General features: G+C 53.4%; 51 protein-coding genes and 1 pseudogene (2 of these 52 cut by a window edge). 25 read left to right on the top strand and 27 right to left on the bottom strand.

Features of this window, described 5'->3' with window-relative positions; translation table 11 throughout:
* Both QPL98_RS12165 and dinB read right to left on the bottom strand, forming a co-directional pair.
* On the bottom strand, positions 1–572 hold the start of the coding sequence (locus QPL98_RS12165) for a pectin acetylesterase-family hydrolase (protein WP_049756884.1). 838 nt of this gene lie to the left of the window's left edge; only the first 572 of its 1,410 coding nucleotides appear in the window; its start codon is at positions 570–572; its stop codon lies beyond the left edge, outside the window.
* A gap of 161 nt (positions 573–733) precedes the next feature.
* Positions 734–1,795: a DNA polymerase IV gene (gene dinB / locus QPL98_RS12160; protein WP_011785795.1), complete on the bottom strand. Its 1,062-nt coding sequence runs from the start codon at positions 1,793–1,795 to the stop codon at positions 734–736.
* A 112-nt stretch (positions 1,796–1,907) separates the two neighbouring features.
* Here dinB and QPL98_RS12155 point away from each other — a divergent pair, with 112 nt between their 5' ends.
* The 5 genes from QPL98_RS12155 (at position 1,908) to minE (ending at position 4,454) form a co-directional block, all read left to right on the top strand.
* Positions 1,908–2,186 (top strand): DUF1244 domain-containing protein, encoded by a 279-nt coding sequence (locus QPL98_RS12155; RefSeq protein ID WP_011785796.1) that lies wholly within the window; start codon positions 1,908–1,910, stop codon positions 2,184–2,186.
* The gene (locus QPL98_RS12150) at positions 2,186–2,575 is read left to right on the top strand and encodes a HopJ type III effector protein (RefSeq protein ID WP_011785797.1); all 390 of its coding nucleotides are present in this window, start codon (positions 2,186–2,188) and stop codon (positions 2,573–2,575) included. The genes QPL98_RS12155 and QPL98_RS12150 overlap by 1 nt, the downstream gene beginning before the upstream one ends.
* A complete protein-coding gene (minC, locus tag QPL98_RS12145; RefSeq protein ID WP_014420726.1) occupies positions 2,572–3,321 on the top strand; it encodes a septum site-determining protein MinC in 750 nt (249 codons plus the stop codon). The genes QPL98_RS12150 and minC overlap by 4 nt, the downstream gene beginning before the upstream one ends.
* A gap of 65 nt (positions 3,322–3,386) precedes the next feature.
* On the top strand, positions 3,387–4,199 hold the full coding sequence (gene minD / locus QPL98_RS12140; RefSeq protein WP_011785799.1) for a septum site-determining protein MinD: 813 nt from the start codon (positions 3,387–3,389) through the stop codon (positions 4,197–4,199).
* Positions 4,200–4,202: 3 nt separating this feature from the next.
* Positions 4,203–4,454, top strand: a complete 252-nt coding sequence (gene minE / locus QPL98_RS12135; protein ID WP_011785800.1) for a cell division topological specificity factor MinE — start codon at positions 4,203–4,205, stop codon at positions 4,452–4,454.
* 14 nt (positions 4,455–4,468) lie between these two features.
* On the opposite strand, the gene QPL98_RS12130 is transcribed toward minE, so the two are convergent.
* Complete coding sequence (locus tag QPL98_RS12130) at positions 4,469–5,476, bottom strand: DUF2804 domain-containing protein (RefSeq protein WP_303293344.1); 1,008 nt, start codon at positions 5,474–5,476, stop codon at positions 4,469–4,471.
* Positions 5,477–5,614: 138 nt separating this feature from the next.
* Between QPL98_RS12130 and QPL98_RS12125 the strand changes: the two genes are divergently transcribed.
* The 3 genes from QPL98_RS12125 (at position 5,615) to QPL98_RS12115 (ending at position 8,325) form a co-directional block, all read left to right on the top strand.
* Positions 5,615–6,340, top strand: a complete 726-nt coding sequence (locus QPL98_RS12125) for an START domain-containing protein (protein ID WP_014420723.1) — start codon at positions 5,615–5,617, stop codon at positions 6,338–6,340.
* Between the two features lie 83 nt (positions 6,341–6,423).
* Positions 6,424–6,915 carry an HPP family protein gene (locus tag QPL98_RS12120; protein ID WP_014420722.1) on the top strand — a complete coding sequence of 164 codons (492 nt, stop codon included), beginning with the start codon at positions 6,424–6,426 and terminating at the stop codon, positions 6,913–6,915.
* Between the two features lie 54 nt (positions 6,916–6,969).
* A complete protein-coding gene (locus tag QPL98_RS12115) occupies positions 6,970–8,325 on the top strand; it encodes a PhoH family protein (protein WP_014420721.1) in 1,356 nt (451 codons plus the stop codon).
* A gap of 3 nt (positions 8,326–8,328) precedes the next feature.
* Here the strand turns inward: QPL98_RS12115 and QPL98_RS12110 are convergent, their stop codons facing one another.
* The gene (locus tag QPL98_RS12110) at positions 8,329–9,336 is read right to left on the bottom strand and encodes an AraC family transcriptional regulator (protein WP_011785805.1); all 1,008 of its coding nucleotides are present in this window, start codon (positions 9,334–9,336) and stop codon (positions 8,329–8,331) included.
* A 90-nt stretch (positions 9,337–9,426) separates the two neighbouring features.
* Here QPL98_RS12110 and QPL98_RS12105 point away from each other — a divergent pair, with 90 nt between their 5' ends.
* The 3 genes from QPL98_RS12105 to QPL98_RS12095 are packed head-to-tail and all read left to right on the top strand — an operon-like array spanning position 9,427 to position 13,887.
* Positions 9,427–11,040, top strand: coding sequence for an FAD-binding dehydrogenase (locus QPL98_RS12105; protein WP_153741560.1), 1,614 nt, complete (start codon positions 9,427–9,429; stop codon positions 11,038–11,040).
* Positions 11,041–11,044: 4 nt separating this feature from the next.
* Positions 11,045–12,232 carry an L-lactate dehydrogenase gene (locus QPL98_RS12100; protein WP_153741561.1) on the top strand — a complete coding sequence of 396 codons (1,188 nt, stop codon included), beginning with the start codon at positions 11,045–11,047 and terminating at the stop codon, positions 12,230–12,232.
* Complete coding sequence (locus QPL98_RS12095) at positions 12,229–13,887, top strand: acetolactate synthase large subunit (protein WP_303293343.1); 1,659 nt, start codon at positions 12,229–12,231, stop codon at positions 13,885–13,887. Before QPL98_RS12100 ends, QPL98_RS12095 begins: the two co-directional genes overlap by 4 nt.
* A gap of 71 nt (positions 13,888–13,958) precedes the next feature.
* Here QPL98_RS12095 and QPL98_RS12090 read toward each other — a convergent pair whose 3' ends face one another.
* The 12 genes from QPL98_RS12090 to QPL98_RS12035 form a co-directional block, all read right to left on the bottom strand.
* A complete protein-coding gene (locus tag QPL98_RS12090) occupies positions 13,959–15,653 on the bottom strand; it encodes a methyl-accepting chemotaxis protein (RefSeq protein ID WP_199452143.1) in 1,695 nt (564 codons plus the stop codon).
* A 148-nt stretch (positions 15,654–15,801) separates the two neighbouring features.
* The gene (locus tag QPL98_RS12085) at positions 15,802–17,154 is read right to left on the bottom strand and encodes a sigma-54 dependent transcriptional regulator (protein WP_011785810.1); all 1,353 of its coding nucleotides are present in this window, start codon (positions 17,152–17,154) and stop codon (positions 15,802–15,804) included.
* Positions 17,151–18,965 carry an ATP-binding protein gene (locus QPL98_RS12080; protein WP_014420715.1) on the bottom strand — a complete coding sequence of 605 codons (1,815 nt, stop codon included), beginning with the start codon at positions 18,963–18,965 and terminating at the stop codon, positions 17,151–17,153. The genes QPL98_RS12085 and QPL98_RS12080 overlap by 4 nt, the downstream gene beginning before the upstream one ends.
* 107 nt (positions 18,966–19,072) lie before the next feature.
* Positions 19,073–21,268: a TRAP transporter fused permease subunit gene (locus tag QPL98_RS12075; protein WP_014420714.1), complete on the bottom strand. Its 2,196-nt coding sequence runs from the start codon at positions 21,266–21,268 to the stop codon at positions 19,073–19,075.
* Positions 21,269–21,352: 84 nt separating this feature from the next.
* On the bottom strand, positions 21,353–22,330 hold the full coding sequence (locus QPL98_RS12070) for a TAXI family TRAP transporter solute-binding subunit (RefSeq protein WP_153740962.1): 978 nt from the start codon (positions 22,328–22,330) through the stop codon (positions 21,353–21,355).
* A 221-nt stretch (positions 22,331–22,551) separates the two neighbouring features.
* A complete protein-coding gene (locus QPL98_RS12065; protein WP_303293342.1) occupies positions 22,552–22,776 on the bottom strand; it encodes a YjbQ family protein in 225 nt (74 codons plus the stop codon).
* Positions 22,777–22,819: 43 nt separating this feature from the next.
* Positions 22,820–23,827, bottom strand: coding sequence for a hypothetical protein (locus QPL98_RS12060; RefSeq protein WP_303293341.1), 1,008 nt, complete (start codon positions 23,825–23,827; stop codon positions 22,820–22,822).
* Positions 23,828–24,250: a secondary thiamine-phosphate synthase enzyme YjbQ gene (locus QPL98_RS12055; RefSeq protein ID WP_303293340.1), complete on the bottom strand. Its 423-nt coding sequence runs from the start codon at positions 24,248–24,250 to the stop codon at positions 23,828–23,830.
* A 4-nt stretch (positions 24,251–24,254) separates the two neighbouring features.
* Positions 24,255–24,614 (bottom strand): hypothetical protein, encoded by a 360-nt coding sequence (locus QPL98_RS12050; RefSeq protein ID WP_303293339.1) that lies wholly within the window; start codon positions 24,612–24,614, stop codon positions 24,255–24,257.
* Between the two features lies 1 nt (position 24,615).
* Positions 24,616–26,607: a hypothetical protein gene (locus QPL98_RS12045; RefSeq protein WP_303293338.1), complete on the bottom strand. Its 1,992-nt coding sequence runs from the start codon at positions 26,605–26,607 to the stop codon at positions 24,616–24,618.
* The gene (locus tag QPL98_RS12040) at positions 26,604–28,508 is read right to left on the bottom strand and encodes a hypothetical protein (RefSeq protein WP_303293337.1); all 1,905 of its coding nucleotides are present in this window, start codon (positions 28,506–28,508) and stop codon (positions 26,604–26,606) included. The genes QPL98_RS12045 and QPL98_RS12040 overlap by 4 nt, the downstream gene beginning before the upstream one ends.
* Positions 28,495–30,027, bottom strand: a complete 1,533-nt coding sequence (locus QPL98_RS12035; protein ID WP_303293336.1) for a site-specific integrase — start codon at positions 30,025–30,027, stop codon at positions 28,495–28,497. Before QPL98_RS12035 ends, QPL98_RS12040 begins: the two co-directional genes overlap by 14 nt.
* A 40-nt stretch (positions 30,028–30,067) precedes the next feature.
* Here QPL98_RS12035 and QPL98_RS12030 point away from each other — a divergent pair, with 40 nt between their 5' ends.
* From QPL98_RS12030 to QPL98_RS11980, 11 genes are all read left to right on the top strand, one after another.
* On the top strand, positions 30,068–30,655 hold the full coding sequence (locus QPL98_RS12030; RefSeq protein WP_303293335.1) for a hypothetical protein: 588 nt from the start codon (positions 30,068–30,070) through the stop codon (positions 30,653–30,655).
* Between the two features lie 72 nt (positions 30,656–30,727).
* On the top strand, positions 30,728–32,251 hold the full coding sequence (locus tag QPL98_RS12025) for a type I restriction-modification system subunit M (protein WP_303293334.1): 1,524 nt from the start codon (positions 30,728–30,730) through the stop codon (positions 32,249–32,251).
* The gene (locus tag QPL98_RS12020) at positions 32,241–33,434 is read left to right on the top strand and encodes a restriction endonuclease subunit S (protein ID WP_303293333.1); all 1,194 of its coding nucleotides are present in this window, start codon (positions 32,241–32,243) and stop codon (positions 33,432–33,434) included. Before QPL98_RS12025 ends, QPL98_RS12020 begins: the two co-directional genes overlap by 11 nt.
* A gap of 11 nt (positions 33,435–33,445) precedes the next feature.
* Positions 33,446–34,531: an SIR2 family protein gene (locus QPL98_RS12015; RefSeq protein WP_303293332.1), complete on the top strand. Its 1,086-nt coding sequence runs from the start codon at positions 33,446–33,448 to the stop codon at positions 34,529–34,531.
* A gap of 1 nt (position 34,532) precedes the next feature.
* Complete coding sequence (locus QPL98_RS12010; protein WP_303293331.1) at positions 34,533–36,272, top strand: ATP-binding protein; 1,740 nt, start codon at positions 34,533–34,535, stop codon at positions 36,270–36,272.
* 45 nt (positions 36,273–36,317) lie between these two features.
* Complete coding sequence (locus tag QPL98_RS12005) at positions 36,318–39,623, top strand: type I restriction endonuclease subunit R (protein ID WP_303293330.1); 3,306 nt, start codon at positions 36,318–36,320, stop codon at positions 39,621–39,623.
* A gap of 14 nt (positions 39,624–39,637) precedes the next feature.
* Complete coding sequence (locus QPL98_RS12000) at positions 39,638–40,390, top strand: M48 family metallopeptidase (RefSeq protein ID WP_303293329.1); 753 nt, start codon at positions 39,638–39,640, stop codon at positions 40,388–40,390.
* Positions 40,359–42,002: an SAVED domain-containing protein gene (locus tag QPL98_RS11995; RefSeq protein ID WP_303293328.1), complete on the top strand. Its 1,644-nt coding sequence runs from the start codon at positions 40,359–40,361 to the stop codon at positions 42,000–42,002. The genes QPL98_RS12000 and QPL98_RS11995 overlap by 32 nt, the downstream gene beginning before the upstream one ends.
* Before the next feature lie 11 nt (positions 42,003–42,013).
* On the top strand, positions 42,014–43,279 hold the full coding sequence (locus QPL98_RS11990) for a nucleotidyltransferase (RefSeq protein WP_303293327.1): 1,266 nt from the start codon (positions 42,014–42,016) through the stop codon (positions 43,277–43,279).
* Entirely contained in the window at positions 43,280–44,941 is a 1,662-nt protein-coding gene (locus QPL98_RS11985; RefSeq protein WP_303293326.1) for a ThiF family adenylyltransferase, read from the top strand.
* Positions 44,934–45,425: a Mov34/MPN/PAD-1 family protein gene (locus QPL98_RS11980; RefSeq protein ID WP_303293325.1), complete on the top strand. Its 492-nt coding sequence runs from the start codon at positions 44,934–44,936 to the stop codon at positions 45,423–45,425. Before QPL98_RS11985 ends, QPL98_RS11980 begins: the two co-directional genes overlap by 8 nt.
* 42 nt (positions 45,426–45,467) lie before the next feature.
* Here QPL98_RS11980 and QPL98_RS11975 read toward each other — a convergent pair whose 3' ends face one another.
* Positions 45,468–45,674 (bottom strand): helix-turn-helix domain-containing protein, encoded by a 207-nt coding sequence (locus QPL98_RS11975; RefSeq protein WP_303293324.1) that lies wholly within the window; start codon positions 45,672–45,674, stop codon positions 45,468–45,470.
* A gap of 123 nt (positions 45,675–45,797) precedes the next feature.
* Between QPL98_RS11975 and QPL98_RS11970 the strand changes: the two genes are divergently transcribed.
* Complete coding sequence (locus tag QPL98_RS11970; RefSeq protein ID WP_303293323.1) at positions 45,798–46,256, top strand: hypothetical protein; 459 nt, start codon at positions 45,798–45,800, stop codon at positions 46,254–46,256.
* A 57-nt stretch (positions 46,257–46,313) separates the two neighbouring features.
* On the opposite strand, the pseudogene QPL98_RS11965 reads toward QPL98_RS11970, so the two are convergent.
* The 6 genes and pseudogenes from QPL98_RS11965 to QPL98_RS11940 form a co-directional block, all read right to left on the bottom strand.
* Positions 46,314–46,574 (bottom strand): annotated as a pseudogene (locus QPL98_RS11965) (YjbQ family protein); the annotation flags it as partial.
* Positions 46,575–46,592: 18 nt separating this feature from the next.
* Positions 46,593–47,660, bottom strand: a complete 1,068-nt coding sequence (locus tag QPL98_RS11960) for a succinylglutamate desuccinylase/aspartoacylase family protein (protein ID WP_011785815.1) — start codon at positions 47,658–47,660, stop codon at positions 46,593–46,595.
* Positions 47,661–47,666: 6 nt separating this feature from the next.
* The gene (gene rimK, locus QPL98_RS11955; protein WP_011785816.1) at positions 47,667–48,572 is read right to left on the bottom strand and encodes a 30S ribosomal protein S6--L-glutamate ligase; all 906 of its coding nucleotides are present in this window, start codon (positions 48,570–48,572) and stop codon (positions 47,667–47,669) included.
* Positions 48,573–48,574: 2 nt separating this feature from the next.
* On the bottom strand, positions 48,575–49,066 hold the full coding sequence (locus QPL98_RS11950; protein ID WP_141067731.1) for an ATP-dependent zinc protease: 492 nt from the start codon (positions 49,064–49,066) through the stop codon (positions 48,575–48,577).
* A complete protein-coding gene (locus tag QPL98_RS11945; RefSeq protein ID WP_226597600.1) occupies positions 49,047–49,934 on the bottom strand; it encodes a mechanosensitive ion channel family protein in 888 nt (295 codons plus the stop codon). The genes QPL98_RS11950 and QPL98_RS11945 overlap by 20 nt, the downstream gene beginning before the upstream one ends.
* Before the next feature lie 20 nt (positions 49,935–49,954).
* Positions 49,955–50,767, bottom strand: a complete 813-nt coding sequence (locus tag QPL98_RS11940) for a hypothetical protein (protein WP_014420707.1) — start codon at positions 50,765–50,767, stop codon at positions 49,955–49,957.
* A 151-nt stretch (positions 50,768–50,918) separates the two neighbouring features.
* Between QPL98_RS11940 and phrB the strand changes: the two genes are divergently transcribed.
* A complete protein-coding gene (gene phrB / locus QPL98_RS11935) occupies positions 50,919–52,310 on the top strand; it encodes a deoxyribodipyrimidine photo-lyase (protein ID WP_199452136.1) in 1,392 nt (463 codons plus the stop codon).
* A 143-nt stretch (positions 52,311–52,453) separates the two neighbouring features.
* On the opposite strand, the gene QPL98_RS11930 is transcribed toward phrB, so the two are convergent.
* The 4 genes from QPL98_RS11930 to hemA are packed head-to-tail and all read right to left on the bottom strand — an operon-like array spanning position 52,454 to position 56,433.
* Positions 52,454–53,200, bottom strand: a complete 747-nt coding sequence (locus tag QPL98_RS11930; RefSeq protein WP_199452135.1) for a molybdopterin-synthase adenylyltransferase MoeB — start codon at positions 53,198–53,200, stop codon at positions 52,454–52,456.
* A gap of 11 nt (positions 53,201–53,211) precedes the next feature.
* Positions 53,212–54,069 carry a peptide chain release factor N(5)-glutamine methyltransferase gene (gene prmC, locus QPL98_RS11925; RefSeq protein ID WP_226597603.1) on the bottom strand — a complete coding sequence of 286 codons (858 nt, stop codon included), beginning with the start codon at positions 54,067–54,069 and terminating at the stop codon, positions 53,212–53,214.
* On the bottom strand, positions 54,056–55,147 hold the full coding sequence (gene prfA / locus QPL98_RS11920) for a peptide chain release factor 1 (RefSeq protein WP_011785823.1): 1,092 nt from the start codon (positions 55,145–55,147) through the stop codon (positions 54,056–54,058). Before prfA ends, prmC begins: the two co-directional genes overlap by 14 nt.
* Entirely contained in the window at positions 55,144–56,433 is a 1,290-nt protein-coding gene (gene hemA / locus QPL98_RS11915; protein WP_014420702.1) for a glutamyl-tRNA reductase, read from the bottom strand. The genes prfA and hemA overlap by 4 nt, the downstream gene beginning before the upstream one ends.
* A 234-nt stretch (positions 56,434–56,667) precedes the next feature.
* Between hemA and QPL98_RS11910 the strand changes: the two genes are divergently transcribed.
* Positions 56,668–57,671, top strand: the 5' portion of a protein-coding gene (locus tag QPL98_RS11910) for a tetratricopeptide repeat protein (RefSeq protein WP_153740957.1). Its footprint extends 754 nt past the window's final position; 1,004 of the gene's 1,758 nt are visible here — the first part of the coding sequence; its start codon is at positions 56,668–56,670; its stop codon lies off the right edge, out of view.

The following is a 57,671-nucleotide window of genomic DNA, read 5'->3' as shown; positions in this document are numbered from 1 at the left end:
TAGATATCCCCCGTACAGTAGGGTACGTAGACCATGTTCCAGTTCTGGGTTTTTACCCGGGTCCAGGGATGCAGACGAACCACAAACGGGCTCACCAGGCTGGCGCCGGGATTCAACAGAGACATGTAATCATCCGGGATACCATCGGGATTACGAGCTCCCCGGATCCCGGTCTGGCCACTGCAACTCTCGTAATCCCAGCAGGCACCGCCACCTTCAAAATAAACCACGGTATTGGAAGTGTTCGGCACCCGGTTCACGAAGAACTTGTACTCCGAACCGTTACCGCATACAGCGCCGGTTTCCGGCGCCAGTGCGATGGTCTGCCACTGGTAGTAGGCCCCCGCCGAGAAATTCTCGTAGCCATCGGGATTGGCCAACAAAGGGTAGGCACCCTGGCGCTGATCCGATGTCACCGGATTATCGGCACCGGGCGGCGACGCCAGGTTACCCAGGGTTCGCCAGAATCCATAATCCCCCAGCTCCGCCGATACCGGAGCCGACAGCAACAATAACAACAAGCCCGCCAGCGCACCGGAGCGCCAGGGGCCACAACAGCCAGCTTTGTTCATTCTTGTTCTCCTGCGATTGTTGTTTCGGGGCGGGCGTGGCCCGCAACGCTTACAGCAGGATAGCGTCACCTAAAAGCTAGAGGTGACACACTGTCACGTCAAAGCGGCAGCCATACCGTTTTAAACTAAAAAAATGGCGGATATGCCCGCGGGGACCGAAGTCAGTCAAACAGGCGCAACTGGGTGACCGGAGCATCGTCATTGCGGAACCGGACTCCCACTCCCAGCAGGCGAACCGGGCGGTCTTTGGGCATCAGCTCTTCGAGCAGTGGCTGGAAATCCACCAGGGCCGGCTCGGTAACGGACTCCCGAACCCGCTCCAGTGTGTGGGTGGAAAAATCGCTGTAGCGGATTTTCACGAACAGCTTGTGTATCGGCTTGTGCTGTCCCTTGCGCGAGAGGCGAAGATTGAGGTCGGCCACCAGGGCCGGCATCACGGTATCGCAGGCGCTCCGGTCAGGGAGGTCCTGGGAAAAGGTGCGCTCGACGCTCACCGACTTGGCCACCCGCGACACCACAACGGGGCGATTGTCCCGGCCATGGGCCATTTCAAACAAACGATAGCCCTGTTTGCCAAACTTCTCGATCAACACGTCGGCACCCAGCGCCTGCATATCGCCACAGGTTTTCACACCCAGGGCGTGCAGCCGGGCCGCGGTCACCTGCCCTACACCGAAGAGCTTTTCCACCGGCAGCTCGCTTACAAAGTCGGCCACCTCCGGCGGCGTAATCACAAACAGACCATCGGGCTTGCGCCAGTCACTGGCAATTTTGGCAAGGAACTTGTTGGGGGCCACGCCGGCGGAAATGGTAATGCCGACTTCCCTGCTCACCCGCTCCCGCAGGTGCCGCGCCATCAAGGTGGCACTGCCCTTGAACGCGTCAACATCGGTCACATCCAGAAACGCCTCATCCAGGGACAAGGGCTCAACCAGATCGGTCATCTCCCGCAGTATCGCCATCACCTGCTGGGAAACTGCCCGGTAACGGCCCATGTCCGGCGGTACCGTGACCAGGCCGGGGCACAACCGCCGGGCTTCGCTGCCGGGCATGGCCGAACGCACGCCAAAAGCCCGGGCCCGGTAGTTGCAGGTGGTCACCACACCACGGCCGCCCTCGCCACCCACTGCCAGCGGAACATCCCGCAAGCTTGGGTCGTCACGCATCTCGACGGCGGCATAGAAGCAGTCGCAGTCCACATGAATGATCTTGCGCTGGGCCATAGGGGCGGGCTCACGTTAACAATCTGTACGTTTATACAGCCTTGTATCTTACGGTAACATGCCGAGAATGTCAGGAAATCCCGATAGTCCCGGCAAGCAACAGCGAGGCCCCATGAGTAACCCGATTCCCGAGTCTGAACGCACCGAAATCGAAGCCGCCGCCTTCCGGCGCCTGGTGCAGCACCTGCGTGAAAACAACGACGTCCAGAACATCGACCTGATGAATCTGGCGGGTTTCTGTCGCAACTGCCTGTCCAAATGGTATCGGGCCGAAGCGGGAGAGCGGGGGTTCGACATTTCAGATCCGGACGCCCGGGAAGAAATCTACGGCATGCCGTACGAAGAATGGAAAGCCAACTACCAGACCGGCCCCAAGCAGGATCACAAATAATGAATGTTAATGAAGCGGTTCGTATCCACCTGGCCTCAGTGCAGGCCGGTCATGCCGATTTCGACGACACCCTGAAACTGATCAATCAGTATTTCGAATTTCGGCCCACCGGTTTCAGCAACGGCCCGCTTCGCAACGAGACTGGCGAAAACGCTGGCTCCTGCCGGGTCTTCGGCCTGGGTCAGTACTGTAATCTGAGCGAGACCGACACCCTGCGCCTGTTCGCCCAACACTACGAGCAGGTGCTCGGCGACCCGGCCGGGGACAGCCATGGTAACATTCGCCAGTTTATCAGCACGGGCTGGTCCGGCATCCGTTTCGATGCCCCTCCGCTGCGCGCCCTCGGAGATGCCCATGCCTCAGACACCGGAGAACAGGTCCATCCATGAGCGATTCCGCAGCCACCGACACAAAACAGAGCTTTCAACTGAAGAGTGCCAGTGTTTCCCTGACCGCCCTTGAGCTTTACTACTTCGACAACGACGAATTTGAAGCCAATCTTCGGGACAAGATCAGCCAGGCGCCGGGCTTCTTCAAAGACATCCCGCTGATTATCAGCCTGGAGAAATATGAAGGCCTGGACAGCGAACTCGATTTTTTCAAGATGATCGGGACCTGCCGCCGCCACAACATCCATGTGATTGGCGTACGTGCCGCCAACGACGATCAGCGCCGGCTTGCCCGGGGAGCCTCCCTGGCACTGCTGCCCGGCGGCAGCCTGAAAGAAAAGCCGGCCCAGGAAGCTCCGGCACAAGCCGAACCGGAAGCGGCCGCTGCACCGGAGCCTGCAAACGAACCGGCACCGGCAAAAATCATCAATCAACCGGTTCGATCAGGGCAGCAGGTATACGCGCCGGAAGGCGATCTGATCATCCTTGCGCCGGTGCAGGCTGGAGCCGAAGTTCTGGCTGCCGGCAATATTCATGTATACGGCCCGTTACGCGGGCGGGCGCTGGCCGGCATTCACGGTGCCGAGTCTGCCCGGGTGTTCTGCCAGTCACTTGAGGCGGAGCTTGTGTCCATCGCCGGACACTATAAAATCTCCGAAGATCTTCAGGACATTGGCTGGAAAAGCGCTGTGCAGATCCAGCTCAGGGACGATGTACTGGTGGTGACGCCACTGGACAAGGCCTGATGTTGTGACAACCGATAACAACAGTTGAAACCATGACGAATCCACCGAGAAACAGGAACTGAACCTTGGCTAGAATCATTGTCGTTACCTCAGGAAAAGGCGGCGTGGGCAAAACCACCACCAGCGCCTCCATCAGCACTGGTCTGGCAAAGCGTGGCCACAAGACCGTCGTGATTGATTTCGACGTGGGTCTGCGCAACCTGGACCTGATCATGAACTGCGAGCGCCGGGTGGTGTACGACTTCGTTAACGTCATTCAGGGCGAAGCGACTCTCAACCAGGCCCTGATCAAGGACAAGCGGGTAGAAACGCTCTATATCCTGCCTGCCTCCCAGACCCGCGAGAAGGAAGCTCTCACCAAAGATGGTGTGGAGAAGGTCATCAACGAACTGTCCGAAACCTTTGACTACATCGTGTGCGACTCTCCGGCCGGCATCGAACATGGCGCGCTGATGGCGCTCTACTATGCCGACGAGGCGATTGTCGTCACCAACCCGGAAGTCTCATCGGTACGGGATTCAGACCGTATTCTCGGCATCCTGCAGAGCAAATCCCGGCGGGCAGAAATGGGTCAGGACCCGGTCAAGGAACACCTGCTGCTGACCCGCTACAACCCGGACCGGGTAGAAAAAGGCGAGATGCTGTCGGTACAGGATGTTGAGGAAATTCTGGCCATTCCCCTGCTGGGCGTGATTCCCGAGAGCCAGATCGTACTGAATGCCTCCAACCAGGGCCTGCCGGTCATTCTGGAGGAGCAGAGCGATGCCGGCCAGGCCTATGAAGATGCCGTTGCGAGGCTGCTGGGTGAGGAACGGGAACACCGTTTCATGACGTCCCAGAAAAAAGGCTTCTTCTCACGGATGTTTAAAGGGGGCTAAGGGATGAGTTTTTTCGATTACTTCAGAAGCAAGAAAAACAGTACCGCCAGTGTCGCCAAGGAGCGACTGCAGATTATTGTGGCCCATGAGCGGGGCCAGCGTGAACAGCCGGATTACCTGCCCCAGCTGCAGCAGGAGCTGTTGCAGGTGATTCGCAAGTACGTTCAGATCAGCGACGACATGGTACAGGTGGAGGTGGATCGCAATGACCACTGCTCCGTGCTTGAATTGAACGTCACCCTGCCCGAAAAGTGATGGCTACGCCCGGTTTACCACCGGGCAAAGTGGTCTTCCATCAATCCCCGTAAGCCGTTTACGGGGATTTTTTTGCCGTTTTCATCCGCAACCGTACCCTGGAAAGTGCCCACAAACTGACGGAAATTGGAGGCAATCACCCAGGCGTTGAGCTTTTCCCGGCGCGCGCCCGCGGGCACAAAACGGAGGTCAACGCGGCCATCGTCGGTGGTGACCCGCCAGTCTGCCCCGGGCTGATAGCGATCGAACTCGAATCGGGCCGGCCCCAGCAGAACGCGACGCCCGTCAAGCCACAGGGCGTTCTCGGTCATCCCGGTTTCGTTCACCCCTGCGGCCAGGTTCAGCCCTACTGAAACACCATTGTCGGCAACCCCAGCCAGACAGGCCCAGTTCCAGGCGGTTTCCCGGCGCATGAAGCCGCAGCTCCAGTCGATGGACCCACGGGTAGACTCATCGCAACGCCAGACCACATCGCCCAGGCGCACTTCACCGTCCACCGTCAGTCCGGCCGATTTCCGGGTGAACACCCAGCCGTTGTATCCGGCCGGCGACACCAGCCGCAAGGGTTGTTCAGTGTCCCGCAACTCAAGATCCACCCGGATATTACCGGGCCCGCTCACTCTCACATTCCGACCGCCCGTGGCCGGTTCGATGGCCATGCTCAAGTCGCCTTTGCGGAACCGGGCGTAACCGCGTTCGGGATAAGGCTCTATGTTCGTGTTCCTGGCCAGAGGTTGCAAAAACGAATGCTCGAACATCTGTCCGCTCTCGAAATCGAACAGATAGAAAAAGCCATTACTCACCAGATTCAGATCCACAATAGCCAGGCCAAACACCCAGCCCGGCGCCATCGCACTGACAAACTGGAACTGGTTGAAACGCCAGTGTCTGGCCAGGCGGGTCCGAGGCTTGTCCATCACCGTGCGCAGGTCGTAGTCGAGATAGTTGATGGTGTCGACAGGGTGCTCCATCAGCCCTGGCGTTATTCGTCCTCGGGCATCTACCAGTTTCTGTGTTGTCATAATGTTCGTCAGATCAGGCCAATCGTGGTGTGCGTTGTGTAACTAAGCTACCTGGTTCACAAACCCCCGCATTCACAGGCGGGGGGGCATTGCGCCCCGTGGTAGACTCGGCTCACTCTTACAACGGAAGTTTAGCCTATGACCACAACCAGAGCCCACGGCGTTAGCCGCCTGATTTCCGGCATTATGGGCCTGTTGATGACCTTGTCTGTGTCCGCCAGTGAAACCGGCCCGTTGCCATCAGAAGATGCCGAGGCCTGGTCACTGCGCAAGGAAGTGGACAATGTGCGGATATACACCATGGCGCGGGAAGGCTCGGGGTTCGAGGCTTTCAAGGCAGTAGCGGAACTGGACGTTCCTATCGAGAACCTGATGGCCGTCATGGTCAATCCGGAATCCTGTGAGGAATGGGTTCACAACTGCACAGAATCCCATGCCTTTGGGCAGGGGGACTTCCACGATCGCTATGCCTATTCGGTCAACGATATGCCGTGGCCGGTAGCCGACCGGGATTATGTACTGCGCATCCGTACCCGCGGCGACGCGTCCACCGGCGAGATTGTCATGGACCTCAACGCCACTCCCAACATGCGGGCCGAGTTCAACAGTCGCGTGCGGGTGGACCGCTCCGACACACTCTACCGGTTTACTCCCGAGGGCGACCGAACCCGAATGGTCTGGGTGCAGCACACCGAACCCAACGGCGCATTGCCCGGGTGGCTGGTCAATAGCCTGATTGTCGATATACCGGTCAAATCCATCCTCGCACTGGAAGCTGTCGCCAAACAGGATCGCTATCAGGGTTACCAGCTGCAATGGGGCGAAGACGGTACATTACAGGGCGTAAGCCCGGAAGCCCGTTAACCCGACCCACAATGCAGGGGTGACGGCAGGCCACGGAACGGCTAAGCTTCATCAAAAGCACAGCAAACGGAAGATGCCCGCACATGAGTGTTCTCGCCCATGAGATCATGACCCCGACCATCAAGGCTGTCCCCCACAACTGGACTATGGATCGCCTCGCCAGGTTCCTCACCGACAACGAAATCACCGGCAGCCCGGTTACCGACGACAACGGCGACATCATCGGCATAGCCACCCTCAAGGACATTACCGAATTCCGTTGGAATGCCTCCCGTTCCGGCGATCAGCCCAGGCTGACCGAAGAGGAGCAGGAAGAGGCCCGGCGTCTGCGTATGGTCATCTTCGAAGAGATGGGCAAGGTTCCGGTTGAAGTCCGGGACATCATGACGCCCATTGTTTTGTCGGTTGACGAAGACACGCCAGTGCGAGACATTGCCAATATCATGATGCGAGAGCACCTGCACCGGATCTTTGTCACCCGGGATTCAAAAATCACCGGTATCATAACCACTTATGACATGCTGAAACTGATCTCCGACAGAGACCTGACGCAACGCTGCGCCGAGACCGACTGAGCCACCAGAGAGGTAGCGCCCCCTATGCCAAGAGCACCGCAAGCTCGCCGGAAAATGTATGTCCTCGACACCAACGTCCTGATTCACGACCCGAATGCCCTCCTGAACTTTGAAGAACATGATGTCATCATTCCGATGACCGTCCTCGAAGAACTCGACAGCCTGAAATCCGGCAAACAGACGGTTGCCGCCGACTGCCGCCAGGCCATTCGCAACATCGACAAACTGCTGGGTGATGCCAGCCCCAAGGACATCGAGAAAGGCGTGCCGATTCTGCGCGGCAAGAAAGCGGACCCACTGGGCACCCTCTCAATCATCATGAGCACCGAAGGTGCCGGCAATCACTCACTGCCGGAGCACCTGAACGACAACAAGATCATCAACACCCTCGCCGCCCTGCAGGCACGCCACAAATCCCGGGATATCATCCTGGTCAGTAAAGACATCAACATGCGGTTAAAGGCCCGCGGCTTTGGTGTCGAAGCCCAGGACTACCACAACGACCAGCTACTTGACGACATTGACCTGCTGCCCAAGGGCTACAAGGAGTTCCCGAACTCGTTCTGGGACGGTATCGCCAAGGTGGAAACCATCCAGCGGGAGGGAGTGACGGAACACCTGCTCAAACGCGAAGGGGAACTGGCGAAGCTGAACATCAACGAGTTCGTGATTGACGAGCAGGGCTTCATCGGCAAGGTCGTCGATATCTCCGAGGACCAACTGGTGCTCAAGGATCTGCACCAGCATGACCTGATGAATGAAGAAGTCTGGGGCCTGGTACCCAGGGATATCTATCAGGCCATGGCCCTGAACCTGTTACTGGACCCCGACATCCACCTGGTGAACCTGACCGGCTCGGCGGGTTCCGGTAAAACCATTCTGGCCCTGGCCGCCTGTATTGAAATGACCGTGGCCAGCAAACTCTACAAACGCATCATCGCGACCCGCTCCACCCAGGGCCTGGATGAGGATATCGGTTTCCTGCCCGGTACCGAAGCCGAGAAAATGGAACCCTGGCTGGGTGCGATCGTGGATAACCTGGAAGCTTTGCACGAAGACGATGAGAACATGACCGCCAGTGTCGACTACATCCTCAGCAAAGTGCCCCTGCACTTCAAATCCATGAACTACATCCGGGGCCGCAGCTTCCAGCACAGCCTCATCATCATCGATGAATCACAGAACCTGACCCCGCACCAGATCAAGACCATCATCACCCGGGCCGGTAACGGCTCCAAGGTGATATGCCTCGGCAACCTGGCACAGATAGACACCCCCTATCTGAGCCCACTGAGCTCCGGCCTGACCTACATGACTGAGCGCTTCAAGGGCTTCCGCCATGGCGGTCACATCCATCTGCAAGGCGTACCCCGTTCGGTACTGGCCGAGTTTGCCGAAGCCAATCTTTAGGCTTCAGTGCGCCCCCTGTTTGCGCCAGCGAGCCGGGGGCATGCCCGTCCAGCGATGGAATGCCCGGTAAAAGGTACTGGCCTCTGCAAATCCGAGCGATAAAGCGATCTCTGCCAGGGACAACCCCGATTCCCGCACCGCCGCCAGGGCGAGCTCCCGGCGCACCTCGTCCAACAAGCTGTTGAACGTATAGCCCTGTGCCTCCAGCCGACGGGCCAACGTACGTTCGCTGAGCCCCAACATCCTGGCCGCTTCTGCCCGTCGTGGAAGGTTTGGCCCCATCCGGGCGACCAGCCATTGTCGAAGATCCTCTGCCGACACAGCGCCCTTTTCCAGCGCCGCCAGCCGTCCTGCATTGTACTGTTCATGTACACGGGCAAGGGCCGGATCTGCCTGTGGTAAAGGCCTGTCCAGCACCTCATTACCCACCAGCAAACCACTGAACGCCTGCTCGAACTCCACCGGGCAACCAAACACCTCCCGGTACCCTGACAGCGGCCCCAGACGGGCCTGACTGAATTGCACTCGCACAGGCCCAACCGCAGAACCGGCAATCCAGTCGGTCAGGCTGACCACGGCCGACAGCACCGCTTCAATCTGATGCGGACTGAACGCCAGACGCCCCTGCCGGGGGTGGTAGACAATCCAGGTGCCCCTGCTACCCGGTATCATCTGGAAGCGACCGCCATCAGAGATCAGCCGCTGGTATTTCTGGACCAGGGTGATGGCTTCGCGCAGCGTGGCGGCGCTCTGCATGGCGAAACTGACCGCATCAATACTGGCCGGCCGCACCCCGGCGCCAACTTTCAGACCAAACCCGGGATCCCGCGTGCACTGCTCCGCGGCGTGCCAGAGACGGGTAATGAAGTCGATGGGCCATCGTTCGAGAGACAGGGCCCCGGCCGGCAGACCAGCGGTTTCCAGCAACAGGTTCTCAGGAACGCCCAGATTCTTCGCGGCATCGATCACGGTATTGACCCAGCCCATCGATACGGTGGCTTCTAACGTCAATTATTACGGCCTCTGAAGTCAATTCAGAACCGATCATAGCGTTATATGGTCTGTAACAACAAAATCAAAAATACAATCCGGAAACGCACCATGGTGAAACCTGTTAGCTCAGACCTTTTGATTGCCGGCGGCGGACTGGCGGGCATTGTCACCGCCCTGGAAGCGCTGCGGGCTGGCAAGTCCGTAACCATTGTTGATCGTGACAGCCCCGAACGCTTCGGAGGTCTGGCGCTGTGGGCCTTTGGCGGCATGATGCTGATTGACACGCCGCTGCAGCGGCGCATGAGAATCGCCGATTCGCCGGAACTGGCGCTGAACGACTGGCTGCGTTTCGGCGAACTGGACCCAAACGATGAGTGGCCTGTGCAGTGGGCCCGCTATTACGTTGAGCATTCCCGTACCGAGGTGCACGACTGGCTCGCTGACGAGGGCATCAAATTCATGCCGGCGGTGAACTGGGTGGAGCGAGGCCGGTTTGGCGATGGCAACAGCGTGCCCCGCTACCACATCACTTGGGGCACCTCCCGGGAACTGGTGCGCTGCATGGTCAATGCCCTGCACGAAGCCGACACCGGTGGCAGACTGGCCATTCATCACCGGCACCGAATTACCGCACTCGACCATCAGGCCGGTGAGGTCTGCGGCGCCGTTGCCATTAACGAGGAAACCCGCGAAGAAGTGCGGTTTGAGGCTCCGAACGTGGTGCTGGCCATGGGCGGCATCAATGGCAGCCACGCCGAATGCCGGGCCAACTGGCCCAAACATCGCCCGCAACCGGCCACCATGCTTAACGGTGCCCATCCCTTTGCCGATGGCAAGCTGCACCACTGGGCCAAAGACCACCTGGGCGCGCGCATTACCCACGCCGGCGAAATGTGGAACTACGCGGCGGGCTTTCCCCACCCCTACCCGCATTTCCCGGGCCACGGCCTGTCTACCATTCCATGTAAATCCGCACTCTGGCTGAACCACCGGGGCGAGCGCATCGGGCCGGAGCCCCTGGTGACCGGCTTCGATACCCACTGGCTTTGCCAACGGGTGGCCGAACAGGAAAAACCCTGGACCTGGCACCTGCTGAACCGGCGTATTGCCCTGAAAGAATTTGCCATCTCCGGCGCTGAACACAACGCCCGAATCCGGGACAAACAATTCCCCCTGTTCCTGAAAGAACTGCTGCTGGGCAACAAACCGCTGGTAAATCAGATGCAGCACGAAAGCCGCCACTTCCTGGTGGATGACACCCTGGAAGGGCTGGCGAAGAAAATGAACGCCCTGACCTGCTCCCTGGACATTGACGCTGCCACTCTGAAAGCCACCGCCGATGCCTTCGATGCCAATTTCAGCAAAGGCAGCCAGCTGAACAACGACCCGCAAATCCGCATGATCCGCCACGCCCGCCAATGGGGCCCGGACCGGCTGCGCACTTGCAAACCGGCGCCGCTGCAGAAACCAGGGGCCGGCCCCTTCATCGCCATCCACATGCAACTGACCACCCGCAAAAGCCTGGGTGGCCTGCGCACCGACCTGCAAAGCCGGGTACTGGATGCCCGTGGGCAACCCATCCGCGGCCTCTATTGTGTCGGCGAAGCGGCCGGTTTTGGCGGCGGTGGCAGCAATGGCAAACGGTCACTGGAAGGCACCTTCCTGCCCGGTTGCATTCTGACGGCGCGGGCTGCCGCCCGCTCCATCACCAAGGGAAACTGAGACCATGCCCCTGAGTTATCCGGCCACCGCCGCCGATTACCAGCAACTCGCTCGCCGTAAACTGCCCCGGTTTCTGGCAGATTACCTGGACGGCGGCGCCACCGAAGAACACACCCTGCGGGCCAATGTCCGCGGCTGGCAGGATATCGCCCTGAGCCAGCGCGTGCTGATTGATGTCGATAACGTAGACACCCGCACCGAGTTGGCCGGGCAATCCTGCAGCATGCCTGTCGCCCTGGCGCCTCTGGGGCTGGCCGGAATGATGGCACAACGGGGAGAAGCCCAGGCAGTAAAAGCCGCCAATGCGGCCGAGGTGCCTTTCACCCTCTCCACCGTTGGCATATGCCCGTTGGCAGAAGTGAAAGCAGCCGCCACGGCGCCGTTCTGGTTCCAGTTGTACATGATTCGCGACCGGGGCTACGTAGAAAACCTGCTGAAAAAAGCCTGGGATTCCGGCTGCCAGACGCTGATCTTTACCATCGACCTGCCCCTGCCCGGCCCCCGGCATCGGGACACCCGTAACGGCCTGAACAGCGCCGGCGCCCGTTCCGTTGCGCTCAAAGCGCAGCAACTGCTATCCAGGCCCGGGTGGCTATGGCAGGTAGCGATAAAAGGTAAACCCCTGACCTTTGGCAACCTGAGCGACGCAGTGCCAGAGGCCAGTAACCTGGACTCCTTCAAGCAGTGGGTCGATACCCAATTCGATGCCTCCGTCACCTGGCAGGCCATCGAATGGCTGCGGGAACGCTGGCCCGGCAAGCTGATCCTGAAAGGCATTCTGGAAGTGGACGATGCCAAAGCAGCCGTCAACGTCGGTGCCGATGGCATCGTGGTCTCCAATCACGGCGGTCGTCAGTTGGATGGTGTGGCCGCCACCGCCCGCAAACTCCCGGATATCGTGGCCGCCGTCGGCAACGACACCGAGATCCTGGTGGATGGCGGCATCCGCAACGGCGTAGACGTTTTCCGCGCCCTTGCCCTGGGAGCCAACGGCGTGATGATTGGTCGCCCCTGGGCGTGGGCCCTGGCGGCAGAAGGTCAGGCTGGATTAACCCGACTCCTGAACACCTGGCAGCAGGAACTGAAACTGGCCATGATCCTGACCGGTGTCACCAGAATTGCCGATATCAACGAGACCCATCTCGACCGGACCAATACAAACGAATTGACCCAAGCTGGAGAACAACAATGACCAACGGCGCTCAGGCACTAATGAAAACCCTGGTGAATTCGGGTGTTGAAGTCTGTTTTACCAACCCGGGCACCAGCGAAATGCATTTCGTCGCCGCCCTGGACAGCGAACCCGGAATGCGGGCGGTACTGGCCCTGTTTGAAGGCGTCGCCACCGGTGCCGCCGACGGCTACGCCCGGATGGCGGACAAACCCGCTGCTACCCTGCTGCACCTGGGCTGTGGCCTGGGCAATGGCCTGGCGAACCTGCACAATGCACGCAAGGGTAAGGTACCGGTGGTCAACATTGTTGGCGACCATGCCACCTACCATGTGAAATACGACGCCCAGTTGCAGTCTGACATCGAAACGGTCGCTCGCAACATCTCCCCCAATTTTGTGCGCACGTCACAAAGCACAGAAGCTCTTTGCCAGGATGCCGCCGAAGCCATCACCGCCGCCCGGGGCCTGCCAGGGCAGGTAGCCACTCTGATTCTGCCAGCGGATGTGTCCTGGGGCGAAGGCGGCAAGCCTTGTGCCGCACCCACTCAACCGCAAGCGCCTGCAGCTGAAGATAGCGCTGTTAAAGCGGCCGCAGAAGCCATTAAGAGCGGTAGGAAAACCGCCCTGCTGCTGGGTGGCCGCGCCTTGCGTGAGCCCGCTCTGCTGGAGGCGGCACGCATTGCCGCTCACAACGGTGTCACCCTGTTTGCCGAAACCTTCCCAACCCGCATTGAACGGGGCGCCGGCCTGCCGCCGGTGGAGCGGATCGCTTACCTGGCGGAACTGGCTACCCTGCAGCTCTCCGAGTTTGACCACCTGATTCTGGTGGATGCCAAGGCCCCGGTATCCTTCTTCGCCTATCCGGGCAAACAAAGCTACCTGGTGCCAGACAACTGCACGGCTCACACTCTGAGCACACCGGAGCAGGATGCCACCACCAGCCTGAAAAAGCTGGCCGATACTCTCGGTGCCAGCAATGCCCAACCCAAGCTGCAGGCGCCCGGCCGCCCCGGCCTGCCCAAAGGTAAACTCACCGCCGAAAAAGTTTGCCGGGCGGTGGGCGAACTGATGCCCGAGAACAGCATTATCGTGGATGAAGCCATCACCTCCGGCCTGATGCTGAACGCCATGACCGCAGGCTCACCACGGCACGACCTGATCACCCTCACCGGCGGGGCCATCGGGCAAGGCATGCCCAACGCCGTCGGCGCAGCCATCGCCTGTCCGGATCGCCAGGTTTACGCACTGATCGGTGACGGCACCGCCATGTATACCAACCAGGCCCTGTGGACCATGGCGAGGGAAAACCTGAACGTGATCACCATCATCTTCAACAACGCCTCCTACTCGATCCTGAACGTAGAACTGGAACGGGTTGGCGCAGAAGAAGCCGGTGCCAAGGCGAAATCACAGCTCGACATCAGTGGCCCGGTCACCAACTACGCGTTGCTGGCCCAGAGCATGGGCGTGCACGGCACCCGGGTAACCACGGCGGAAGAGCTGATCAAAGCCATGGAATACGCCAAACACAACCCCGGCCCGCACCTGATTGAAGCGGTGGTACCGGAATCCCTGAATGGCGTAAAAAGAAAGGTGCTGCCCTGGCTGCTGAAGTCGCTGCCGAGCCTGCCAAGGCCGCTGACCAAAGCCCTGAAAAAGAAGATCGCGCCCTGATCCAGGCAAAAAAAAGGCGCAGGTCACTTGCGTGACTGCGCCTTTTCCTTCGACTGGATAGGTAACTCTGCTCAGACCCGGTAGCGGCTGACCTGGTCGGTCAACTCACCGGCCAGTGCCTTGAGGCGCTGGGTCGCTTCGCCGGCGCGACGGGTTCCCTGGGCAGTCTGTTCCGAGATTGCCACGATTTCGTGGACATTCTGGTTGATGGTTTCCGACACGCTGGTCTGCTCTTCCGCAGCACTGGCAATCTGGGTGTTCATATCGGTAATCGTGTTCACGGCCTGGGAAATACGCTGCAGCGCTTCGTTCACCTGGCGGGTTTCCTCCACGGTTTCCTCGCTGCGCTGGCTGATGGCGCCGATCAGCATTACCGCCTGCTGGGCACCTTTCTGCAGCCGCTCGATGGTCGCCTGGATCTCCTGAGTGCTCTTCTGGGTCCTGCTTGCCAGCGTACGTACCTCGTCGGCAACCACGGCAAAGCCACGGCCGGCTTCTCCGGCGCGAGCCGCCTCGATGGCAGCATTCAGGGCTAACAGGTTGGTCTGGTCGGCAATCTCCCGAATAACCTCCAGCACGCTGTCGATCTGGCGGGAGTCGGTGCCCAGTTTTTCTATGACCTGAACACCCTCTTCCACCTGTTTGGAGAGCCCGCCAATCACCTCGATGGCCTGGTAGACCAGCCCCTGGGCATCGGTTACCTGAGCGGTAGCGTGGCCAGCCGAATCCGACGCTTCACTGGCATTACCGGCCACTTCCTGGGCTGCGGCGGTCATCTCGTTCATGGCGGTGGCTACCTGATCACTTTCCGATTTCTGGCGCTCAACGCCCTGCTCGGCTTCCACCATGACCTCGTTCAACTCGCCGGTGGTAACATTCAATGTCTCGGCCGACTGGCGGACCTGGCGGACCAGCCCATGGACCTGATCCGCAAAGCTGTTGAACGCCGTGGCCAGCTGCGACAGCTCGTCCCGACCCGAGACCTCCAGCCGACGGGTAAGATCCCCGTCGCCACTGGCAATGCCATTCATCGCCGTCACCGCCGACTTCAACGGACTGATAATGCCGCGAACCACGACAAGGGCAAGGAAGACAATAATGGCCAGAGCGATCAGGGAGGTGGTCACCGAACCAATGATTGCCTCACCCAGGGAATTTCCCACCCGCTGCTCCATGGAAGCAACCTGAGATTCCAGGCCGTCAATCCAGAATCCGGTGCCAATCATCACGCCCCATTTCGGCAGCATTTCGGCATAGCCTAACTTGGGGGCTACGTTACCGGTTTCCGGGTGTTTCCAGCCATAGGGTACATAGCCGCCACCATTGCGCGCAGCCTCGATCAGTTCGCGAATCAGGTAGGTGCCGTTCGGGTCCTGAAAGCCCCAGAGGTTACGGCCTTCCAGGGCGGAATTGACACCATGCATCACCGAAACACCTTCCGTGGTATAGGCGAACAGATAGCCCTCACTGCCGGAGTCGTCAAAACGCAGTTGCCGCAAGATGTCCCAGGCCTGCTGCTGGACCTCAGGATCATTGGCCGAGCCCGGCTGCTCATACAGATGCTGGATGGACGTTTTCGCCAGTTCCAGATAGTTGCGCAGTTCCTGGCGCTTGCTGGCCTCCATGTCTTCCGAGAAGCTTGCAACCGCCTGCTCTCCGATCGAGCGGGCCTGATTCAGGTTGTAAGTGGTCAGCAATGCAGTCAGAACAATAACCGGCACCAGTGCCAGCAACAGCACCCTCGCCTGGATGGTCAGATTCTTCATGTGGTGTGTTTTCCGTGGTTGGAATGACTGTCGGAGAAGTCCGCTAAAAAAAGATTAGCAATCCTACAGAAAAACACACGACAGATTTATCGAGGAAACCTCGTGGTTTGTAAAACCAGTGCAACCGGGGCGTTATCTTTTGTAATGGTCAGTCTTTGAACTCGGCTTTGTCCAACCCGTGTTTCTTCATTTTGTCATACAGCGTCTTGCGGGCAATCCCGAGCTGCACCATGGTGTCCTTGATGCTACCGTGGCAGGCGTTCAGCGCACTGACAATCGCCGAGCGTTCAAAGCCATCCATCATTTCCGACAGCGTCTGCCGGCTGGCAATGTTCGGTCCGCTGGCAGAATCGCCTTCGGCCAGGGCTGCCGGGCCCAGCAAGACATATCGCTCGGCCAGGTTACGCAGTTCCCGAACGTTGCCGGGCCAGGAATGCTGCATCAGCCGGGCAGCCTGACGTGCGTCCAAAGGCACACTCTCGCGGTCATAGCGAGCGGCAGCAATCAGCACAAAGTGATGGAACAGTTTGGGGATGTCTTCCTTTCGCTCCCGCAACGGCGGAATATCCACTTTCACCACATTCAGTCGGTAATAAAGGTCGGACCGGAATTCTCCCTTGTCACTCAGTTCCTTCAGATCGGATTTGGTGGCGGCGATAATACGTACGTCCACGTCAACGACCTGGTTGCTGCCAAGCCGCTCAACCCGTTGCTCCTCAAGAACCCGGAGCAGTTTTATCTGCAACGGCATGGGCATACTTTCCAGCTCATCCAGGAACAGGGTTCCCCGATGAGCGTGTTCTATCTTGCCAACACGTCGTTTGTCAGCACCTGTGAAGGCACCGGCCTCGTGCCCGAACAGCTCGCTTTCGATCAGATTCTCGGGTACAGCGCCGCAATTGATCGCAACAAAATTGTGGCTGCTGCGTGGACTGTTTTCATGGATATATCTGGCCAGCGCGTCCTTACCGGACCCCGTCTCACCATGAAGGAGCACGTTTGCGGAGATATCCAATACCGGATCAATGGTCGCCATCACCCGTTGCATAGCCGGCGAATCGCCCAGCATCCGGGGGCCGGGGCGGGCAAGGTGTCGGAGCTGGGCTTTCAGCCGCCGGTTCTCAAGCGCCAGATGTCGTTTCTCAAGGGCATGCCGCAGGAGTTCAATCAACTCCTCGTGATCAAACGGTTTCTCGATGAAATCGTAGGCACCCTGCTGCATGGCCGATACCGCCGTGCTGATATCGCCCTGACCAGTCAGCAGAATGACCGGAATATCTTCATCAATCTGCCGGATGCGCTGCAACACATCCAGGCCGTCCATGCCCGGCATGTTGTAATCACACAGGACGATGCCCTCAAAATCCGGATGAACCTCCTGCAAGGCTGACGCACCATCCGCAAAACAGGCCACCGGGATATCCTCCAGCTCCAGTGTCTGTTCCATCAGTGGCCGGATATCCGGGTCGTCATCGACAAAAATGACTGAAGCGGTTGTCATTCCTCTGCCCTACGCTGTTTCAATTTGAGAACGAACTCGGCACCCGGACCATCGTCACGATTGTGGCCGACCAGGTTTCCGCCCAGAGCTTCAACGATCTGACGGGAAATGGAAAGCCCCAGGCCCAACCCCTGTTTGACGGAGCGGGTGGTAAAAAACGGTTCGAACACCTTCTCTGTGTTACCGGGAAGGCCATGCCCATTGTCTCGAACCCGGCAACGCCAGTTCCCCTCTTCTTCATCAATCATGATCTCGATCAACGGCTCGTCACGGCCTTCAACCGCCTGAACCGCGTTCGCCACCAGATTGACCATCACCTGCTCGATCCGGATCAGATCGCCGTGGCACATGACCGGCTGCTCCGGGCGATGCCAATCGATGCCAATGCCGCTACTGCTGTGCTGGGCACGAATAATCTTGAGGGCTCCATCCACCGCCAATCTGAGATCAACCACCGACGGGGGGCCCTCGGATTTTCTCGCGAACACCTTAAACTGTCGGATGAGCTCCGCCATCTTGTCGCACAGGGCGACAATTTCCCCCAGGTTGGCATCCACCATATCGGTGGCCCCCCGCTCCAGAAACTTCCGACTGTTGCGGGCATAACCCTGGATAGCGGTCAGGGGCTGATTGATCTCGTGGTTCAGACCCGCCGACATTTGCCCGAGCACCGCGAGCTTGGCAGCCTGGATGAGCTCTTGCTGGGTTTCACGCAACTCCGTCTGGGCTCTCTCCCGCTCCTGTATCTCTTCCAGCAGTTGGTCATTGGAACGTTTAAGATCGGCTGTCCGCTGAGCAACGCGACGCTCCAACTGCTCTCCCCTCAAGGCCAGTTCACGTTCCCGCCGGTATCGTTCGCGAAGATACAACCAGGTAAGGAACCCGGCCAGGAACAAGGCCAGCCCGCTGACCAGGAAACCGGCGCGGGTCCAGAGTACTGATCGCGTCTCGGTCAGTACCATCAGGCTCCAGTCCAGCCTGGGCAGGTCCACCTCGACGGTCAGGTACGTGCCGGCACTGTTGCTGTCCCGTAACTGAATCCGTGTGGAATAATCCGCCAGCCCCCACGGCTTGCCAGTGACCGAGAAGTCAACAGGCTCTAAATCCCGCTCGGGGTAACGCTGCCGCACGCGGGCGGTTTTTTCGGCCTTGTCACCTGGCCGAAAGTCCCGATACAACCACTGGCTGCGACTGGACAGAAAACTGATTCCGTCGCCGTCCAGCACCACCATTTGCGCCTGCTGGGTCGATTCTGGCCGGTGCCATTGCGACTCCAGCTCATGGACCAATATCTTGATGGCTACGACCCCGAGCATTTTGCCCCGCTGATCGCGCACCGGATGAGTGAAGTACAGACCACGCTCCAGGGACCGTAAACCCAAGGCGAAATAGGCCACTGAATCTCCGGTTTGCACGGCTTCAGAAAAGTAGGGGCGAAACGCGTAATTATTGCCAACGAAGGTGTCCGGCTGGCCGAAATTGTTGGCCGCAATCGTCAAACCGGACAAATCCATCAGGTAGATATCTGAGCCGCCGACAATGGTGGCCATTCTTTGCATCTGCTCGTTGGCCCGAAGCAGGGTCACGGCATCATTCGGTTGCTTGAGCGCGTCGGCTAACAGGGGGTGTTCGGCGATAAGAGCCGGTACCGGCAGATACCGGTTCAGCTCATTCGCAACCAGTTGTCGGTACCGGAAAGCCTCTTGCAGGGCCTCCTGCTCCAGCTGGCGATAACCGTACCAACCGCCCAGAAGCCAGGACAGCAGCATGATGACAACCAGAATCACAACGACGCTGAAGCGCTGGAGCATGGAATTCAGTTCCGAGACATCAAAGAGGGGCTTCGGCCAAGCCTAGCGCCCCCGGACCGGCAGGACAACCCGCTCAGCGGCAGGTTGTCCTCCGGGTACTGGCCAGATCAGGCTGCGGCGAGAGCCGGCGCACGCTTGCGCTGGATGAGCATGGCGATTACCGCCAGCGCGATACCGGCCAGATCCGTCCACAAACCACCCTCGATGGTCAGCAGGGCTGCGGCCACCAGTAACAACCGTACCAGAACCGGGGCGGACGACCGTGCGAACCAGCCCAGCACACCGGCAGACAGCAGGTACACGCCAAAGGTAGCGGTAATCAGCGCCCGTCCGATTTCGAACCACCCTCCTTCCATCAACAGCGCACTGTTGTAGAAGAACATGAAGGGCACGATGAACGCCGCAATGCCGATCCGGAATGATGCGACCGATGTGGACATGGCGTTGGCACCGGAAATACCCGCCGCCGCATAGGACGCCAGTGCCACAGGCGGCGTGATGGCCGAGACCACGGCAAAGTAGAAGACAAAGAAGTGCGCCGTCAGCGGCTCAATCCCCAACTGCACCAGGCCCGGAGCCACGACCGAAGCTGCAACGGCATAAGCTGCGGTGGTCGGCATGCCCATGCCCAGCAGAATGGAAATAAACATGGCAAACACCAGAGCCAGCAGATGACTGTGGGCCGCCACATCCAGCAACAGCACCGAGAACCGCGCGCCAACGCCGGTGAGTGAGATCACCCCCACAATGACACCGGCGGCCGCACAGACCACGATGATCTGAATCGACATATAGGCCGCTATCTCAAACGCATGCAGAATCTGCCGCAGGCCCATCTTGTTGGGGGAAATCCAGCTGACCACCGCCGCAGAAATCGTGGCCAGAGTACCGGCACGAATCACCGAGTAGCCCTGGAACAACGCCACGATCAGAATGATGATGGGCACAAACAGGTATACCTGGCGCAGCATCAGGCGCAAATTGGGCAGCTCGTCTTCGCGCATGCCCCGCATGCCCAGCTTCTTGGCCTCGAAATCGACCATGAAGTAGACCGAGGCAAAGTACAGAATCGCCGGAATAATCGCCGCAATGGCAATTTCGGTATAGGGAATACCGGTAATCTCCGCCATGATGAAGGCGCCCGCACCCATGATCGGCGGCATGATCTGCCCGCCCGTAGACGCTGCTGCTTCAACCGCGCCGGCGGATTCCTTGCTGTAGCCAACCCGCTTCATCAAGGGGATGGTCAGGGAACCGGTGGATACCACGTTCCCGGCACTGGTGCCGTTGATCATACCCATCAGGCCAGAGGCGAAAATGGAGACTTTGGCGGGACCACCCCGGGACCGGCCAGCCGCCGCAAAAGCGAAATTCACAAAGTAGTCACCTACCTTCGACGCCTGCAAAAACGCGGCAAAGATAATGAACAGGATAATGTAGGTCGAAGACACCGCCGTGGTCGGCCCGAGAATACCCGCATCGGTATAGACCTGGCTGAAGAAGCGCTGCACCGACAGCCCGGGATACCCCAGAAAGCCCGGAAGGTAGGGGCCGGCGAAGACGTAGGCCAGAAACACCAGCGCAATCACAACCAGAGCCATACCGGCTACCCGGCGGGTAAGCTCCATAATCAGCGCGGTACCGGCCACAGCGGCGAAAGAGATACCTACGGGGGCGAACGCGGTGCCGGTGGTCATCCGCATGGAGGTGTTGAACACCACCAGCAGGTAGGCGGCAACCGCCACAGAGCAGACGATCAGAACCAGATCCGGCACGCTGAACCGGGCCCGGTCACGCTGGTGGAACCAGCTCATGACAATACCCACACCGGAAGCCGCCAGCAGCGGCCAGCCAAAATGCCAGGTTTCCAGTTCCGCGGGAATCCGCAGGGTGCCACCCAGAATCATCTGGTGAAAGGCATAAGTCTGGTACAGCGCATAGAGCGCGGGAATCAGCGCGACTGCTGCAAACCAGGTGGTCCAGCGATGCCGCGCAGCACCTTCTTCACCGGAAACGAAGCGGGCACCGGCAAACAGGATAAAGCCCAACACCAGGGCACCGGCCACGTGCACAATACGGAACGACCAGGTTTCCATGGGTGACACGTTCAGGGTGTAGAGGTGAAACGCCGAATAGGCAATCGCCAGCAACACGACGAACTTCAGCAAAATACCGGTGTACAGGCGGCGGTTCGCCTCCACCGGCTCTTCGTCCACATTGTGGGCCAATACATGGTCTTCATTGACCGTCAGGTTTTCTGCCAGCTGGATTTCACCGCTGGCATGGGATTGTTCTTTGGTCATGATAAGTCCTGCCTGTCTGAGAGGCGGTGAATCGGTATCGACCGGATGCCGAAGGGTCGTCCGGCGACCCTCCGGCCAGGCTCATTACTGCTTGATGGCCGCGTCTTCGATGGGATAGCCGTTCTCGTTGAACCAGCGTGCCGCACCCGGATGCCAGGGCAGTACCTTGTTCTTGGTGTAATTCTCGGGGACGGAGTGGCGCGCTGCCTTATGGATCGACACCATCTTGTCGTTGTTCTCCATGGTCAGCTTGGTGATTTCATACACAAAGCTTTCCGGCATATCGCAGTTCACCATGGCGAAGTTCCACATGGAGACCACACGGGACGGAGCATCCAGGGACTGGTAGGTGCTGGCCGGAATCACGAATTCAGACACCGGGAAGTTATCGACGATCTTCTTGGCTTCGTCATCGTTCATGCCAATCACGTTAACGTCGGTCTGGACTTCCAGCTGGCTGACCGCCGGAATGGGAATACCGGCTGCGAAGGCCACCACATCAATCAGACCGTCCTGAAGCTGGCCACCGAGGTCTGACCAGCTGCCGTTACGGCGCTCGAACTTGACGCCCAGCGTTTCCATCATGCGCGGGAAGTAGGTATCCGAGGTAGAACCGGCCGGCCCGAAACCAATGGTGGCACCGTCCGGAATCTCGGAGATGCTGGTAATACCGGAGCTGGACAGCGTGGCAATGGAGAACGGGGTTTCATACATCGGGAACATGGCACAGACGTTGTCCATCTTCATGCCCGGTGCCAGCGGGCTCTCGCCTTCCATGGACTCACGCGCCGGGCCCATGGTGGTCAGGCCAAACTTCAGATCTCCGGTGTGAACCAGCGCCATGTTCTGAACCGGGCCGCCGGTGATTTCAGCGCCACCAGACACTCCCAGATTCTCCGCCACAAAGTTCGCCCAGCCGGAGCCATAGGCAAAGTAGGTGCCGCCCTGGCTTGCCGTGCCAACGGTAAAGCTCTCAGGCCAGCCGGCACGATCCTGGGCAATCACAGGGCCAGCAACAACGGAGGTGGCGATCGCAGCCGCCAGAATGGTTTGAAGTTTCATAAGAAATGCTCCCGATTCATCTTGTTGGTTGGGTGCTGATGAGGCCTGCCCGGCCTCGCTGGGGAGCATTCAGCAAGGGCCAGGCCAGTTCGGGAAACTACTTATAAAACAGATTTCTAAGCCGGATTGGCCGGAAGGACATGCAATTAATGGGTGGATTTCCACCCAGAGAAGAATCACCTATGGGTGGAAACCCACCCCTATGGGGAGCGCCTGAACGCTTACCAACGCCCCTGCAAAGTCGCCACAATTTTACGACCACCGGCATGATTCCGGTGTTCGCAAAGGTAGATGCCCTGCCAGGTACCGAGAGCCAGATGGCCGTGGCTGATGGGGATGGTCAGCGACGGCCCGATAATCACGCTTTTGATGTGGGAAGTGGTGTCGATCATACGGATGATGTGTCCATATGGCCTCGCCCTTAACCCCACACAGCTCATGGCCATTGTCCGATACCACCGGTCCACATCTTAAGGTGCCTGTATGGACTCAATTGTCCATACCTTCAAAAGTATACATCTTGTGTTGGAACTCCCGAACCCCTGACTCTTTCAAAATATCATCAACCTTAGCTAACTCTAAGGCCGTACGCATAACATCGAAAGGGTCATGAGAATTAAGTATTCCCATCTTCTTGCCTGCTTCCATGGCCCATATTGGAATCTTCGTTTCGAGGACATTATTCAGATCCGGTTGCCTCTTCTTCAAATACGCGACTATTGACGAGTAAAATATGTACTGTCTGACATTGGCATCAGGATGAACAGTGTTCTTTGCTCCCAAAGACATCTGCTGCAAAAGTGCAGTCAGTGAAGTTAATGCATAAACCACAAACTCATACACAGCCAAACGACTCGGAAACCGAATATGGACTCCCATTCCATCTTTTCCCAAAGCTCCTTCTAGAAACGCCATTAGAAACTCGATTGATTGACGATCAGCTTCAGCTTCAAACGCATACCTAACCATCAAATCCCTTCTAGCGACTTCACTCTCATCAGGAAATTCATTCAAGGCCTCTGAACTGCTCTTTGACTTGAGAAAGTCAGTATGTCCAAGATAAATATGAGATAGTTCATGAAGAATGATTGCATAGCTACAAAGGTAATATGCAAAGTCAGCAATTAATTTCTTTCGCCCAAACTTCTTTAAATCTTTATCTCTGATTTTGATACTCTTTAACCATGGCAAAAAGTCATAATCCGTTTCAAAAACACGAGAGGCTAGCCATACGTGATATGACAATCCTGCCGTCATTTCAACGTAATATGTTCCATTGCAGATATCGACCGTTTTTGCAAAAGCACCTACTTTCTCTGGGTTAAATACATCGACGACCATTTTAATATTCGAAGTGGCACCCTTAACGTTTTCAGCTTTCAATACTGATAGCACCTCTTTTATATGCTCATCAATACTGCCAATTAACGGCTCAAAATCTTCATATCTATATCCCGGCCCACCGATATAAATTATTGGATTCCCTTTCTTGCTCACTTAACCCTCTCCATGAATCGTGACAACCAGCGAACGGGAGCCACCATGATTACGATGCTCACATAGATAAACACCTTGCCAGGTTCCCATGTTAAAGCTCCCATCGGACACAGGAACAGAAACACTACTCCCAAGCAGACTGGCCTTAATGTGGCTGGGCAAGTCGTCACTCCCCTCATAAATATGCTTGTAATAGGGCTCACCTTCGGGAACCGCACGACTAAAGAAGCTTTCAAAGTCATCACGTACGGTAGGATCTGCGTTTTCGTTGATCGTCAAAGACGCAGAGGTGTGTTTGATGAAAATATGAGCAAGCCCAACAGATACCTGTGACAAGTCAGGTACCTGTCTTACAATTTCGTCTGTAATCAGATGAAATCCTCGTTTCTTGGGTGAGATTTTTACTTCTTTTTGAATCCACATAATTCTATTCTCTAATTGGCAGCACATTTGAAAAACGGGCCAACTCTTTCTCCAAACGGGCCAACCTATCAAGCAACATCAACTCTCGATTTAGAGCCTGATGATAGAGTTCTTTGTAATTTTGCTTCTCTGCTCTGGCTTTTCGAAGTAAATCCCTAGGTTTGTTAGCTGGTACATCAACCTCTCCGTTCGCAGTGTCAATTGCCGCAATCAATTCCCCGAAGCTGCTCCTGGATTTCTTAATTGACCCACGCTTTCTGCCAGCCTCCAATGCAACGGTGTCCTTGTTAATCGAAGAGCCTGGCGGAACTCGGCTTGGGCATCCTGCCTTCAAGCGTTCTAGTGCTTCCCAGTATTCTTGCATGCTAGACCCCCTTATTTTTCAAAAGAGCGATCCGACGCTGGTAACTTTCGAGATCTTCTAGTTCTGACAACTCGGTTCTAAGCGCGATGCTCGAATCATCCTTGCTTTTTAGCTCATCAACAAAGATTCTTTGACGCGCAATGACTCGCTCCAGCTTACTTGGTTTTATGATTGCCTTATCACAGCTAATACAGGCAGAAACCAGGCGAAGTAGTTTTTTGTCACATGGGGATGTCGTCATACATGCCCCCAGAGGTGTCTCTTTATAGGCAAGCTCACCCCTTCTGAAACGGCTTACCAACTCCTTGCGATCGTTGAGCAGCAGGCCTTCGCTTTCCCGTTCGGAAACGTTACGATCGACAAACCGCCCATAAGCACCAAACAAAGGTTCTGTTCGATCTGCAACAACTGCAAAGTATGCATGAGCGTCACTCTCAGGTTTAATTTCCCTCATCAGGTGCGATATATGCTCATCATGATCGAACTCGGAAATACAAGCAGAGGCATTGCAATAATAGAGTGTCATCTCTCTGGATATATGTTTTAACTGACTCTTAAGTGCCGGAATGGATACATTAGCTGACTGAGACACATAAAACGCCAACGTTCGCCTAAACTGATGAGTAGTGAAGCGCCAAACAGAACCTAGTTGAAAAGCCTTCTCCTTGTGCCATGTGCGAAACGGATCAACAGCAACCAAATGATCAAAATCAGAACCCTCTATTACATATAAATCTGAGGAAAAGTAATTAAATATCTCCTGATCCTTATTCGCATGCTTTTGAATAACCAAGGGGGCATTCAAGTCATTCTTCACGCCAGTAAAACCCAAGTAGACCGCGCTTATAAATAATGGTGCATCATGCTGTAAGGTATCGCACTGAGAGCAGATTAAAATAGATATCTTCTGTGCAATTTCAAACGCCTTGACAACATCTTTACTTGTCACCCAAGCAACTCTTTTCTTTTGTCCAACAAATTTACTTGTATCGCCAAAAACTTTATAAAAATCCCTGCCCATAATCTTTTCGATTACTAATGCGTTGTCTTTAAGACTAAGGCATTCAGAATGCCTCATCCCCGTATATATATGAATGTATATGCGGCAGGCATGTTGTATTCTGGTTAGAAACTTACTCAATCCCGGTATATTTGAAACACCATATTTCAACAACAATCTTTCAAGCCCATATACAGATGACGCCTCATAAAAAAATGGGGCCATCTCTCGCCTTTGAACACCTAACTGGCGTTGCTTTGACTCGCAGCGAGCAAACAAAGGTTCATGTATTATGTGTTCAGTAAATCCTACCAAGCTATCTATACTCGCCAGGATTTCATTCAGAAACATTTCCAGATCAGAAATTAACAAAGACAATAGCCGCGGGGGTATCACAGGGTGCTGCAAATCTTCGGGCAGTGCTTTCGACTTTTCTCTGGCCAAAAAGCTAGAATATAGACTGGATATTTTGTACCCAGAAATATCACTCGGAATATGTGCCAAATGACCAACCAAAGAAGAAAAACCGGTCAGAAGCGTTCTCGTTTCAAGTGTTCTGATGAATTCATCAAGGTGTTTTTTCTCAGACAGTACAGTTGCGACTGATCTTGACTGACTTGAAGCATAACCAATAAGCCGACGTATAGATTTCATATAGTTCATTATAGTGGCTATGCTAACGCCGAAATTTACTGATGATTCAGCAAAATAGATCAGAAGAAACGCAAGCCATTTAGCCTCATTACGATAGTTCTTATGAGCAAATTCGAAGTTGATCCGAGCTGAGCCTGAATCTCCAGCTAAACGATAGATCCTGAAATCCCAAACATCATCACCATATCGGGATATTGGATCTCCTTGCTTATTTCGAGAAACGACAAACTCATTAGAAGGTACTTGAATACCCCCCTCCACCTCAAAGGCGTCAGGAAATGAAGCCTGATCATCTTGTACAAAATATTCGAAGTTGGCACGATATATCTTAGCACTCATGACAACACCCCAATTTCAATCAAGGTGTCCAGTTTCATTTGCCAATAATCAGATAGGATCTCCCTATCAAAAACATCACGCTCAATATCATCTAACTGACCAATATCACCACTGAAATTCGATTTAATGACATCAAGCACTTGATCTACACGATCCAAAACAGGTAGAACCTTTTCATTAAAGTGTTTCTCTGTATGCGCGAGTATCAAAGACTCCTTAAGCAGGTACTTAAAACTGATCAATTTATGGACATCATTAATATCAGAATGAACTTTATAGTTTTTACAAAACAAGCAGCCTTCAAACGTCCTGCAATCAGGCTCAATGGGTGTATTACCAAGGGTGGCAGGACTACTTCCGATACACTGCCCAACGGGCGTGCTTTTCGCCTTGACGTCTATATCTATAACCATGGCCTTGTAAGAATCGAAAAAGCTGCCTATTTGGCTATCATTACGTGCCTTGCTACCTTCCGAGTAATGCCTTAGTACCGTTACAGGGCTATTTTGTAAAACAAGCGAGGTCGTTGCGACATCTGTATTCCTTATTAACCAATCGCCCTTATACGCCCTCCACATTCTTGTAGTTATTTTTAAATCAAAGCCAAAACATACATTCAAACGCCGATGAAGGTCACCCGCAATATCCATTGAGAGTGGCGCTGCCTGATCAAATGCAACCCTGAAAAAGAGCAAGGGATAAGAATGTATATTCAGTGCATCCAGCATGTACTGGCGAAGCTGAAGGAACTTCTTAAACGTTAGGTAAAAGGTCGAAGATATGTGAAAAACAACTTCTCTTTTCCCCGCTCTATACTTAATCCCCTTAAATCCGATTCTATCTTTCAAAACCTCATGGTCACCCGACCATGGGAGCTGCAACATTTGTCCCAGATTCATGCCGGTGTTTGCAGAAAATAGCATCACAAAAGCCTGAAACGCCATTCGAGCAGCATCTATGCGCCTATTATGAAACCGGGATGAATTGGCGATCTCCATTTTCCTGAGTGCATTATTATGGGATGCTCGATGACTAGCGATCAGATTAGTTTTTGAAAGCCTCGTTATTTCCTCTACAGATCGAATTCGACCGCTTATATAGTCATATGCCAAAAAGCGATCTTTCAATGCAGCTTTTTTACTAACAGTCGATTTCCCTCCGAAGGGCACCGATACGGGAAAGAACCAGAACCGATTATTCTCAATGGCTATTTCTTTTGGGAACTTCTGAAAATCAACAACACAATCGCACAGTTGATTAAATACTTGTAGATATACAGTCAATACACGAGCCACACTTGTATCTTCTGGTATCTTCGTTTTATTAACTGCTTGCAAGGATCTCCTTACTTTTCTGACATTTCGAAAAAGATCTCCGTAAGGATCACCATAGACATAGCGTCCGACACCGGTTATCAACTGCTGCAAAGTTGCAGCAGTATTAACGTTCATATCGCTAGCTCTGACCTTATGAATCAGATATTCCGTAAACAACCTTACGGCCTCTGCAAAATCATCCATAGAATCAAGCCCTCGAATACAGCTTGAATCACACCACCGTACAAACCTATTAAACTGCCCGAAATTTGTTTTAAGCGTGTGTGCAGACTTTCCCATCTTTATGTGATGAATGAAAAACTCGATATACAAAGAGACAAACTCTTTCCTGGCAGACCGATAGCTTTCCATATTTACCAGATTCGACGCGCAAGCCTCGGTTGACGTGTCTGCCGTCATACGCCGTCTTTTTGTGTAACACCAACTACCTATATCCACCGCATATTTATATCCTGGGATAAAAACCTTCACAGCTGAAGGGTCTATCAGTACAACTTTCCCGGTTTCATCTGTGGGCAGTTGTTCGATGGTATAGGAAACAGTCTTTCGCTTACTCCACGTCATCGGTATTTACCTCATTCAACATGGATTCAAGGTAAGCCTCATACTCCGACTGCAAATTAAGCGCGACCCGGTATTTTTCGCGGTAGTTTAAGTAGGCTTCTGTCGTCCGAATACTGGTATGTCCCATCCTGGAACGAACCAGCATCAGGGCTTTTGTCATATCTGCCTTTACAGCCAAACTGGGTTCGGCCTTCGACATTTGGTTAACAAAACTTTCCAACAGATTCATTCCAAAGGTCGCCCGCAGATCATGGAAACGGAATTCAAATTCGTACCCATGGCGGTAAAGCTCTGGCTTTAATTGCTGCCTAATGAATTGAGTGACGGCGTTACCCCTTGGCGGGCTTCGATACAAGAACGCGAAAGGGTCATTCTCAGCCATGTAGTAAGGCTGACCAGCGCGGGTCAGAAACAGATATTGATCGCCATCTTCTGGATATACATGCTTCGACAACCCAATCCGTTGACGGCATCGCTCAGAATTCATGTAAATCTGCACCCGGCGATACAGAAATAGCGGTACAAGCAACACCATCTGCTTGCCATACTTGGTGCTGACCGGTGTTCCGGCACCGACTTTTATCCTATGAGACACAGCGCCTTTATATGGCTCATCCAAAAAATTCTGCCGACGAAGCGTGAAAACAGTTTGCAACCGTGCGCCAGTCGCCAAAGCAAGAAAGAACGCCAATGTCATTTCGGTGTTACCAATGGCTTTCAGAGCTTGAATTAAGGCCACTTGTTCATCTTTTGGTAATGGCCTCAGTTTACCGCCATCATCAATGCACTCGCTGTAGTCATCATTGCTCTTCACTATCCTGAACGATCGAGTCAGGTCTGTGCTTTTTACTGACTTTCTGCGCTGAAAACCTCGCGCATCTCTGAACATCAGTGCGGCCTCATCTTCAAGCCACAACGGATGGTCAAACTTAAAACCTTCCGTTTCAAGCCAACGATAGAAGTTCTGCAAACTACTCATACGACGTTTAGCCGTGCGTGCCTTTAACTTTCCCTGACGAATTTCATCGTGCAAATAAGTGCAATAACGGTATGTAGGTCTTGCCCTGGGCCGGGCCGATACGGTCAGAAAATCGATCTCCTCTTCCAGCAACCACTGCCTGAAATGCACCAGATCCCCCGCTATAGATTCGAGAGTCCGCCGTTTTGCAGGCACAAATCCGTTCAATCTGCTCAGCAGATAGCGATTAGCCTCTGCCCAGAGCGAACCATCCGGGTCAACAATCATCGGGTAGTGGTAAAACACATCATGTGCCACGTCTTGCGCCGGGCGCCGATAGTAGTCACGACCTTTGGCGGCAGCACTGCATACATGGCTACCCATAAGTTCTACCGTTGACGGCTCATAGCATTCCAGCTTGCGAACCACCTCAACTCTGACACGAAAATTTGGCTTCATAGACAATGATGTAATCACCCTACCCAACAAAAAGCCCTTGAGCAACTTTCTTTGCATCAAAGGCGATGAAACAACTTTAGCTTGACATTTAACCAGGATCAACAGATTATTTCTGCATCATTGGCTATGAATAGGTGAAGGCGTGAAGCTCAAACAGGTCGCAACCATCAATGCAGGCTATCCATTTCGGGGCAAAATCCCTGAAGTGCCAGGCTCTGCTGTGGTCGCGGTTCAGATGAAGGATGTCTCGCTAACCGAAGGGATTCGCTGGTCAGACTGTTTAGAAACAGAGCTAACCGGCAAGCGTGAACCCGACTACCTCACCACAGGAGATATTTTAGTGGCCGCTCGTGGCAGCCATAACTACGCAGTTCAGGTGGATCAGTTATTGGCTTCTACAGGTAAGCAGGCCGTTGCTGCGCCGCACTTTTTTGTGGTCGGCCTGAAGAAGAAAGACATTCTTCCCGAGTTTATGGTGTGGCTACTGAATCAGGCACCGGCTCAGCGATATTTTGAGCAGAATGCTGAAGGCACCTTAACAAAAAGTATTCGCCGCAGTGTGCTGGAAGATGCCCCTGTCGTTGTTCCGCCACTTGCCAAGCAGCGAGCAATCATTGCGATGGCCAACACTTTGGGTGAAGAGCAAAGGCTGATTCAGAGGCTAGTAAACAACGGTGAGCGAATGATGGGTGCAATCGCCCACGACTTGTACCGGGCGCATGGCCACTAAACAGCCAGCACAACGAATTTAAGACTTGAACCGGGCCAGCCATTGATTGGCCCCACTAAAAGGAAGCAATGGATGAACGACAAAATCAATCAAGACAGCATCAACAAAGCGCTCTGGAATGCCTGCGATACCTTCCGTGGCACCATCAGCGCCGATACTTATAAAGACTTCATCCTCACCATGCTGTTCCTCAAGTACATCTCTGATGTATGGCAGGATCACTATGATGGCTACAAGGCCGAGTACGGCGACGAGCCGGAACTCATCGAAGAGATGATGAAAAACGAGCGCTTTGTACTGCCTAAGGCAGCCAGCTTCTACGCCCTGTACGAACGCCGTCACGAGCCCGGCAATGGCGAGCGCATCGACCAGGCATTGCACGCCATTGAAGAAGCCAACGGCACCAAACTCAAAGACGCTGGCAAGAGTGTGTTCCAAGACATCAGCTTTAACACCGACAAACTGGGTGAAGAGAAGCAAAAGAACACCATTCTGCGTCACCTGCTGGAAGACTTCGCCAAGCCCGAGTTGAACCTCAAACCCAGCCGTGTGGGCACGCTGGATGTGATCGGTAACGCCTACGAATACCTGATCAAAAACTTCGCGGCCAGCGGTGGCCAGAAAGCCGGTGAGTTTTATACTCCGCCCGAAGTCAGTGACCTGATCGCCGAACTGTTAGACCCGCAGCCGGGTGACAGCATCTGCGACCCTGCCTGTGGCTCTGGCTCGCTACTAATGAAGTGTGGCCGCAAAGTCGTGGCGAATCACGGTAGTAAGCAATACGCCCTCTACGGGCAAGAGGCCATTGGATCTACCTGGTCACTAGCCAAAATGAACATGTTCCTGCACGGAGAAGACAACCACAAAATTGAATGGGGCGACACCATTCGTAACCCCAAGCTGCTGGATAAAAACGGCGACTTAATGCTGTTTGACATCGTGACCGCCAACCCGCCGTTTAGTTTGGATAAATGGGGCCACGACGAAGCCGAACACGACAAGTTCAGCCGCTTCCGCCGTGGCGTACCGCCGAAAACCAAAGGCGACTACGCCTTTATCCTGCACATGATCGAAACACTCAAACCAAAAAGCGGCAGAATGGGTGTGGTGGTGCCGCACGGCGTGTTATTCCGTGGCTCGTCTGAGGGCAAAATTCGCCAGCAACTCATCGACGAAAACCTGCTCGATGCCGTGATTGGTCTGCCAGAAAAGCTGTTTTACGGCACGGGGATTCCGGCGGCAATCCTGCTCTTTAAGAAAAATAAGAGCGACGATAACGTCATGTTTATCGACGCCAGCCGCGACTTCAAAGCCGGAAAAAACCAGAACCTGCTGACGGAAGAGAATATCGCCAAGATTGTAGCTACCTATCACGCCGGTAACGATGTCGATAAATACGCCTACGTTGCCAGCCTCGAAGAGATTAAAGAAAACGACTACAACCTGAACATCCCGCGCTACGTCGATACCTTTGAAGAAGAGGAAGAAATCGACCTGATGGCGGTGCGTGCCGAACGTGAGCAGCTAAAAGCCCAACTGACTGAGCTGGAAACCGAGATGGCCAAGTATCTTGAGGAGTTGGGTTATGGTGCATAACCAGAAAACGACAGCTTTAGATTCATTTGTTGATCCACGCGCCCCAATTTGCTATGGCATCCTGAAGCCGGGAGAGCACGTATCTGATGGAATTCCTGTAATTAAGGTTAAGAATATTATTGGCGGTAGGGTTTTGGAGGATGACCTTCTTAGGACATCCTTACAAATCCACAATCAATACAAACGAGCAGAAGTAAACCAAGGCGATTTGCTTTTAACAATACGAGGGACAACCGGACGAGTAGCGATTGTTCCACCGTCACTTGCGGGCGCTAATATCACCCAGGATACAGCAAGAATTAGAGTGTCTAGCGATGATGATCCAATGTACGTTTTTTACGCCTTGCAATCGCCAAGTGTTCAACAACAAATTGATTTGAACACGGTTGGGCAGGCCGTCAAAGGAATCAATATAGCCGAAGTTAGGAAGCTAAAAATCTTTCATCCAGATGCTTCCGAACAAAAGAAAATCGCGCAAATCCTCTCCACCTGGGATAAGGCCATCACCACCACCGAACAACTGCTCGCCAACAGCCAGCAACAGAAAAAAGCCCTAATGCAACAACTGCTCACCGGCAAGAAGCGTCTGCTGGATAAAAATGGGGTTAGGTTTAGTGGGGAGTGGCGAGAAACCCATCTCAGGAATGTGTCAGTAATTGTTATGGGATCGTCACCAAAATCCAGTGCTTACAATGAGACTGGAGATGGGATGCCGCTCATCCAAGGTAATGCAGACATTAAGCACAGGCTATCAGCTCCACGAGTCCACACCTCTGAAATCACTAAAAAATGCTCACATGGAGATATTCTACTGTCTGTTCGTGCTCCGGTTGGAAACGTTGCGATATCACAACACGAAGCGTGTATTGGACGCGGTATTTCGAGTATCAAAGCAAAAAGTAACGAGAGCCAGGACTTCTTGTATCAGTGGCTACTTTGGTTTGAGCCTAGATGGGGTTCTCTTTCGCAAGGCAGTACTTTCGAGTCAATCAATAGCGATGACATCAAGTCGCTCAAAATGAAGATTCCTTATTTGGAAGAACAACAAAAAATCGCCGCCGTGCTTTCCACTGCCGATCAGGAAATCTCTGCTTTGCAACAAAAGCTCGATGCCCTGAAGCAAGAGAAAAAAGCCTTGATGCAGCAGTTGTTGACGGGTAAGCGAAGAGTTTTGGTGAGCTAAGGGGGATGCACGTGGAGCTAACAAAGGACGTTGCATATCAAGCGATTGCTGAGTTTTTTACAGACAAGCCGTTTGTATTATTTGGCACAGGAACTTCATGTGCACTTGATCTGAGTTTTGGGATGCCAGCTCTTGAGCGCCACCTTCGAGCCGAGCTTGCTCATGGAATGAGCGAAGTACAAGAACAGCAATGGCAGCAAGTGGTCTCTGCTCTTGATGCTGGTAGTCATGATTTTGAATCTGCAATGGACTTCATCAAAGATGAGGCTCTGACCAATCGAATAGTCGAAATTACTGCCATTTTTGTTGCGCAACACGATAATGCTTACGCTCATTCAATTATGTCGGGCTCATGCGATTGGCCCGCTGGCTCGCTATTGAAAAAGCTGGTTGAAGCTTTACCGCAGGCTGATAAACAACTTCACGTCGCCACGCCAAATTACGATTTGCTGGCTGAATACGCCTTCGTCCGGCATAAGATCCCCTACATTACCGGATTTCACGGTGGTTTCCTTCGTCGCTACGACTGGGCTGAGGCAAAAAAGTCTGTTCAATCCATTCAAAAAGGTCTTGGTAAGACAAGGCCGCCATTACGAATTGTTGAGTGCAAGCATATCCGACTACACAAGCCACATGGTTCGTTAAATACATTTGAATGGGAAGCTCAGCTTATTGAATGTAACAGCTGGATACGAAATAAGCCTGACGGCGTTGTACGAGCCATGATTACTCCTGGTACGGCCAAATATCAACGATTACACAAGGACAGAGCGCAGTTAGCTGAGTACGACACCGCTGTAGGAAACCATACTAGCTTCCTATTTTTGGGATTTGGCTTTAACGATTCCCAGCTTGTTAACAACGCATTTAGGCAAAAGCTTGAACAAGACCAATGCCGTGCTTTGGTGATTACTCGGGATTCGAACCCAAGAATAGAAGAGTGGCTTAGCAAATGTCCGAATATGTGGCTCATCTGCAAACAGACTGATTCAGATAAAAGCCGAATCTACAACTCAAAGTATGAAAACTGGCTACATATTCATGACAAGGAATTATGGCGTTTTGACGCTTTTACCAACGAATTTTTAGGAGGGTAACATGGCACTTTTTACTTTCAATGATGACAGCTACACACTTGGCAACATCCGTGAAGTTGACACCCGAAAAGTAACCATTCTGGTTAACAGTGATAAAGATCTACGTAAAGCCAGAGTTGGACAACTTGTGACCGTGCAACTTAGCGGTGCAACTGAATGTTGGCTGATTGGCATGATTGATAAAGTCATCAAAGCGGTAGTCACTCAACCACTTACGCTGGAAATAACTGAAGATGATGCTGACGAGATAGATTCTTTTGAAGATAGCGTAGTCAATACAGTTAAGATCACGCTAATGGGTGCAGCCCGCTGGGATGCAGTCGATCAAAAATATAAATTTTCACGATCACTTGATCACGTCCCTGAAATCGACTCAACCTGTTACGTGCTTAAAGATGCTCACCTTGAAGAATTTATGCGTGTTATTTCTGAGTGTGGCGATGGACAGCACTCACTGGAACTAGGCTCTTATAAGCTTAATGAAAACGCACGCGCTTATGTCGATGGCAATAAACTTTTCCAGCGGCATGCCGCTTTGCTTGGCAGTACCGGCTCTGGTAAATCATGGACGGTTGCCTCTATTTTGGAAAGAAGCTCGCAGCTGCCTTCTTCAAACCTTGTTGTATTCGACCTGCATGGTGAGTACAAGGAACTTTCTTATGCTAAGCAGCTGAGAGTACCTGGGCCGGATGAGGTTGACGCAGATGATGACTCACTGCTCTTTCTGCCGTACTGGTTGCTTAATTCGGAAGAGATTCAATCATTATTCGTTGATCGCAGCGAGTTCAGTGCACATAACCAAGTGGTGGTTGTGCAAGATGCCATAACAGAGCAAAAAAAAGCATTCTTAAAAGCGAATGGTCGAACCGATCTATTGCAGTCTTTTACTCTAGACAGTCCGATCCCATACTCCTTAAATGAAGTTATTGGAAAGCTCAAACATCTAAACGAAGAGAAGGTTGAAGGATCACGAGGCCCCAAAAACGGCCCATTCAATGGCGAATTTTCTAGATTGTTAGTTCGCATGGCCAGCCGCTTGAATGACCGTCGCTATGGATTCTTATTCAATAGCCCGGACAAATACAACCAATACGATTCATTGAGTATGATTGCTGAAAAACTGATGGGTTTTGGCAATCAAAAGCAAAGCATAAAAGTAATCGACTTCTCAGAGGTTCCTGCTGACATACTGCCAGTCATCATTGGCCTGGTTGCTCGGATTATCTATCAAGTTCAATTTTGGACTGATCCGAATAGTCGCAGACCAGTTGCTTTTGTCTGCGATGAGGCTCACCTATATCTACCAAGAAAAGAAGGCAACCCAGTTGAGCGCAGAGCGGTCGAAGCATTTGAGAAGATAGCTAAAGAAGGTCGAAAATATGGCGTTGCACTCATGATTGTGAGCCAACGACCTTCAGATGTAAGTGCCACCATTCTGAGCCAGTGTAACAACATCATTTCATTGCGTTTAACAAACGCGGATGACCAAGCAACTGTTCGAAAATTACTACCCGAAAGCTTAGAAAGCCTCTTAGAAGCATTACCCATCATGGATGTTGGCGAAGCCATGGTTGTAGGAGACTCGGTACTGCTGCCGAGTAGAATAAAAATTGATCCTCCGACTGAAAAGCCATTGAGTGCAACAATTGATTTCTGGTCTCGCTGGCAAGAAGACGTTACTAATGCCGATTTTGCATTGGCTGTAGAAAACATGCGCCGACAAAACAGAACAAAGCCATAACCCGAAGCTGCACCTCGGGTTTCAGGGGTTGAAGAGAGATTACGAATGACACGATACACGCCCAAATTTCAGGAAGAATACAGTGCCAAGTTACCGGCTCTGACGTTATTGACCAACCTCGGGTGGTCGTTCCTCTCTCCTGAACTCGCGTTAGCCGCCCGTGGTGGCAAGGCCGATGAGGTGGTTTTACGCCAGGTGCTGCGCAGTGAGCTTCAAAAGCGCACTTTCACCTTTGCAGGTAAAAGCTACCCGCTATCTGAAAAGGCCATTGATAACCTGATTGCCGAGGTGTGCAGCCCAGCGCTTAACGAAGGCTTGTTAACTGCCAATGAGCGCTTGTACAACCATTTGTTGTATGGCATCTCTGTAACTGAGTTTGTGGATGGCAAAAAGGCTAGCCCAACGGTTGCCCTAATTGATTGGCAGAACCCGGCTAATAACAGTTTTGTATTCACCGAAGAGTTTACGGTTACCCGTTCGGGTGGTGTAGAAAATCGCAGACCCGACATTGTCTGCTTTGTGAACGGTATTCCTCTGGTTGTGATTGAAGCCAAGCGCCCAGATGGCAATGCGAAAAAGGGCCCCACCATTGACGAAGGCATTTCGCAAAGCCTGCGTAACCAGCGCCATGACGAAATCCCGTTACTGTTTGCCTATAGCCAGATGCTGCTTTCCATAAACGGCAACGAAGGCCGTTATGGTACCTGTGGCACGCCTTCTAAGTTCTGGGCCGCCTGGCGTGAAGAAGACATCACCGATGCCGAAATGTACGCCATCAAAAACAAAACGCTCAAAGAAGAACAGTTGGCAGGCTTATTCAGCCACCGCCCAGCAAAAGACCTGGATTGGTACCAAAGCCTGACCGCAGCGGGGGAGCTTGCAGTGACTGGCCAGGATCAACTGCTGATCAGCCTGTTAAGCCCCACCCGGTTGTTGGAAATGACCCGCTACTTCACTTTGTTCGATAAAAAGGCTGGCAAAATTGTCGCCCGTTATCAGCAGGTATTTGGCATTAAGCGGCTGATTGAACGCATCAACACCCGTAGCGTGACCGGAGGCCGTGAAGGCGGTGTGATTTGGCATACCACAGGTTCGGGTAAGTCATTCACTATGGTGTTTTTAAGCAAAGCGCTGATCCTGCACGAAAGCCTGAAGCAGTGCCGCATTGTGGTGGTGACTGACCGGGTAGATCTGGAAGCCCAACTCAGTAAAACATTTGCTTCCGGCGGCGAGCTGGCCGGTAAGAAAGACAAAGAAGCAGCGATGGCCACCTCTGGCAAACGTCTGGCTGAACAGATTGGTAAAGGCACGGAGCGAATTATCTTTTCACTGATCCAGAAGTTTAATACCGCTACCAAAATGCCAGAGTGTGTAAACAACACTTCTGACATCATTGTGCTGATTGACGAGGGCCACCGCAGCCAAGGCGGCGAAAACCATATTCGTATGAAGCAGGCTCTGCCTAATGCTGCCTTTGTCGCCTTCACCGGCACACCACTGTTAAAAGACGACAAGACCACCAATAAGTTTGGCCCCATTGTGCATGCTTACACTATGCAGCGCGCCGTAGAAGACCAAACTGTTACGCCGCTGCTGTACGAAGAGCGCATTCCCGATCTGGATGTGAATGAACGCGCCATCGACAGTTGGTTTGAGCGTATTACCGAAGGGCTTTCAGACGAGCAAAAGGCCGACCTAAAGCGCAAGTTTGCCAAGAAAGGCCAAGTATACGGTGCGGATGACCGCATTCGTTTGATTGCCCTGGATATTGCCAACCATTTCGTAAAGAACATCGACGAAGGTTTGAAAGGCCAGTTAGCCTGCGACAGTAAGGCCACTGCGATCAAGTACAAAAAGTATCTCGACGAAGCTGGCTTGCTTGAATCTGCCGTGGTGATGAGCCCGCCGGATAGCCGCGAAGGCAATACCGCCGTCGATGAGGCCACCACACCCGAAGTGACCCAGTGGTGGAAAGACAATGTTGGCAGTCAGGATGAACAGGCCTATACAAAACACCTTATTGAACGCTTCGACAAAGATGATTCACTGAAGATACTCATCGTGGTTGATAAGCTGCTCACCGGCTTTGATGAGCCGAAAAACGCGGTGCTGTATATCGACAAACCCTTGAAAGAGCACAACCTGATTCAGGCGATTGCACGGGTAAACCGGCTGCACCCTAATAAGAAGTTTGGTTTACTTATCGACTATCGCGGCATTCTTGCGGAACTGGATACCACTATTCAGAAATACCAGGATCTGGCTTCCCGCACTCAGGGCGGTTACGACATTAATGATATTGCCGGCCTCTACAACCAGATGAGTACCGAGTACAAGCGCCTGCCACAGCTGTATAAACAGTTGTGGGCCATATTCGATGGTGTGAAAAACAAGAACGACATCGAGCAATTGCGTCAGGTGCTGGTTCCAAAGATTGAAGAGCGTGGCGGAGAGCCCTCAGCGGGTGTTGCTGGAGAGCTGGTTGACGTGCACCTGAAAGTGCGAGAAGACTTCTACGAAGCCCTGACGGCCTTCGCCAGCTGCTTGAAGGTAGCGTTGCAATCCGCCACTTTCTTTGAAGACAAGAGCTTTAGCGACCAGGATCGCCGCCACTACAAAGAAACGGTGAAGCAATTCTCCAGCCTGCGCCAACTTGTACAGCAAGATGCCGGTGAGAAGATTGATTACGACGAATACGCCGAACAAGTGAAAAAGCTGCTGGACAAGCATGTGGTGGGTGTCGAGGTTAAAGAACCCGGTGGCGTGTATGAAGTGGGCAAGATGGGGCAAAAGCAACAGCCGGAAGACTGGAGCGAAGATAAAACCCGCAACGAAACCGACATCATCAAAACCCGTGTGACCCGCATGATTGAACAAGAGCTACGGGATGACCCTTATGCTCAGGAAGCGTTCTCAAAACTGCTGCGCCAAGCCATTGAAGAGGCCGAAAAGCTATTCGACCACCCACTGAAACAGTACATGCTGTTCCGTGAATTTGAAGAGCAAGTTCAAGACAGACGCCTGAACGACATACCCGATGCATTTGCTGGTAATCGCCACGCCCAGGCTTACTTTGGCGTCTTCAAAAAAGTTCTTCCTGAAGCTTTGGCTGTGCTGGACCAGCAAGTTCAGGATAAGTGGATCAAAGTTGCCTTTGAAATTGACCAAGCGGTAGAAAGCTCTGTCGCGGAGAATTCCATCAATCCACAGAACATCGAAGCTGACATTCGTAAAAAGCTACTGCCGCGCATGTTCCAGGAGTGCAAAGCGATTGGTGGGGGTATGGATCAGGCCAAGAAGATTGTTGAGATGATTGTTCAGATCACTCGGGTCGGGTTGAACGGTGCTTGAACGGGTATAACCAGATGAATGTGCCGATTAAACCTCAAAGTCAGACCATGAGCTTTCGCTACGGCGACGAGCAGATTACGTTTGAGCGAGTTACGCGCCCGCAGGCGACTGGCAAGGTGTTAATTAAGGTTCATCCCGATTGTCGGGTAATCGCATCGGCTCCTGAGGGGGCTGAGAGCGAAGCCGTGTTATCTGCTGTTAAAAAGCGTGGACGCTGGATATACGAGCAGCTTCGGGATTTCCGCAAACAGCTTGAATTCACCACACCACGGCAATACATCAGTGGTGAGAGCCATTACTATCTGGGAAAACAGTACCTGCTGAAAGTGATTGAAGCGCCTGAGCAGGTTCAAGGCGTGAAACTATTACGTGGCAAGTTGGAAGTTTCAGTAAGAACGAAGTCCGCTGACAAGGTTAAAGAGCTACTAACAGACTGGTACAAAGCGCGGGCCAAGGAAACCTTCGCCAAGCGCCTTGATGCGATGCTGGAACAAGCCCTTTGGGTAGAGGAACGACCACCGCTGCGCATACTGACCATGCAAACTCAATGGGGAAGCTGTTCACCCAATGGCCGAATCACCCTGAACCCTCACCTTGTTAAAGCGCCTCGTGAGTGCATTAATTATGTGATTTTGCACGAGCTTTGCCACATCGCCGAACATAACCACAGCGAGCGGTTCTATCGGTTAATGGGTCAGGTAATGCCGAAGTGGGAAATGACGAAAGAGCGATTGGATGGGATGGCTTCTGTCTATATTGAATGGTGATAAAAGAATGTCAAATGGAATACGAATGCAAAGCAAGGCGAAAATGCCTGAAGTTAAACCGTCAAGTTTATCAGACACTGAGTTAGCCGCCTGGCTATCTATACGCCACACAACAGAAAAGTCTGTTGTTTATGCATACGCTAAATACTTATTCAAAGTTTATGAACAAAGTGCTGAACCCTCCCAGTTAGTGGTTGGTGACTTAGGAAAGGCAACTGTATCAGTTCTCAAAAAGCTTTCTAAAGCTAATATGCTTAAACGCATAGAGCTTCCTTGTGACGAACTAGCAGAAAGCGAGACATCAAAGCCAGACTGGACGTTGCTAGATGCAAATGTAAAAGATATTAATGATCTTAAAAAAGCAAGGGATGAGCTATTTGGCCAAGGCCGAGGGAAAGCAATATCTCCTACCACGGCTTCTAAGGTATGGCATGACGCAGGGGGAAGATGTATGTACCGGGGATGCGGCCAGGATCTTGGAGCCACTCCCTTAACAACGAAAACTGCAAGGATTGCCTATTTGGCTCACATCATAGCTTCCGATCCCGATGGTCCAAGAGGGAATGGGAACTCTCATGCACTATCAGATACCCCAGAAAACATAATGCTCATGTGTGATGGTCATCATAGGCTGATAGATAGGATAGATGTAGCTGGTCATCCGGCATCTGATTTACAGCTGATGCGTGATGAACATGCGGCAAAAGTTAGTTTTTTACTGGATAGTTTGCGGTATCCCACCATACAACTTATAACTCTGCTGGCCGATTTAGCTCAAGTGCCAACAAATGTATCTAAATCAGAACTTTGCCGCTCAGCACTTAGCCGAAATCTTGGTCCACTTCCAGAAATCAAACACATGATCCGAAGAACCCAGCGAGACGATCGAAGTCGCCCAGGCTTTTGGGGACATTTTCTTCACGAGCATGAGTCAGACATAAGAGAGTTAATTAGTTTCACCAGTAACAAACCCTCTCAAAATTCATTTGTAAGACCTGACGTTCTTGGAATTTTCCCTCTTCACTTAGTTCCAGTTCTAGTTTTGGCAGGAAGGATTATCGGTGAAGCCAGGAATGTCGAAGTTTTCCAATATGATCGAGATCTAAAGACGTGGAATTGGCCAAATCCCCCCTCTACTTCAGATTCGCAATTTAATATATCACATGAACTCTGCAGTAGCTCTGGCATGGAAGAAGCAATTCTTTCTTTCGAACTAACGGCCGAACTGGATACCAGCGCTCTTCCCGAAGAGTTAAAACACTCTGTTAAAGAGAAAAATATAGGTTGGATTCGAATCACCAATACCGATCCAGGACCAACTTGCATTAATTCAAAATCACAATTAGACAACTTTTCAGCTCTTGCAAGACAAGCCATAAAGACGATTCAGGACTCATGGAGAGTCAAAGTGATACACGTTTTCGGCGTTTCACCAGCTAGTACAATTTTTAAATTTGGGCAAATGTTACAAGCAGGAAATCATTCAACATGCAGAGTCTACGATAGACCTGACGGTTCGAATATTTTTATTCCGGCCCTTGATATAACTGGCAATAGTGTAAAGTCAGTTGGTATGAAAAGTGACCAAGAGCATCAAATAGGCCTTAGATAGAGGATATAAAAGTGAAGAATACTAAATACTCAAATCTAGTAATCTCTGCGATAGAAAAACGTGACGCGCAGGTTCAGAAAACATTGCGAAAGTCCCTTTCCTTAGAAAGCTTTCAGGACTCAGGCTACATCCTTGAAGGGCTCGCTGAAGATATTCAGATGGTTAACGACCATATTAAAGTTGATGAAGAAGTTTTTGATGAAGCATCATCTGACTACGAAAAAATCGCCAACAAACTAGTTGAAAAACTAAATTGGCCAAATGATTCAATTCGCATAATTCCACAAGGTTCCGTGAGCACCAAAACTTTAATTAGATCCCCAGATAACTCAAAATTCGACATCGATGCGGTATGCTCAGTTGATTTATCTATGATTGAAGTAAATGAACCAATGGATTTTTATGAAAAGATTGGTTCTGCTCTTGCGACATGGAATGCCGAGCCCAAAAAAAGATGCTGGAAAGTCGATTTCCAAGGTCGTCGATACTATATAGAATTCACCCCTTCGACTCCTCTGGATAAAGTTCCTCAATCCAATTCAGGCCAAATCTCGTTTACACCAACAAATCGTTATAGAGATAAAGCATTAGCTGTTGTTGATACTCCAACCAAACAATGGAAGACATCAAACCCTGAAGGTTTTTCAAACTGGGTATCAGATCAATCAGCAAGACCATTACTTCAATGGCTTATTCAGAAATCAATTAGGGATAGCTACAGTGCGGAAAGTGTCACCCCTGTACCTGAGCAAGAGGTGAAAATATCTGACACTTTGCGTGTTGCAATTCGACTTCTTAAAAGACATCGAGACATGGCTGTTAGAAGGAATTTTGTAGAGCCAGAACTTAAACCAATCTCAATTATTATAGTTACCCTGCTGACTCAATGTTATGAGGGCTTAGCAGATAAGGGAGCTGTTTATACTCATCCAATAGAGCTACTAATTGACCTTGTTGAACTGATGCCACACATGGTCGAATTTATTGGAGACAAGTATTGGATTGCAAACCCAACAGTTGAAGGTGAAAATTTCGCAGAGAAATGGAATGAGAATCACAAATTAAAGCAGACTTTTGATATTTGGACAGGGCTACTTCTAGAAGACCTCAATTCGATTATGAGTGCCAATGATCATGTTTCTAGAAGGAAAATTATAAAAGAAGTATTTGGTTGTATATCTGCTCAAAGTCCTACCACACCAACGGAAGGTGGCGGTTTAGCTCCTAAACAGCCTACAAAGCCACACGTAGCCCCCCCTTCCAGAGGGTTAGCGTAATTGTCTGAAAGCATTAACTTATTTCTTAAGGATCATGCGTGCCTTCTAGATGAGATTGAATCAACTAATGGCATACGACGCTTCCCTATTTATTTGCCAGAATTGCCAGATGGACGGTCTATTGACGCAGCATGGTTAGATATTCCGCCCAATTTTTCAGGTGGGGCATTAGCGCGAGTATATCTTCCCAAGAAATATATATTGGAGATTCCACATATAGAGCATGATGGCCGCCTATGCATAGATGGCGACCCTGGCTCTATGAGCGGTGCTACGCCCGAGGAAAGAATCGATCAGATTATTGACCTATTTTATTCATCGTTCCTTGAGCCATGGTCAAAAGGGTTGCTAGACACTCACTTTTCCCAAGAAGCCATGAACTATTGGGAAATATACTGTTTAAAAAGGTTTAACCAAAACCAGCCAATAGTCAAAATATTTACAACAGATCAAGTACCTGAAATACCGAGGGTATATAAGTCAATATTCATAGAAAGTCGTAAGCTTGTAATAGTTGGCGATGATTCTCCTATTAAAACCCGTTACTCCAATTCACTTGGTAACGGAAGGACTATTTCAAAAGTTAAAATCGCTGAAATCCCGATTGCATTCACATTTACTCCAGACAACTGGCCAAAAAATATTAGCGATATCAGACGACTCGTTACAGCGAAGCTTGGATATTCCGAGGCGACGAAATTTTTTACGTCAATAGGTCGCCGCGGAAATGAACGTCATAAAGTCGTTATATTTAGAGCTCCAGGCTGCTCATTTGGCTATCTTTTACCCGGAGGACCTCCCTCCAAAGTAAAAGCAATAAACTCCACCAAGTCATTTCCTAGCAGCTGCCTTGTACCTCTGAAGGTTGAAAGATTAGATGTTGGCTGGACAACTGGAAGAGACCAACATCCTGAATATATAGCCAGACAACAGAAACATGTGTTAATTATTGGTGTGGGCGCTTTAGGCAGCCCCGTAGCGGAACAACTAGCTAAAGCAGGAGTTGGTAAACTGACATTAGTAGATGATGATAATCTATGTTCGGCCAATATCGGACGGCATGCTTTAGGAGCAAATTCGATTGGGTACTCCAAAGCACTGCAACTTGCCCAAAGTATTTCAGTTCGCTGGCCAAGCTGCAATGCTACTGGCATATCAATGACTATACATGAATGGCTGAAAAAGCATGGACTCAAAGATGTTGATGTGATTTTAGATCTTACTGGTGAGCCTGAAGTTAGGCAAATTGTAGAAAAAGAAAGAAAAAAGTATTCCACGGACTGTCTAATTGCATGGATGGAACCCTACGTAGCTGCCGCTCATGTATGCCTACTAAAGGCTGATACCTCATGGTTTACCGATAACATTGATAGACTGGATAGATTTAATGCCGTCGATTGGCCCGAAGAAGTTATCGCTAGAGAACCATCTTGTAGCAGTACATTTCAAAGTTATACATCCACGGCTGCTCTCCATGCAGTAGCTTTGACCACCGAAGCAGCACTTGAGCTCATAGATAATAAAGTTTTAAATTCAAGAATCCGGCATTGGATTCGAGGACAAAAGTATTTGGACAAACATTACCGCGGATTAAAGCTTAGAGATTGGGCAAGTTTTGCAAATGATGAAGATGGTGTAGTTAGAGAGCTAAATTTTGACTGAGAGATATTTTACTCTACCTAATGGTGCCGGGACATTGCAATTTACGAGCTCGGTTCTTGAGCACATCTATCGTTATGCTCAAGTCAATAGAAATGACAAAGAAGCTGGAGGTCAGCTTTTCAGCAAAAACCCTCATGAACGACTAGTCACAATCTCGATCGCAACTGGACCTAATCCTAACGATACGCGCTCAGCAAATCTCTTCAATCCAAATTTACGTCAATTAAATAACGATAGAAAGCGATTGTTTAATGATGGATTTCATGCAATCGGATTATGGCACACTCATCCCGAACCAATCCCTCATCCTTCAAATGATGATCGCATTACCACTTTAAAATATCTAGAAGCTTGCAATGGTGAGATGACTGGATTCATTCAGGTAATAGTTGGAAACAGGAAATCACCTGAAAGTTTAGGCATTTGGCTGGCTAGCACAGATAAAAATAACAGATGGGTAAAACTCAAAGAATCAAAAGATTAAGGAAAAAACATCACAAGATGTTAACAAATAACCAACCATTACCTAAAGTAAATCAGTTGCTAGCACATCTAAAGCATCTGCAATTTGATGTATTTTTGTGAGAGTGACATTCTGATCACCTCGCTCAATGTGTCCCATATAACTGCGGTCGATCCCAGCCAAATCGGCCAATGCTTCTTGCGACAGCCCTTTCTCTTTTCTTATCTGACGCACTCTTTCCCCAAATGCGACTAAACGTGGATCTTTCATGATTGCTCTGTTCAAAAAACAGAACTATCACCAAGTAGTGAATATATCACCACGGGATATATCGCTCATTTTCCGGTTTTTTGCGGTACGCTTAACCAATCATAAGGAAAAGGGGATGAGCGTATGTGGAGCAACAAGCAACAAAATCAACTGGAAAGAATACTGAATCACCCAGGACTTAGATTTAGAAAAGTCAGCAAATACAAGTACCTGCTCTATTACAAAGGCCGTCAATGGTACCTGTGGCCTCGGTCTGGGCGATACCAGAAGATCTCATCAAACGGTGCAGTATCAGCAATCTTCATGGGTGAACTATCAGATTTCTATCACCGATACCTAACTGAGGAACTTGATTTACCAGAAAATTTTGGCAAGACCTGGTCTAAAGATGATGAAGAGGTGCTGTACGACATGATTGAACTGGCCTGTACATGCAGGCAAATGGCCGAAGAGCTAAAACGCCACCCTGCTAGTGTCGCAACGAAACTGGCTAAGTATCTGGATAATGAGAGCCTTCAGAACCAGCTCACTGAAGATATGTATGATGTGCCTGTAAGAGAGCTGATTGACTGGAAAACCTGATGTCCATATAGCCACTACATAACCCGGTACGATAATCCGTGTCTATATAACCCGTACATCAGGGCCTTCCATGGTGTGCTCGTAATAGTCGGCGTGTTCCGGCACCATCACATTGAAGTGACGCTCCAGATCGCCACGTACGTCCGGGTCGGCGTTCTCATTGATGGCAAGAGAAGCGGAGGTATGCTGAATGAACAGATTCAGCAACCCCACTTCGCAGTTCGTCAGTTCCGGCGCCTGGGCCAGGATTTCGTTGGTCACCAGGTTAAATCCCCTGGGCAGCGGGGCCAGCTCAATAGTGTTCTGGTGCCAGATCATACGTGCTCCAACAGTCGGTTATTTCTGAAGTTCATCCCAGGGGTGTACCGGCACCACGGCTTCTTCCGACATCTCGCTCTCGAAGGAACTGCGGAAGTAGTCCATGGCCTTCTCGGCCTCACCCAACTCATCAAACCGCGCCACGTGGTAGATGGCCTCACCTTCGTTCACCAAGGGCAGGTTGTTCACACAGATGACGATCCCGGAACAGGGTGAAGTAATAGCCACTTCAGTCTCGCCAAAGGGATCGGCTACCATGGCCAGCCGCTGCCCTTTGCGGACCTTCTGGCCCAGCCTGGCCACCGGCCGCATGATACCGTCGATGTCTGCCCGCACCCACTGCGAATTGGCCGCCGTTTCCGAACGCTTTTTCGGCGCCTTGGGGCCTTTCTTGGCCGGCACCATTTCCAGTTCCCTCATTACCCGGATAATGCCCTTCACGCCGCTGGCAATGACGACATCGTCAAAGCGCAGGGCTTCGCCGCCTTCAAAAGTAATGACCGGAATATCCAGTGAATCGGCGTACGCACGCAGGCTGCCTTCGCGCAGACCGGCATTGATAATGATCGGCGCTCCAAAGGCTTCAGCCATGCGGGAAGTTTCCGGGTTTTTCAGCTCGGCGCGGATCTGCGGCAGGTTGAACCGGTGAATGGCGCCGGTATGCAGATCGATAATGTGGGTGACGCTTTCCATGATCTGGGTGCGCAACAGATAGGCAATACGCCCGCCCAGAGAACCACTCTCTGAGCCCGGGAAACAGCGGTTCAGATCCCGCCGGTCCGGCAGGTAGCGGGTACGCTGCACGAACCCGAAGATATTGACAATCGGGACCGCCACCAGGGTGCCCCTCAGGTGCCGCAGCGCGGAGTTCTTCAATACACGGCGGACGATTTCAACACCGTTGATCTCATCGCCGTGGATGGCGCCACAGACCATCAATACCGGGCCATCCCGGCGGCCGTGTACCACTTCCACCGGAATATGCAGCGGGGTATGGGTGTAGAGTTTTGCCACCGGGACTTCCACGGTCTCCCGGGTACCGGCTTTCACCTCTACGCCGGCAATCTCAAACGGAGCTCTGGCCATGCCTTCTTATCCCCTGCCCCGGGTTTTGGTTTTCCAGGGTTTATAGTTCTTTTCGGTCCAGTTGATGATCATGCCCGCCACGTTCTTCCCGGTGGCATTTTCAATACCCTCCAGGCCAGGCGAGGAATTCACTTCCATCACCAACGGACCTCGGCTGGAACGCAGCAGGTCCACGCCGGCGACGTTCAGGCCCATGGCTTTGGCGGCAGTAATGGCAGTTCGGCGCTCTTCCGGAGTAATTCTCACCAGCGAGGCGGTGCCACCGCGGTGCAGATTGGAGCGGAATTCGCCTTCAGCGCCCTGGCGTTTCATGGCAGCAATAACCTTGTCGCCGATCACAAAGCAGCGAATATCGGCGCCACCAGCTTCCTTGATGAACTCCTGCACCAGAATATCGGCTTTCAGGCCCATAAAGGCCTCGATCACGCTTTCTGCCGCCTTGCGGGTTTCCGCCAGCACCACGCCGATGCCCTGGGTGCCCTGCAGCAGCTTGATCACCACCGGAGCCCCCCCCACCATTTTCAGCAATTCCGGCACGTTGTCCGGTTTATTGGCAAAACCGGTCACCGGCATGCCGACACCTTTGCGGGCCAGCAACTGTAAAGAGCGCAGCTTGTCGCGCGAACGGGTAATGGCAACCGATTCATTCACCGGAAACACGCCCATCATCTCAAACTGCCTGAGCACCGCAGTGCCGTAAAACGTGACCGAGGCACCAATGCGGGGAATCACAACATCAAAATCTTCCAGCACCTCTTCGTGGTAGTGGATTTTCGGGTCGGCAGAGGTGATGTTCATGGAGCAGTGCAGGCAGTCGATGACCTTCACTTCGTGGCCACGGTTAATGCCTTCCTCCACCAGACGCCGGGTCGAATACAGGTGACGGTTTCGGGACAGTACCGCAATTTTCATAGTCAGGTCCTTGGTGCCGGCTCGCCGGCAAGATAAGAAGCTTCGGGGTAAATCGTTGAGCGTCCCGCCATGGCGGTGCGCCCAAGTAACATCCGGAACCGCATGGAGTCCCGGTTGGTCAGAGTCATTTCAATGGGCCAGCTCTGGTCGCCCAGGACCAGCGTGGTTTGAATCACCAGGCGTTGCTCCTTGTGGCCACCGGAATCCGATACCGTGCGCTCATCCAGCACCCGGGCATCGCATTCCACCACATGGTGCAGGTCGTTCTGAACCGGGTGCACCCAGAACTTCACACGACGTTCGCCGTTTTCGGTATAGGGCTCGGTTCGGAACGTGTGCAGACAGGATGTCCTGGCGCCAGTATCCACCTTGGCCTTGATACGCTGGATATCAAGATCAGGCAGCGCCACCCATTCCCGCCACCCCAGACTAACCTTGTTCTCCGCGGCTTTCGGGGGAGTGGTTTTAATGGCTTCAGGTTTTATTGTCGACATCCGGTAATTCCTTTTCTTGCTGTTGTCCCGACCCGACCAGCTGTATGCGGAAAGGTTCGGAATGACTGCCGGCGTAGACACTGGTGTGAGGAAACGGTATTTCAATACCAGCCCCGTCCAGTGCTTTCTTGATAGCGACCATCATGCCGCCTTTACCTTCCAGGAAATCCTCCCGGGCCACCCAGAAGGAAAACTGGAGATCCACAGACGAAGGCCCGAAACCGGTCACCAGCACAAATGGCCGGGGCTCTTCCAGGCAATGCGGATTGGTCTCCGCCAGCCCGAGCAACAGATCCCGCACCCGCTCCACATCTTCAGCGTAGGCGATACCGATCACCAAATCGATCCGCCGGATCGGAAACCGGGACCGGTTCACCACCCGGGTTTTGATCAGGGTTTCATTGGGGATACGCACATACAGGTTGTCCGGTGTTCTCAGCTTTACACTGAGCAGATCAATCGCCACCACCTCACCAATGGTGGCATCCGCTTCGATGACATCGCCTATCTCAAACGGACGCTCCATCACCAGAAACAGGCCACTGATGATGTTGGAAGCCGATGTCTGCGAAGCAAAGCCAATGGCTACCGTGAGAATACCGGCCGCCCCCAGCACCACTTCCAGTGAAAACCCGGCTTCCCGCAGCGCTGCGATAGCAAACAGCACGAAAATCACATAGAACACCAGGCGCCGGATGAGCACCTGGTGGTGCCGTGAAGTGCGGCTTTCGACCAGCCGCCCGACGCTCCGAGCCAGCATGGTACCCAGGAAGATACCCAGCACCAGCAAAAATCCCGCCGCCAGCCACTGCCCCCAGGCAATGCCACTGATCAATTGAATAAACGTAGCCTCAATAGCCTCAATCAACAGAGTTGCTCCTGATTCTGTCAGCCAAACATTCGGTCAAACGCCCGCACCAGGCGGCGCCCTTTGGCCAGCTTTTCCCGGGGCGGCGCCACCAGTTGGCATTGACCGGCACAGGCGGGTACCGACTGTTCAATATTCAGGCTGGCAGAGTTCATATCGGTTTCACACTCTACCGTGACACCCGGCGTCCACAGCTGTCCACGCTCGTTACGATAAAGGGCCAGCAATGGCGTGGGCAGGCTGAACCTTTCCAGCAGCAGTGCCTGCTCACGGCGATTGATGATGGTCACCGGAGTAACGGCCCGCCAGGGACGTTTCGGCACCGCCTCAAGTGCCAGACGACCAAACGTGGAGGAAGCGTAGCAAAGCTCGCCCTCCATGGTGTTACGGCCAAGCCAGGTCATGGAGGGCACGGCCAGCGGGATCTCGGTCAGCTCTGTTTGCCCATCGCCTACACACACTTTCATCCACAAGGATGTTCCCACGTAAAGCAAACAGCGCCCACCGGCAGGAATGGTTAAAGGCTGGAATGGCCGTATAACCGTGGGACGACAGCCCATAGCGGGGTTGAAGCGGACGATACCTTGATCATCCATACGCACAAAACGCTGCACCGGAATATCAGCGGATGGCACGGTATGGCCCAGGGTTTCCTGCCAATGCAGGGGATCGGAATGAATATCCAGCTTCTCCTCACGCACCTGCCACTCAAGATCCAGCAGGGTAATCCAGACCCGGGTATGTCCAAGCTGATGTTGCTGTGTCTGGCCGGATGCCAGTTGATAGGGGTGCGCCCAGACACCTTCGCGCTGGCTTTCGGTTTGCTCGGTCATGCCTGCGAAACGGCTCCTTGTTGTCAGCGTGATTCGGTGGCGGCTGGTTTTAACTATAATCCAATCCGGTAGTTGCAGCGAATATACAAGCCTATGATTTTTTGGGTTGTATTTACCCTTATATGCACCCGTCAACGACCTGGATGACCCGATGACACAACTGGTGTGGTTCCGTAACGACCTTCGGCTTGCCGACAACCCTGCCCTGACGGCCGCGTGCCAATCAGGAGAACCGGTGCGCGCGTGTTTTGTAGTCACCCCTCAGCAATGGCAGGAACACGACTGGTCTGCCGCCCGGGTACGCTTTGTTCTTGAACACGCCAACGCCCTGGCCCGGGAACTGGCTGAGCTTGGCGTTCCACTGACATTCCTGAACGCCGAGCGTTTTTCGGATGGCAGCGATGCACTGCTGCAGTTCTGCAAGGACAGTGACATTGCCGACGTCCATTTCAACGAGGAGTACGGCATTAACGAACGCCGCAGGGATAAAGCACTGCGCGATCGCCTGGTGGATTTCGGCATCCGGGTGAGCAAGTACCGGGACCAGACCGTCGCCCCGGTCGGCCAGATTCTGACCCAGCAGAACGAACCCTACTCGGTGTTTACGCCTTTCTCCCGTCGTTGGCGCAGTTGGATAGAGGAAACACGGCCCACTCTGCACCCCAGGCCCGCCGCGATCGGCAACGCGGTCAAACCCGAACAGACCGACACCCTGCCTGCGCCGTTCAGAGAGGCACCGGAGCCGCTGGTACCGACGGGAGAGGATGCCGCTCACGAGCAGCTGGAGGCGTTTCTGACGGAGCGCGCCAAAGACTACAAAGATAACCGGGACTTCCCGGCGCTGGATGGCACCAGCCAGCTCTCCCCCTACCTGGCCAATGGCGTGCTCTCCGGGCGCCAGTGCCTGATTGCGGCAAAGCAATCAGGCCTTTCCGGGGAAGGCGTGGAAACCTGGATCAATGAAATCGCCTGGCGGGATTTCTACATCCATATCCTTTATCACTACCCGCGGGTGAGTATGGGGCGTGCGTTCAAGGAGGAAACCGAGGCTCTGGAGTGGAATACGCCGGGCGAGCATTTCGAAGCCTGGAAGGAAGGCCGCACGGGTATCCCTATTGTGGATGCAGCCATGCGCCAGTTGAAAGCCACCGGCTGGATGCACAATCGCCTGCGGATGATCACTGCCATGTTCCTGACCAAGAACCTGTTCATCGACTGGCGGCTGGGCGAAGCCTGGTTTATGCAGAATCTGGTGGATGGCTTTCTGGCGTCTAACAACGGTGGCTGGCAGTGGAGTGCCTCAACGGGTACCGATGCTGCGCCCTACTTTCGTGTGTTCAATCCGGTGACCCAGAGTGAGCGCTTTGATCCGAAGGGGGAGTTTATTCGGAACTGGGTGCCGGAGCTGGCAAAGCTCGACAACAAGCGGATTCACGACCCATCCAGGGGTGGTGTTATCCCAAAAGGCTATCCCAGACCCATTGTGGACCTGAAAGAGTCCCGCAAAGAAGCCATCGCCAGGTTTCAGGCGCTGAAGGATTGAGACTTTGGAGTCTCGTTGCCGGTCAGGGTTGGGGGAGGTCTTTCCAAAACACGCCGTAAATACATCCATGTAGGCTCCGTTCCGCCATCCATGGCTCCACAGGGTTTTGGAAAGACCTCCCCCAACCCTGACCTATCCTGGAGTTAACTTGCGCAGACTGGGCACTCGGGATCTCTTGCCAGCTTCATCTCTCGCCATTCCATCTGCCAGGCATCCAGAATGAGCAAACGGCCCACCAAAGGTTTGCCCACCTCCGAGATAACTTTAATGGCTTCCATGGCTTGCGCAGAACCAATCATGCCGACGAGCGGAGCGATGACACCGGCTTCCGAGCAGGTCAGGTCTTCGTTGCCCTGTTCAGGATACAGGCAGTGGTAACAAGGACTTTCAGGGTGACGGGGATCGTAAACGGAAAGCTGGCCTTCACCTCTTATTGCAGCACCCGAAACCAGGGGCACTTTCGAAGAAACCGAAGCCCGGTTCAGGGCGAACCGGGTGTTGAAGTTGTCCGTGCAGTCCAGCACCAGTGTGGATTCGCTCACCAGATGGCGCAAATCATCACCATCCACCCGGAGATTCACCGCATTAACGGTAATTTCCGGATTGATCGCCCTCACCCGCTCTGCCAGACGCCCGGCTTTTGAATCGCCCAGCCAGCTTTGCTCAAAGGCGATCTGGCGCTGCAGGTTTGCCAGTTCGATCTGGTCATCGTCGACCAGAGTCAAGTGGCCAACACCTGCTGCGCCAAGGTAGAGGGCTACAGGACAACCCAGGCCGCCGGCGCCGATGACCAGCACGTGGGCGGCTTTGAGTTTTTCCTGGCCGGCGATGTCGAACCGGGGCATCAGGATTTGCCGGCTGTAGCGGAGGAGTTCTTCGTCGCTGAGCATGGTTGTTCTCGCTATTGGTCGCTGGCCGGTTTCCGGGCCAGGGTCATGCGATCATTGCCGCCGTAATCTTTGCGGGTTTCTATGTTGCGCCATCCGGCTTTGGCAAACAAATCCCGTACGGCGCCGCCCTGGTCGTAGCCATGTTCCAGCAGCATCCAGCCATTGGGGTTAAGCCAGTTCAGTCCTTCGGTCACCAGCAGGCGAATATCGTCCAGGCCATCGTCTCCGGCCACAAGGGCAGATTCAGGCTCGAAGCGCACATCACCTTCCCTTAAATGACGGTCGCTGGCCGGTATATACGGTGGGTTGGAAATCAGAAGGTCGAAAGTTCCGGCGGGAATCTGGTCGAACCAGTGGCTCTTTACCACGGTAACAGGCAATCCCAGGCGCCGGCTGTTTTCCCGGGCCAGCTCGACCGCGTCTTCCACACGGTCACTGGCCATAATCCGCCAGCCAGGCTGTTCACTGGCCAGCGCCAGCGCGATAGCACCGGTGCCGGTGCCGAGGTCCAGCACGCTTGCGCGGGCGGGTAATTCCAGCGACAGCGCGGCCTCTACCACGCACTCCGTATCTGGCCGGGGGATCAGGGTGGACGGACTGACTTTGAGAGGGAGAGACCAGAACTCCTGCTCCCCCAGCAAATAGGCAACGGGTTGGCCGCTGGCACGCTCGCCCACCAACGCGAAAAACCGCTCTGCCTGGTCCACCGGCACGTCCCGCTCCGGCCACGCCCGGAAACTGGTGCGGGTCAGGCCGGTGATGTGGCTCAGTAGCAGTTCGGCATCCAGCCTGGGAGAGTCACCACCAATCCGGCCTGCCGCTTCTCTCAGCAGGGCCTCACAGGTGAGCAAACATTCACTGTTGCTCATTGGCCATATCTGCCAGCAGTTCCGCCTGGTGCTCCTGCTGCAAGGGAACCACCACGGCGTCCAGGTCTCCGGCAATCACTTCGTCGAGCTTGTACAGAGTCAGGTTGATACGATGATCCGTTACCCGGCCCTGGGGGAAGTTGTAGGTTCGAATACGTTCGGAACGATCACCGCTGCCCACCAGGCTCTTGCGTGTTTCCGCCATGCTCTTCTGCTGCTTTTCCAGTTCGGCATTCTGAAGGCGGGAGGCCAGCAGGCTCAGGGCCTTGGCGCGGTTCTTGTGCTGGGAACGTTCTTCCTGGCACTCCACCACAATGCCCGTGGGCAGGTGGGTGATGCGGATGGCCGAGTCGGTTTTGTTAACGTGCTGACCACCGGCACCGGAGGAGCGGAAGGTATCCACCCGCAGATCGGCTTTGTTGATCTCGACCGCTTCGGCTTCGTCAGCCTCCGGCATTACAGCAACCGTGCAGGCCGAGGTGTGAATGCGGCCCTGGGATTCGGTTTCCGGCACTCTCTGCACCCGGTGCGCACCGGATTCAAATTTCAGGGTGCCATAAACGCCATCGCCAGAGAGGCGGGCGATGATTTCCTTGAAACCGCCGTGCTCCCCTTCATTTTCGCTGAGCACCTCGACCTGCCACCGGCGTTTCTCGGCATAGCGGGAATACATGCGAAACAGGTCGCCGGCAAAGATAGCGGCTTCATCGCCCCCGGTGCCGGCACGGATTTCCAGGAACACGTTCTTGGTGTCATTGGGGTCTTTGGGCAGCATTAACCGCTGCAATTCTTCATCCAGCTCTTCACTGCGAGCCCGGGCACTGGCCAGCTCCTCTTCGGCCATTTCCCGCATGTCTGCATCGCCGTCTTTGGCCAGCTCCGTGGCCGCATCGATGTCCTCCAGAGACTGTCGCCAAGCCTGAAAACACTTGACCACCGGTTCAATCTCGGCGAATTCGCGGGACAGGTCCCGGAATTTATCCTGATTGGCAATCACCGAGGCATCACTCAGCAACGCGTTCACCTCCTCGAACCGTTCAACAAGCTGTTCGAGGCGGGACTGGATGGATGGTTTCATAGTTTTTCCGTGGTGGTGGGCTCGTCAGCTTCCAGTGCGTCCAGCTGGTAAAGCTCCCTCAGGCATTCGGTCACTTCGGTACGGCCTTCGGCCATCGCCTTGCGTACCTGAACCGAGGGTTGGTGCAGAAGTTTGTTGGTCAGGCCCCGCGCCAGTGAGCGCAGAGCCGTCTCAGGATCAGTGCCGTTGCGCAGGGCGCGCAGGGCTTTCTCGGTTTCCGCATCACGCAGCAATTCTGCTCGCTGACGGAACACCTTGAGGGTGGAAACCGCATCCAGGGCACGCAGCTGATCCAGAAAATCCTGAACGCCACTGCTGATCAGATTTTCCGCCTCACGGGCCGCGCCTTCCCGGGAGCGAATATTCTCTTCAATCACCTGACGCAGGTCGTCTACGGTATAGAGGTAGACATCGGCCAGCGAAGCCACTTCCGGTTCGATGTCCCGGGGCACGGCAATGTCGACCATGAAATAGGGCCGGTGTTTGCGCTTCTTCAACGCCCTTTCCACCGCGCCTTTGCCCAGAATCGGCAAGGGGCTGGCGGTGGAGGAAATCACGATATCCACATCGGAAAGATGATCCGGAATTTCCGAGAGCAGAATGCCTTTACCTCCGTGGGCTTCTGCCAGCGCTTGGGCCTTCTCCAGTGTACGGTTGGCCACCAGAAAACTACGCACACCAGCTTCTGCCAGGTGTCGGGCTACCAGCTCAATGGTTTTCCCGGCACCAATCAGCAGCGCCTTGTTGCGGGACATGTCCGCAAAAATGTGGTGTGCCATGCTGACCGAGGCATAGGCAACCGACACCGGGTTTTCACCGATAGCTGTCTGGGTACGTACACGTTTGGCTACGGAAAAAGTCTGCTCGAACAACCGGGACAGAAAGGAACCGGTGGCGCTGTGCTCCCGTGCCAGCGCATAGGCATCCTTGAGCTGGCCCAGAATCTGCGGTTCGCCCAACACCATGGAGTCCAGGCCGGCGGCCACCCGCATCATATGACGAACCGCGTCGGAATCCCGATGCACATAGAGTACGTTTTCAAGATCGGCCACATCCAGCTCGTGGAAGCCGGCCAGCCAGCGCAGCACTGAGGGGGCGCAGTCATCATCCCCGGCCAGATAAAGCTCCGTCCGGTTGCAGGTGGACAGGATAGCCGCCTCGCTGGCACCGGAGGCAGCACGGAGTTCTGAAAAGGCCTCGGCCATTCGCTCCGGCGTGAACGCCACACGCTCGCGGATCTCCACGGGTGCGGTGCGATGGTTGATTCCCAGCGTTACTAGTGCCATTTGGAGTACAGAAAACCCTGCCCAGATTATGGATAATCACTCGCCATTCTACCGGGGCAACTGCTCAGTCGCCACCCGAAAACCCGTCGCCTTCGGCAAGTGCGGACAGGTTGGGCAAGTTCAGACGCTTATGCCATTATAGGGCCTTGGCCGTGGCCGCAACCCGATCTGCCTCAATTACCGGGCGGAAAACGGTTTTCACTGACCTATCGCCGATAGCACACAGGAAGTTGCATGCAAAAATCCGCACCGTATCTGGTTACCTGCCTGTTGGGGCTTACTCTCGTCACACTTCCGGGCTGCGCTGTATTTTCTGGCACCCCGGAACCCGCCGATGAGGTAACCGGGACCAATACCCCCGCAGCTACCCCGCCTGCCACGCCCATCAACTATGCCGAATTCGAACCGGAAGTGCTTTATCAGCTTCTGTCGGCTGAAGTGGCCGGCCAGCGTGGGCGCTACGATGTCACCCTGGTCAATTACCTCCAGGCTGCGAAAACCTCACGGGACACCGGCGTGATTGAGCGGGCCATGCGGATCGCCCAGTCTCTGAATGCAGACAATGCCCAGCAACAACTGGCTACGCTCTGGCTGGACGTGGACCCCGACAATCTGGAGGCACATCGGATATCGGCCATTCAGGCGGTCAAGCGCCAGAAACTGGAAAACGCCCTGTTCCATATGGAGCAGATCATGGACCAGGGAGAAGACGCGGATTTTGACAGCCTCGCTGCCATGGCCGCGGGACTGCCGCCCGCGCAGCAACAGGAGCTGTTGGCGCTTTACAGTCAACTGGCAGTCAAGCACCCGGATAACCCCGAACTGCAGTACAGCATTGCCCTGCTGCAGAAAATAACCGGCACCCCCACGGTCGCCCTCCGGCAGATTAACCAGTTGCTTGAGCAGGAGCCGAACTTCCAGCCCGCCATCATCCTAAAGGGCGATCTGCTCTACCAGACCGGGCAGAAACGTGAGGCCCTGAATTACCTGACCACCAATACCCGGCGCTTCCCGGCCAACCGCCAGATGGGCACCCTCTATGGCCGCATGCTGATCAACGAGGGCGAACTGCAGGCCGCCCAGGACGAATTCGAACGGCTGGTAAAACGCTATCCGGACACCCCGGGGCTGAGACTCTCACACGCCCTGGTCGCCCTGGAAAACCAGCAACCCGCACTGGCCCGGGAGGAACTGATTCGCCTGATCGAGCAGGGCCACCATGAAGACGAAGCCAGCTA

The organism is Marinobacter sp. ST-43 (assembly GCF_030541085.1).
GTDB classification, from domain to species: Bacteria; Pseudomonadota; Gammaproteobacteria; order Pseudomonadales; family Oleiphilaceae; genus Marinobacter; species Marinobacter nauticus.
This window is presented reverse-complemented; position numbering and strand designations above follow the sequence as displayed.

What these genes read in the sequence shown, in the direction of transcription:
- QPL98_RS12070 (WP_153740962.1), bottom strand. Translation starts at nt 22,330, where the DNA reads ATGAAACTTCAAACCATTCTGGCGGCTGCGATCGCCACCTCCGTTGTT.
- QPL98_RS12155 (WP_011785796.1), top strand. Translation starts at nt 1,908, where the DNA reads ATGAGTAACCCGATTCCCGAGTCTGAACGCACCGAAATCGAAGCCGCC.
- QPL98_RS12100 (WP_153741561.1), top strand. Translation starts at nt 11,045, where the DNA reads ATGCCCCTGAGTTATCCGGCCACCGCCGCCGATTACCAGCAACTCGCT.
- QPL98_RS12090 (WP_199452143.1), bottom strand. Translation starts at nt 15,653, where the DNA reads ATGAAGAATCTGACCATCCAGGCGAGGGTGCTGTTGCTGGCACTGGTG.
- QPL98_RS12045 (WP_303293338.1), bottom strand. Translation starts at nt 26,607, where the DNA reads ATGAGTGCTAAGATATATCGTGCCAACTTCGAATATTTTGTACAAGAT.
- minE (WP_011785800.1), top strand. Translation starts at nt 4,203, where the DNA reads ATGAGTTTTTTCGATTACTTCAGAAGCAAGAAAAACAGTACCGCCAGT.
- QPL98_RS12085 (WP_011785810.1), bottom strand. Translation starts at nt 17,154, where the DNA reads ATGACAACCGCTTCAGTCATTTTTGTCGATGACGACCCGGATATCCGG.
- phrB (WP_199452136.1), top strand. Translation starts at nt 50,919, where the DNA reads ATGACACAACTGGTGTGGTTCCGTAACGACCTTCGGCTTGCCGACAAC.
- QPL98_RS11930 (WP_199452135.1), bottom strand. Translation starts at nt 53,200, where the DNA reads ATGCTCAGCGACGAAGAACTCCTCCGCTACAGCCGGCAAATCCTGATG.
- QPL98_RS11995 (WP_303293328.1), top strand. Translation starts at nt 40,359, where the DNA reads ATGGGATGGCTTCTGTCTATATTGAATGGTGATAAAAGAATGTCAAAT.
- QPL98_RS12055 (WP_303293340.1), bottom strand. Translation starts at nt 24,250, where the DNA reads ATGTGGATTCAAAAAGAAGTAAAAATCTCACCCAAGAAACGAGGATTT.
- QPL98_RS12010 (WP_303293331.1), top strand. Translation starts at nt 34,533, where the DNA reads ATGGCACTTTTTACTTTCAATGATGACAGCTACACACTTGGCAACATC.
- dinB (WP_011785795.1), bottom strand. Translation starts at nt 1,795, where the DNA reads ATGGCCCAGCGCAAGATCATTCATGTGGACTGCGACTGCTTCTATGCC.
- QPL98_RS11950 (WP_141067731.1), bottom strand. Translation starts at nt 49,066, where the DNA reads ATGTCGACAATAAAACCTGAAGCCATTAAAACCACTCCCCCGAAAGCC.
- QPL98_RS12125 (WP_014420723.1), top strand. Translation starts at nt 5,615, where the DNA reads ATGACCACAACCAGAGCCCACGGCGTTAGCCGCCTGATTTCCGGCATT.
- prmC (WP_226597603.1), bottom strand. Translation starts at nt 54,069, where the DNA reads ATGAGCAACAGTGAATGTTTGCTCACCTGTGAGGCCCTGCTGAGAGAA.
- QPL98_RS12050 (WP_303293339.1), bottom strand. Translation starts at nt 24,614, where the DNA reads ATGCAAGAATACTGGGAAGCACTAGAACGCTTGAAGGCAGGATGCCCA.
- QPL98_RS12150 (WP_011785797.1), top strand. Translation starts at nt 2,186, where the DNA reads ATGAATGTTAATGAAGCGGTTCGTATCCACCTGGCCTCAGTGCAGGCC.
- QPL98_RS12025 (WP_303293334.1), top strand. Translation starts at nt 30,728, where the DNA reads ATGAACGACAAAATCAATCAAGACAGCATCAACAAAGCGCTCTGGAAT.
- minC (WP_014420726.1), top strand. Translation starts at nt 2,572, where the DNA reads ATGAGCGATTCCGCAGCCACCGACACAAAACAGAGCTTTCAACTGAAG.
- rimK (WP_011785816.1), bottom strand. Translation starts at nt 48,572, where the DNA reads ATGAAAATTGCGGTACTGTCCCGAAACCGTCACCTGTATTCGACCCGG.
- QPL98_RS12040 (WP_303293337.1), bottom strand. Translation starts at nt 28,508, where the DNA reads ATGACGTGGAGTAAGCGAAAGACTGTTTCCTATACCATCGAACAACTG.
- QPL98_RS12075 (WP_014420714.1), bottom strand. Translation starts at nt 21,268, where the DNA reads ATGACCAAAGAACAATCCCATGCCAGCGGTGAAATCCAGCTGGCAGAA.
- QPL98_RS12005 (WP_303293330.1), top strand. Translation starts at nt 36,318, where the DNA reads ATGACACGATACACGCCCAAATTTCAGGAAGAATACAGTGCCAAGTTA.
- QPL98_RS12115 (WP_014420721.1), top strand. Translation starts at nt 6,970, where the DNA reads ATGTATGTCCTCGACACCAACGTCCTGATTCACGACCCGAATGCCCTC.
- QPL98_RS12095 (WP_303293343.1), top strand. Translation starts at nt 12,229, where the DNA reads ATGACCAACGGCGCTCAGGCACTAATGAAAACCCTGGTGAATTCGGGT.
- QPL98_RS12105 (WP_153741560.1), top strand. Translation starts at nt 9,427, where the DNA reads ATGGTGAAACCTGTTAGCTCAGACCTTTTGATTGCCGGCGGCGGACTG.
- QPL98_RS12130 (WP_303293344.1), bottom strand. Translation starts at nt 5,476, where the DNA reads ATGACAACACAGAAACTGGTAGATGCCCGAGGACGAATAACGCCAGGG.
- QPL98_RS11970 (WP_303293323.1), top strand. Translation starts at nt 45,798, where the DNA reads ATGTGGAGCAACAAGCAACAAAATCAACTGGAAAGAATACTGAATCAC.
- QPL98_RS12120 (WP_014420722.1), top strand. Translation starts at nt 6,424, where the DNA reads ATGAGTGTTCTCGCCCATGAGATCATGACCCCGACCATCAAGGCTGTC.
- QPL98_RS12020 (WP_303293333.1), top strand. Translation starts at nt 32,241, where the DNA reads ATGGTGCATAACCAGAAAACGACAGCTTTAGATTCATTTGTTGATCCA.
- QPL98_RS12000 (WP_303293329.1), top strand. Translation starts at nt 39,638, where the DNA reads ATGAATGTGCCGATTAAACCTCAAAGTCAGACCATGAGCTTTCGCTAC.
- QPL98_RS11960 (WP_011785815.1), bottom strand. Translation starts at nt 47,660, where the DNA reads ATGGCCAGAGCTCCGTTTGAGATTGCCGGCGTAGAGGTGAAAGCCGGT.
- prfA (WP_011785823.1), bottom strand. Translation starts at nt 55,147, where the DNA reads ATGAAACCATCCATCCAGTCCCGCCTCGAACAGCTTGTTGAACGGTTC.
- QPL98_RS12065 (WP_303293342.1), bottom strand. Translation starts at nt 22,776, where the DNA reads ATGGCCATGAGCTGTGTGGGGTTAAGGGCGAGGCCATATGGACACATC.
- QPL98_RS11975 (WP_303293324.1), bottom strand. Translation starts at nt 45,674, where the DNA reads ATGAAAGATCCACGTTTAGTCGCATTTGGGGAAAGAGTGCGTCAGATA.
- QPL98_RS11940 (WP_014420707.1), bottom strand. Translation starts at nt 50,767, where the DNA reads ATGACCGAGCAAACCGAAAGCCAGCGCGAAGGTGTCTGGGCGCACCCC.
- hemA (WP_014420702.1), bottom strand. Translation starts at nt 56,433, where the DNA reads ATGGCACTAGTAACGCTGGGAATCAACCATCGCACCGCACCCGTGGAG.
- QPL98_RS12080 (WP_014420715.1), bottom strand. Translation starts at nt 18,965, where the DNA reads ATGCTCCAGCGCTTCAGCGTCGTTGTGATTCTGGTTGTCATCATGCTG.